Origin of the sequence: Catellatospora coxensis, assembly GCF_016862635.1 — a bacterium.
Classification (GTDB): Bacteria; Actinomycetota; Actinomycetes; order Mycobacteriales; family Micromonosporaceae; genus Catellatospora; species Catellatospora coxensis.
The window spans coordinates 1-55,922 of sequence record NZ_BONI01000029.1; the positions used below are offsets into that span (position 1 = coordinate 1).

At 72.2% G+C, this 55,922-nt stretch carries 54 protein-coding genes (1 of these 54 running past the window's edge); 32 read left to right on the plus strand and 22 right to left on the minus strand.

Annotation, left to right across the window (positions count from 1 at the left end; all coding sequences use genetic code 11):
- Positions 1-227 precede the first annotated feature (227 nt).
- Positions 228-947, plus strand: a complete 720-nt coding sequence (locus tag Cco03nite_RS18085) for a FadR/GntR family transcriptional regulator (protein WP_203693296.1) — start codon at positions 228-230, stop codon at positions 945-947.
- Complete coding sequence (locus tag Cco03nite_RS18090) at positions 944-1,666, plus strand: sterol desaturase family protein (protein WP_203693297.1); 723 nt, start codon at positions 944-946, stop codon at positions 1,664-1,666. Before Cco03nite_RS18085 ends, Cco03nite_RS18090 begins: the two co-directional genes overlap by 4 nt.
- A 63-nt stretch (positions 1,667-1,729) precedes the next feature.
- On the opposite strand, the gene Cco03nite_RS18095 is transcribed toward Cco03nite_RS18090, so the two are convergent.
- The 4 genes from Cco03nite_RS18095 to Cco03nite_RS18110 all read right to left on the minus strand — a co-directional run bounded on the left by Cco03nite_RS18095 (position 1,730) and on the right by Cco03nite_RS18110 (position 6,585).
- The gene (locus Cco03nite_RS18095) at positions 1,730-2,326 is read right to left on the minus strand and encodes a GNAT family N-acetyltransferase (RefSeq protein WP_203693298.1); all 597 of its coding nucleotides are present in this window, start codon (positions 2,324-2,326) and stop codon (positions 1,730-1,732) included.
- The gene (locus tag Cco03nite_RS18100) at positions 2,323-3,822 is read right to left on the minus strand and encodes an APC family permease (protein WP_203693299.1); all 1,500 of its coding nucleotides are present in this window, start codon (positions 3,820-3,822) and stop codon (positions 2,323-2,325) included. Before Cco03nite_RS18100 ends, Cco03nite_RS18095 begins: the two co-directional genes overlap by 4 nt.
- Before the next feature lie 51 nt (positions 3,823-3,873).
- Complete coding sequence (locus Cco03nite_RS18105) at positions 3,874-4,491, minus strand: GOLPH3/VPS74 family protein (RefSeq protein WP_275412050.1); 618 nt, start codon at positions 4,489-4,491, stop codon at positions 3,874-3,876.
- A gap of 249 nt (positions 4,492-4,740) precedes the next feature.
- Positions 4,741-6,585: a M14 family metallopeptidase gene (locus Cco03nite_RS18110; protein WP_203693301.1), complete on the minus strand. Its 1,845-nt coding sequence runs from the start codon at positions 6,583-6,585 to the stop codon at positions 4,741-4,743.
- A 133-nt stretch (positions 6,586-6,718) separates the two neighbouring features.
- Here Cco03nite_RS18110 and Cco03nite_RS18115 point away from each other — a divergent pair, with 133 nt between their 5' ends.
- From Cco03nite_RS18115 to Cco03nite_RS18145, 7 genes are all read left to right on the plus strand, one after another.
- Complete coding sequence (locus tag Cco03nite_RS18115; RefSeq protein ID WP_203693302.1) at positions 6,719-7,510, plus strand: inositol monophosphatase family protein; 792 nt, start codon at positions 6,719-6,721, stop codon at positions 7,508-7,510.
- A gap of 55 nt (positions 7,511-7,565) precedes the next feature.
- Positions 7,566-7,838, plus strand: a complete 273-nt coding sequence (locus tag Cco03nite_RS18120; RefSeq protein ID WP_203693303.1) for a Smr/MutS family protein — start codon at positions 7,566-7,568, stop codon at positions 7,836-7,838.
- Positions 7,839-7,970: 132 nt separating this feature from the next.
- The gene (locus Cco03nite_RS18125) at positions 7,971-9,881 is read left to right on the plus strand and encodes a tetratricopeptide repeat protein (protein ID WP_203693304.1); all 1,911 of its coding nucleotides are present in this window, start codon (positions 7,971-7,973) and stop codon (positions 9,879-9,881) included.
- Positions 9,882-10,085: 204 nt separating this feature from the next.
- Positions 10,086-12,605, plus strand: a complete 2,520-nt coding sequence (locus tag Cco03nite_RS18130) for a fibronectin type III domain-containing protein (RefSeq protein ID WP_239167477.1) — start codon at positions 10,086-10,088, stop codon at positions 12,603-12,605.
- A 93-nt stretch (positions 12,606-12,698) separates the two neighbouring features.
- On the plus strand, positions 12,699-13,727 hold the full coding sequence (locus tag Cco03nite_RS18135; RefSeq protein WP_203693306.1) for an AAA family ATPase: 1,029 nt from the start codon (positions 12,699-12,701) through the stop codon (positions 13,725-13,727).
- Complete coding sequence (locus tag Cco03nite_RS18140) at positions 13,724-14,905, plus strand: DUF58 domain-containing protein (RefSeq protein ID WP_203693307.1); 1,182 nt, start codon at positions 13,724-13,726, stop codon at positions 14,903-14,905. The genes Cco03nite_RS18135 and Cco03nite_RS18140 overlap by 4 nt, the downstream gene beginning before the upstream one ends.
- Positions 14,899-17,121: a transglutaminase TgpA family protein gene (locus tag Cco03nite_RS18145; protein WP_239167467.1), complete on the plus strand. Its 2,223-nt coding sequence runs from the start codon at positions 14,899-14,901 to the stop codon at positions 17,119-17,121. The genes Cco03nite_RS18140 and Cco03nite_RS18145 overlap by 7 nt, the downstream gene beginning before the upstream one ends.
- Positions 17,122-17,241: 120 nt before the next feature.
- On the opposite strand, the gene Cco03nite_RS18150 is transcribed toward Cco03nite_RS18145, so the two are convergent.
- Both Cco03nite_RS18150 and Cco03nite_RS18155 read right to left on the minus strand, forming a co-directional pair.
- A complete protein-coding gene (locus Cco03nite_RS18150; protein ID WP_203693309.1) occupies positions 17,242-17,520 on the minus strand; it encodes a hypothetical protein in 279 nt (92 codons plus the stop codon).
- Between the two features lie 134 nt (positions 17,521-17,654).
- A complete protein-coding gene (locus Cco03nite_RS18155; RefSeq protein ID WP_203693310.1) occupies positions 17,655-18,287 on the minus strand; it encodes an RAD23 family protein in 633 nt (210 codons plus the stop codon).
- A gap of 129 nt (positions 18,288-18,416) precedes the next feature.
- Between Cco03nite_RS18155 and Cco03nite_RS18160 the strand changes: the two genes are divergently transcribed.
- Positions 18,417-19,112, plus strand: a complete 696-nt coding sequence (locus Cco03nite_RS18160; protein WP_203693311.1) for a Clp protease N-terminal domain-containing protein — start codon at positions 18,417-18,419, stop codon at positions 19,110-19,112.
- Between the two features lie 55 nt (positions 19,113-19,167).
- Here the strand turns inward: Cco03nite_RS18160 and Cco03nite_RS18165 are convergent, their stop codons facing one another.
- The 5 genes from Cco03nite_RS18165 to Cco03nite_RS18185 form a co-directional block, all read right to left on the minus strand.
- Entirely contained in the window at positions 19,168-19,902 is a 735-nt protein-coding gene (locus tag Cco03nite_RS18165; RefSeq protein ID WP_203693312.1) for a hypothetical protein, read from the minus strand.
- A gap of 97 nt (positions 19,903-19,999) precedes the next feature.
- A complete protein-coding gene (locus Cco03nite_RS18170; RefSeq protein ID WP_239167478.1) occupies positions 20,000-23,227 on the minus strand; it encodes a lamin tail domain-containing protein in 3,228 nt (1,075 codons plus the stop codon).
- 134 nt (positions 23,228-23,361) lie between these two features.
- Entirely contained in the window at positions 23,362-23,958 is a 597-nt protein-coding gene (locus Cco03nite_RS18175; RefSeq protein ID WP_203693314.1) for a hypothetical protein, read from the minus strand.
- A 133-nt stretch (positions 23,959-24,091) separates the two neighbouring features.
- The gene (locus Cco03nite_RS18180) at positions 24,092-24,529 is read right to left on the minus strand and encodes a hypothetical protein (protein WP_203693315.1); all 438 of its coding nucleotides are present in this window, start codon (positions 24,527-24,529) and stop codon (positions 24,092-24,094) included.
- A 56-nt stretch (positions 24,530-24,585) separates the two neighbouring features.
- On the minus strand, positions 24,586-26,082 hold the full coding sequence (locus tag Cco03nite_RS18185) for a hypothetical protein (protein WP_203693316.1): 1,497 nt from the start codon (positions 26,080-26,082) through the stop codon (positions 24,586-24,588).
- 176 nt (positions 26,083-26,258) lie between these two features.
- Here Cco03nite_RS18185 and Cco03nite_RS18190 point away from each other — a divergent pair, with 176 nt between their 5' ends.
- Entirely contained in the window at positions 26,259-27,284 is a 1,026-nt protein-coding gene (locus Cco03nite_RS18190; protein WP_203693317.1) for an LPXTG cell wall anchor domain-containing protein, read from the plus strand.
- A gap of 127 nt (positions 27,285-27,411) precedes the next feature.
- The gene (locus Cco03nite_RS18195; protein ID WP_203693318.1) at positions 27,412-28,002 is read left to right on the plus strand and encodes a hypothetical protein; all 591 of its coding nucleotides are present in this window, start codon (positions 27,412-27,414) and stop codon (positions 28,000-28,002) included.
- Positions 28,003-28,014: 12 nt separating this feature from the next.
- Here the strand turns inward: Cco03nite_RS18195 and Cco03nite_RS18200 are convergent, their stop codons facing one another.
- Complete coding sequence (locus tag Cco03nite_RS18200; RefSeq protein WP_203693319.1) at positions 28,015-28,854, minus strand: alpha/beta fold hydrolase; 840 nt, start codon at positions 28,852-28,854, stop codon at positions 28,015-28,017.
- Between the two features lie 67 nt (positions 28,855-28,921).
- On the opposite strand from Cco03nite_RS18200, the gene Cco03nite_RS18205 reads away from it, so the two are divergent.
- Entirely contained in the window at positions 28,922-29,716 is a 795-nt protein-coding gene (locus Cco03nite_RS18205) for a TetR/AcrR family transcriptional regulator (RefSeq protein WP_203693320.1), read from the plus strand.
- A gap of 51 nt (positions 29,717-29,767) precedes the next feature.
- Here the strand turns inward: Cco03nite_RS18205 and Cco03nite_RS18210 are convergent, their stop codons facing one another.
- Positions 29,768-30,376, minus strand: a complete 609-nt coding sequence (locus tag Cco03nite_RS18210) for a TetR/AcrR family transcriptional regulator C-terminal domain-containing protein (protein WP_203693321.1) — start codon at positions 30,374-30,376, stop codon at positions 29,768-29,770.
- A 70-nt stretch (positions 30,377-30,446) separates the two neighbouring features.
- Here Cco03nite_RS18210 and Cco03nite_RS18215 point away from each other — a divergent pair, with 70 nt between their 5' ends.
- The 12 genes from Cco03nite_RS18215 to Cco03nite_RS18265 all read left to right on the plus strand — a co-directional run bounded on the left by Cco03nite_RS18215 (position 30,447) and on the right by Cco03nite_RS18265 (position 40,811).
- Positions 30,447-31,025 (plus strand): peroxiredoxin-like family protein, encoded by a 579-nt coding sequence (locus Cco03nite_RS18215; RefSeq protein ID WP_203693322.1) that lies wholly within the window; start codon positions 30,447-30,449, stop codon positions 31,023-31,025.
- 55 nt (positions 31,026-31,080) lie between these two features.
- A complete protein-coding gene (locus Cco03nite_RS18220; RefSeq protein WP_203693323.1) occupies positions 31,081-31,800 on the plus strand; it encodes a hypothetical protein in 720 nt (239 codons plus the stop codon).
- A 76-nt stretch (positions 31,801-31,876) separates the two neighbouring features.
- Positions 31,877-32,332, plus strand: coding sequence for a hypothetical protein (locus tag Cco03nite_RS18225; RefSeq protein WP_203693324.1), 456 nt, complete (start codon positions 31,877-31,879; stop codon positions 32,330-32,332).
- A 103-nt stretch (positions 32,333-32,435) separates the two neighbouring features.
- Positions 32,436-32,513, plus strand: a complete 78-nt coding sequence (locus Cco03nite_RS43180) for a putative leader peptide (RefSeq protein ID WP_360525240.1) — start codon at positions 32,436-32,438, stop codon at positions 32,511-32,513.
- A 143-nt stretch (positions 32,514-32,656) separates the two neighbouring features.
- Complete coding sequence (locus Cco03nite_RS18230; protein WP_203693325.1) at positions 32,657-34,072, plus strand: sulfatase family protein; 1,416 nt, start codon at positions 32,657-32,659, stop codon at positions 34,070-34,072.
- Between the two features lie 62 nt (positions 34,073-34,134).
- Positions 34,135-35,163, plus strand: coding sequence for a formylglycine-generating enzyme family protein (locus Cco03nite_RS18235; protein WP_203693326.1), 1,029 nt, complete (start codon positions 34,135-34,137; stop codon positions 35,161-35,163).
- Positions 35,164-35,299: 136 nt separating this feature from the next.
- On the plus strand, positions 35,300-35,803 hold the full coding sequence (locus tag Cco03nite_RS18240; RefSeq protein ID WP_203693327.1) for a potassium channel family protein: 504 nt from the start codon (positions 35,300-35,302) through the stop codon (positions 35,801-35,803).
- Between the two features lie 317 nt (positions 35,804-36,120).
- The gene (locus tag Cco03nite_RS18245) at positions 36,121-36,681 is read left to right on the plus strand and encodes a septal ring lytic transglycosylase RlpA family protein (RefSeq protein ID WP_239167468.1); all 561 of its coding nucleotides are present in this window, start codon (positions 36,121-36,123) and stop codon (positions 36,679-36,681) included.
- Between the two features lie 26 nt (positions 36,682-36,707).
- Entirely contained in the window at positions 36,708-37,334 is a 627-nt protein-coding gene (locus tag Cco03nite_RS18250) for a hypothetical protein (protein WP_203693329.1), read from the plus strand.
- Between the two features lie 96 nt (positions 37,335-37,430).
- Complete coding sequence (locus Cco03nite_RS18255; protein ID WP_203693330.1) at positions 37,431-39,131, plus strand: proline--tRNA ligase; 1,701 nt, start codon at positions 37,431-37,433, stop codon at positions 39,129-39,131.
- Positions 39,132-39,203: 72 nt separating this feature from the next.
- Positions 39,204-39,842, plus strand: coding sequence for a GNAT family N-acetyltransferase (locus tag Cco03nite_RS18260; RefSeq protein WP_203693331.1), 639 nt, complete (start codon positions 39,204-39,206; stop codon positions 39,840-39,842).
- 54 nt (positions 39,843-39,896) lie between these two features.
- Positions 39,897-40,811, plus strand: coding sequence for an SDR family oxidoreductase (locus tag Cco03nite_RS18265; RefSeq protein ID WP_203693332.1), 915 nt, complete (start codon positions 39,897-39,899; stop codon positions 40,809-40,811).
- On the opposite strand, the gene Cco03nite_RS18270 is transcribed toward Cco03nite_RS18265, so the two are convergent.
- On the minus strand, positions 40,808-41,971 hold the full coding sequence (locus tag Cco03nite_RS18270) for an LCP family protein (protein ID WP_203693333.1): 1,164 nt from the start codon (positions 41,969-41,971) through the stop codon (positions 40,808-40,810). The genes Cco03nite_RS18265 and Cco03nite_RS18270 overlap by 4 nt on opposite strands.
- A 187-nt stretch (positions 41,972-42,158) precedes the next feature.
- On the opposite strand from Cco03nite_RS18270, the gene Cco03nite_RS18275 reads away from it, so the two are divergent.
- Positions 42,159-43,130, plus strand: coding sequence for a GNAT family N-acetyltransferase (locus Cco03nite_RS18275; protein ID WP_203693334.1), 972 nt, complete (start codon positions 42,159-42,161; stop codon positions 43,128-43,130).
- A gap of 28 nt (positions 43,131-43,158) precedes the next feature.
- Here the strand turns inward: Cco03nite_RS18275 and Cco03nite_RS18280 are convergent, their stop codons facing one another.
- Positions 43,159-43,437: a hypothetical protein gene (locus tag Cco03nite_RS18280; RefSeq protein ID WP_203693335.1), complete on the minus strand. Its 279-nt coding sequence runs from the start codon at positions 43,435-43,437 to the stop codon at positions 43,159-43,161.
- Positions 43,438-43,484: 47 nt separating this feature from the next.
- Complete coding sequence (locus Cco03nite_RS18285) at positions 43,485-44,033, minus strand: TetR/AcrR family transcriptional regulator (protein ID WP_203693336.1); 549 nt, start codon at positions 44,031-44,033, stop codon at positions 43,485-43,487.
- Between the two features lie 101 nt (positions 44,034-44,134).
- Between Cco03nite_RS18285 and Cco03nite_RS18290 the strand changes: the two genes are divergently transcribed.
- Entirely contained in the window at positions 44,135-45,283 is a 1,149-nt protein-coding gene (locus Cco03nite_RS18290) for an FAD-dependent oxidoreductase (RefSeq protein ID WP_203693337.1), read from the plus strand.
- 111 nt (positions 45,284-45,394) lie between these two features.
- On the opposite strand, the gene Cco03nite_RS18295 is transcribed toward Cco03nite_RS18290, so the two are convergent.
- Positions 45,395-46,096: an MBL fold metallo-hydrolase gene (locus tag Cco03nite_RS18295; protein ID WP_203693338.1), complete on the minus strand. Its 702-nt coding sequence runs from the start codon at positions 46,094-46,096 to the stop codon at positions 45,395-45,397.
- Between the two features lie 134 nt (positions 46,097-46,230).
- Here Cco03nite_RS18295 and Cco03nite_RS18300 point away from each other — a divergent pair, with 134 nt between their 5' ends.
- Complete coding sequence (locus Cco03nite_RS18300; RefSeq protein WP_203693339.1) at positions 46,231-46,545, plus strand: hypothetical protein; 315 nt, start codon at positions 46,231-46,233, stop codon at positions 46,543-46,545.
- Positions 46,546-46,548: 3 nt separating this feature from the next.
- Here Cco03nite_RS18300 and Cco03nite_RS18305 read toward each other — a convergent pair whose 3' ends face one another.
- Positions 46,549-47,187 (minus strand): DUF47 domain-containing protein, encoded by a 639-nt coding sequence (locus tag Cco03nite_RS18305; protein WP_203693340.1) that lies wholly within the window; start codon positions 47,185-47,187, stop codon positions 46,549-46,551.
- Positions 47,184-48,152, minus strand: a complete 969-nt coding sequence (locus Cco03nite_RS18310; protein WP_203693341.1) for an inorganic phosphate transporter — start codon at positions 48,150-48,152, stop codon at positions 47,184-47,186. Before Cco03nite_RS18310 ends, Cco03nite_RS18305 begins: the two co-directional genes overlap by 4 nt.
- Before the next feature lie 123 nt (positions 48,153-48,275).
- On the opposite strand from Cco03nite_RS18310, the gene Cco03nite_RS18315 reads away from it, so the two are divergent.
- Positions 48,276-49,007 carry a DUF7873 family protein gene (locus Cco03nite_RS18315; protein ID WP_203693342.1) on the plus strand — a complete coding sequence of 244 codons (732 nt, stop codon included), beginning with the start codon at positions 48,276-48,278 and terminating at the stop codon, positions 49,005-49,007.
- Positions 49,008-49,385: 378 nt separating this feature from the next.
- Here the strand turns inward: Cco03nite_RS18315 and Cco03nite_RS18320 are convergent, their stop codons facing one another.
- The 3 genes from Cco03nite_RS18320 to Cco03nite_RS18330 all read right to left on the minus strand — a co-directional run bounded on the left by Cco03nite_RS18320 (position 49,386) and on the right by Cco03nite_RS18330 (position 53,781).
- Positions 49,386-50,441: a right-handed parallel beta-helix repeat-containing protein gene (locus tag Cco03nite_RS18320; RefSeq protein WP_239167469.1), complete on the minus strand. Its 1,056-nt coding sequence runs from the start codon at positions 50,439-50,441 to the stop codon at positions 49,386-49,388.
- A gap of 131 nt (positions 50,442-50,572) precedes the next feature.
- Positions 50,573-52,489 (minus strand): right-handed parallel beta-helix repeat-containing protein, encoded by a 1,917-nt coding sequence (locus tag Cco03nite_RS18325; protein ID WP_203693344.1) that lies wholly within the window; start codon positions 52,487-52,489, stop codon positions 50,573-50,575.
- Positions 52,486-53,781, minus strand: coding sequence for a glycosyltransferase (locus Cco03nite_RS18330; protein WP_203693345.1), 1,296 nt, complete (start codon positions 53,779-53,781; stop codon positions 52,486-52,488). The genes Cco03nite_RS18325 and Cco03nite_RS18330 overlap by 4 nt, the downstream gene beginning before the upstream one ends.
- Before the next feature lie 154 nt (positions 53,782-53,935).
- Here Cco03nite_RS18330 and Cco03nite_RS18335 point away from each other — a divergent pair, with 154 nt between their 5' ends.
- The 3 genes from Cco03nite_RS18335 to Cco03nite_RS18345 all read left to right on the plus strand — a co-directional run.
- On the plus strand, positions 53,936-54,667 hold the full coding sequence (locus tag Cco03nite_RS18335) for a hypothetical protein (protein ID WP_203693346.1): 732 nt from the start codon (positions 53,936-53,938) through the stop codon (positions 54,665-54,667).
- 32 nt (positions 54,668-54,699) lie between these two features.
- Entirely contained in the window at positions 54,700-55,110 is a 411-nt protein-coding gene (locus Cco03nite_RS18340; protein WP_203693347.1) for an RDD family protein, read from the plus strand.
- A 214-nt stretch (positions 55,111-55,324) separates the two neighbouring features.
- Positions 55,325-55,922 carry the 5' portion of a M23 family metallopeptidase gene (locus tag Cco03nite_RS18345; protein ID WP_203693348.1) on the plus strand. Its footprint extends 95 nt past the window's final position, so the window shows 598 of its 693 coding nt (coding positions 1-598); it begins with the start codon at positions 55,325-55,327; its stop codon lies beyond the right edge, outside the window.

The window sequence follows — 55,922 nt, forward strand, 5'->3', positions numbered from 1 at the left end:
CCCTGGCCACGACACGAATCCTAACAGGACGGTTGTGCGTTTTCGTACTGGCGTACGGGTGGACGCCGGTCCGCCTCGGCGGCGGATCGGCTTCGCCTGCCCTGCTGCGCAGGAGTCACGTTTCCTCCCCGACCTGAAGGCCGGAGTATCCACGAGAGAAATCTGATGACCGAACACAACTGGTCATACCACTTGACCACCTGACCGAACTGCTCGATGGTGGACCCATGACATTCGCGAAGATCGAACGACGGTCCCTGCCGGACGAGGTCTACGACCGCGTACTCGGCCAGATCGTCTCCGGCTCGCTCACCCGCGGCCAGGCCCTGCCCAGCGAACGCGCGCTGGCCGAAGCACTCGGCGTCAGCCGCCCCGCCGTACGCGAAGCACTCCAGCGGCTGACCCACGCCGGCCTGGTCACGGTCCGCCAGGGCGGCGCGACCACCGTCAGCGACATCCGCCGCACCGGCGGCCTCGACGTCCTGCCCCACCTGCTGCTGCCCGGCGGCGACCTCGACCTCGCCGTCGCCCGCAGCATCCTCGAAGCCCGCCTGGCCATCGGCCCCGTCGTCGCCGGGCTCGCCGCCGAACGCCACGGCCGCGCCGCCGCCCTGCTCGACGCCGTCACCGCCATCGAGACCGACACCGACCCCGTCGGCCGCCAGCGCAAGGCCCTGGCCTTCTGGGAACTGGTCGTCGACGCCGCCGACTCCGTCGCGTTCCGCCTGATGTTCAACGGCCTGCGCGCCGCTTACGAACCCGCCCTGCGCGCCCTGTCGACCGTCATGGCCGGCGAGGTCGACCGCGTCGAGCACTACCGGGCCCTGGCCGAAGCGATCACCACAGGCGACGCCGACACCGCCCGCCGGCTGGCCCACGACCTGCTCAGCCACGCCACCCGGGCCCTGCTGCACGCCCTCGACCTGCTGGAAGGAGCCCGACGATGACCCCCGCCGACAAGTCCGCCGCCGCGCGCGCCGCCCGCGACCGGCTCGCCGCCGACGAGGCCGCGGCCACCGGCCCCGCCCGCACCGCCGTGACCCTGGGCCAGATCTTCCGCCGGTTCTGGCACCACCCCAGCCCCTGGATGATCCTCACCGTGCTGGCCGCCGCCCTGGCCTGGCGTGTCGCCGAAGGCGGCTGGACCCTGGCCGACCTGCGCGCACCGGCCCTGCTCGTGGCGGCGTTCCCCGCCCTGGAATGGGTCGTGCACGTGTTCGTCCTGCACTGGCGGCCCCGCAGGTTCGCCGGGCTGACCGTCGACACCGAACTCGCCCGCGACCACCGCCGCCACCACGCCAACCCGCGGGACGTCCCGCTGGTGTTCATTCCGTGGCGATCGCTCGCCGCCGTCATCTGCGTCTACAGCACCGTCGCGCTGCTGGCGTTCCCGCGGCTCGGCGAGGCCCTCACCTTCATCCTGAGCGTCGCCGCCGTCGGGCTGCTCTACGAGTGGACCCACTACGCCATCCACAGCGACTACCGGCCACGCAGCAGGCTTTACCGGGCCGTGTGGCGCAACCACCGGCTGCACCACTACAAGAACGAGCACTACTGGTTCACCGTCACCACCGCCGGCACCGCCGACCGGCTGCTGGGCACCTACCCCGACCCGGCGACCACGGCGACCTCCGCCACCGCCCGCAACCTGCACGCGCCCGCCTGAACCCGCACACACGAAGCGGGGGCGGCGACCGTGTGGTCACCGCCCCCGCCGTCGATCCCGTGCTCAGCCCTGCGGCTCACGCCACATCGGGTACAGCGCCGGGCCGCCGCCGGGCAGGTGGTAGGCCTCGCCCAGCAACGCGAACCCGTGCCGCAGGTACAGATCCCGCGAACCCGTGCTCGACGCCTCCAGGTAGGCCGGCACACCCTCGGCGTCCAGCTGCGCCAGCCGCCGCCCGAGCAGCTCGCTGCCCAGCCCGGTGCCGCGCAGCCCCGGGCGCACGGCCAGCAGCGCCAGGTGCCAGTGCGGACGGCCGTGCGGGTGGTGCTCGGCGAACACCTCGTCCAGCAGCGCGAACCGGGCCGCGTGCGGCCCCGCCAGCTCGACCAGCCGCTCGTCGTACCCGTCGATCCACGGCGCGTCCACGGTGTTGTCGAACCACACCGCAACCGCGTCGTCGCCGGCCACGTCCACGGCCCCGTACGCCAGGGCGTGCTCGGCGAACCAGCCGAACTGCCCGGCCATGATGCGCTCGCGCTCGACCGGATCGTCGAGCAGCCAGTGCGCCACGGCCAGCTCCTGGAACGACGCCGAGATCAGCCTTCCCGCGGCCGCGGTGTCCACGGCCGGAGCCGTCGACACCGCGTCCGAGCCGGTCATACGCCGACCTTAGGGGCCTCCGCCGACGAGACCTCGGTCTTGCCGCCCTCGACGCCCTTGCCGATCGCCTCGTACAGCGCCGGCTTGGTGGCGCGCAGCACCAGCGCCCAGATCACGCCGACGACCGCGACCAGCAGGTACAGCCCTGGCAGGATCCAGCGGGCCGCGTGCTCGTCACCGGTGCCGAGCATGGTGCCGTAGTCACGGACGGTCTGCTGCACCGCCCAGATCAGGAACAGCGCCGACAGCACCGGCGCGATGACCCGGGTCCACAGGCTCTCGCCGCGCTTGTCCTTGGCGAAGTACAGCACCACGGCGACGCTGGTGCCCGCGAGCAGCAGCAGCACGCCGAAGCCGCCGGTCATGCCCAGCCAGAAGAACAGGTGGGTGAACGGGTCCAGCTGCGCGATCGCGTACACCAGGATGACGGCCAGGCCGATGACGCTCTGCAGGACCGAGGCGCCGACCGGGGCGCCCGAACGCGCGCCGGTGCGGGCCAGCGAACGCGGCAGCACGCCCTCGCGGGCCAGCGAGAACGTGTAGCGGGCCACGGTGTTGTGGTAGGACAGCATCGCCGCGAAGGCGCTGGTCACCAGCAGCACGTTGCCGGCGTCGGCGAAGAACGCGCCCAGGTGCTCGCCGGCCAGCACGAACATGAGGTCGGCCTGGGCGGCGTGCTCCTGGCTCTGGACGACGATGTTGTCCGGGCCGGTGGCCACGGTCAGCGCCCACGCGGTCAGCGCGTACACGAACACCATGACGCCCAGGCCGCCGAACGAGGCCAGGGCGATCGTCTTGCGGGAGTCGCGCGACTCCTCGGCGAACACCGGCGGGGCCTCGAACCCGACGAACGCGGTCACGGTCACGGTGAGCACCGCGCCGAGCGCGCCGCCGATGAACAGGTTGTCCGGCGAGAACGCGGCGAAGCTGACGCCGTCGGCCGGGTTGGCGATGAACACGATGTCGTACAGCAGCACGATGGCGAGCTCGGCGACGAGCACGACCAGCAGCAGCTTGCTGTTGATCTCGACGCGGGACAGGCCGAGCACCGTGACGAACAGCCACGCGACCAGGGCCAGCACCCACCACTGCACGTTGATGTCGAACATCGCGCCGAGCAGGCCGGAGCCGGCCGCGCCGAAGATGCCGTACAGGCCGACCTGCAGCAGGTTGTAGCCGAGCACCGCCGACAGCGCGGCGGCGACGCCGGCGGGGCGGCCCAGGCCCTGGGAGATGTAGGAGTAGAACGCGCCGGCGTTGCGGATGTGGCGCGACATGGCGACGTAGCCGAACGTGAACAGCGCCAGCGCGGCGCCGATCAGCAGGATGCCCAGCGGGAAGCCGATGACCTGGACGTTGGCCCAGCCGGCGACGATGACGCCGCCGATGACCATGAGCGGCGCCGCGGCGGTCAGCGCGAACGACGCCACGGACGCCGAGCCGAGCCGGTCGGCGGCCAGGGCCGACGACAGCGCGGAGCTAGGGGGTGCGGACACGGTGTTGCTCCTTGAGGGGGGTGGGGGTGAAAGGGGGGTGGGGGGTGTGGTTCAGGTGAGCTTCGCCACGGCTTTGCTGACGGCCAGCTCCGTCTCGGCGATGAGCACGCGCAGGGGTTCGTCGAGCACGGCGATGAGCGAGGCCAGGCTGCGTCCGCGGACGTCGTCCCAGGCGAAGGTGGTGCTCAGGCCGGTCGCGAAGGCGAGCCCGGCGAGGACGCGGTCCTCGACGGACATCTCCTCCTGGCGGCGCAGCCGCCCGATGAGCCGGGCAGTGGGCCAGGCGGCGTCGTTCACGGACAGCGGCACGTATCGGCGCTGCACGCCCAAGAGTCGGCGCGTCTCGACCAGTTGGAGCGCCCCCGCGGCGGTCATCCTGACGGCGATGTCGGATTCGGCGGTGCGCCCGAGGAAGGCGAGCCAGTCCCGCACCGGGTGCAGCTGCGGCTCTGCCAGCAGCTGCCCGTGTACGCGGGCGGCCAGCGCGTCCGGCGGCGGCGGGGCGTTGCGCACCGCCACCCCCTCGGCGGCGGGACGCACCAGGTCCAGCATGCACAACTCGGCCAGCAGCGCGGCTGCCAGCCCGAATCCGACGGCTTTGGCGTGCAGCCGGGAGTCGCCGCTGACATCGTCATGCGTCATCAAGTAGAACTCGTCGGCTATCGGCACGAGAAGGCACCCTACAGAATGGATCTACCCGCTGTCACCGCCGAGCACGCACTGTTTACCAAGACAACAGCGCAGGTAGCGTCCTATGTGGATGAGTGGGAGCGTTTGCACGCGCAATATTCCCAGCCAAACCCGCCACCGGACGTGACAGGGCGGCCCCGCCTGCGCACCGGCCGCCGAACCGGCACGGGCGACGGGACCGCCCTGCGTACGTGCGTGGTCCCCGGCCTCAGCGGGCCGGGGAACCCGTCACGACTGCGTCACCGTGATGTTGTCCAGGCCCGCCTCGACCAGGCTGGCCGTGCTCGCGTCCGCCGCCTCGACCAGGAAGCGCACGCTCTGGCCCGCGTACGCGGTCAGGTTCGCCGAACCGCTGCCCCAGGCGCCGTTGCGGTTGGTCGCCGCGCCGGCGATGGTGGCCAGCACCGTCGTGCCGCCGCTGTGCACGACCGAGATCCGCAGGTAGTCGGCGCTGGAGGAGTTCGAGCCGTGCGCCAGGTACCACTGCCAGCTCGCGTTCAGCGTGCCGGTGGCCGGCAGCGTGATCGCCGGCGACTGGATCGAGCTGGTGCCGCCGTCGAGGTCGAAGTCGCCCGCCGCGGTGCCCGCCGACAGGCCGGTGGCCAGGTCGTTGCTGCCCGCGAACGGGGTCAGCTGCTTGGCTCCGCTGGAGTTGGTCGCCTGCGCCGCGCCGCGCGCCCACTGGCCGGTGGTGGCCGTGTCGGTGCCGCCCGGGTTGACGGTCCAGCCGGTCGCGGTCTCGAACGTGTCGGACCAGACCGTGGTGCCGCCACCGCCGGTGCCGCAGTACGTGGCCTCCTTGCCGATCACCCGGTACGGGCAGTCGGCCTGCTGCAGCAGCATCAGCACCGCGGCCCGGTTACGAGTGGTCTGCGCGGTGATGACCTCGTCCGGCGGGTAGAAGCCGCCGCCGCTGCCGGAGCTGCCCGGGTACATCTCGAAGGTGTACGCCCAGATCCTGTGCGTGCCCCACATCCAGTCGATGGACGTGCCGTCGGCGACGTAGAGGTCGCTGGACTGCTCCGGGGTGTAGCTGTTGGTCGCGGCCATCTGCTGGCCCAGCGTGGCGAACGTGTTGTACTCGTCCGCGCTCATGCCCGACGGGTTGTTGGCCGTCGTGTAGCCGAACGGCCACAGGATGAGCTGCGAGTACGTGTGGAAGTCGATGTTGGCCTTGATCTGCTGGACGCCGCCGACGACCCGGCTGTTGACGAAGTTGCGCAGGTTCGTCGACTCCGGCGCGGAGAACGCCGACGGGCCGCGGTAGGTCTCACTGCTGGTCGTGCCGCTGGAACCGCCGCAGCAGCCCCACTGGTAGGACCAGTTGCGGTTGAGGTCGGTGCCGACGTTGCTCGAACCGCTGTTGGGCTGGCGGTTCTTGCGCCACGAGCGGTAGCTGCCGGTGGCGATGTCGTACTCGCCGCCGTCGGGGTTCATGTCCGGCACGATCCAGATCTCGCGGCTGTTCACGATGTTCGTGATCGCCGAGTCGGAGCCGTAGCCGCTGGTGAACAGGTTCATCAGGTAGATGGCCATCTCGACCGTGAGGTGCTCACGGGCGTGCTGGTGGTGGTTGAACAGGACCTCGACCTCGTTCTCGTCGGTGGCGACGTTGTCCGAGATCTTGATCAGGGGCATGTTGCGGCCCTCGTAGGAGTTGCCGATCGTCGTCACCCGGAAGATCGACGGGTACGACGAGGCCAGCGAGTTGATGACGGCCATCATCTCGCTGTAGTCGTGGTAGTTGGAGTCGGCCGGCGGGAACGCCAGCGGCTGCGCGTGGTCGTCCTGGGTCGGGGCGAGCACCCGGGTGACCGTGAAACCGAGAGCCTTGATCTTGGCAGCCTCACCCGGGGTGGCGGTGATGTCGAGGATGCCGTGGTCGAAGCCGTCGATGGCCGCGCCCGTGGCGGCGATCGCGTTGCGCTGGGCGAGGGTCTTGATGCCCTGGACGGTGTAGTGGCCCGAGGTGCTGACCTCGGGTCCGACCGGTGCGCCGTCGGCCGGTCCGGTCAGGACCATGGTGCCGGCCAGCGCCAAGGTGGATACGAAGACGGTTAACCGTCGCCGCATGACTGCCTCCAAGCGGGGGTAAAGGAGGCTCACAGCAGAACACCAGATTCAAGGTCATTGCAATATGTCAATCTGGCTATCACACGATGTTACGGCGCACGCCGCCACAGGATCCGCCCGCTAGCCTGAGCGCATGATCGACTCGTATCCGCCCGGCGACGACGCCGAGCTCGCCGCCACCGCGGCACAGGCCGGCGCGAACGTGGTCCGCGACCTGTACGGCCGACACCTGGCCCGCATCGACAAGGGCGGCGGGGACTTCGCCACCGCCGCCGACGTGGCCGCCGAGCAGGTGATCCTCGACATCCTCCGGAACGCCCGCCCCCACGACGCCGTACTCGGCGAGGAGAGCGGCCAGACCGGCGCCGCCGACCGGCAATGGCTGGTCGACCCCCTGTGCGGCACCCTCAACTACGCCGTCGGCACCATGCTCGTCGCCGTCAACGTGGCCCTGCGCGGCGGCCCCGCCGCCGTCGCCGACCCCTTCACCGGCGAACTCTTCATCACCGACGGCCACACCGCCCGGCTACGCCACCACGGCGCCGAAACCCCGCTGACCCCCACCTCGGCAGCCCGCCTGGTAGACGTCAACCTCGACCCGCCCTTCCCGAGCGCACCCGGCTTCCGCCCCGTCGACCTACTGGCCCACCCCGGCTTCGCAGAACACTTCCGCCCCCGCGTCGTGTCCACCACCCTCGCCCTGACCTGGGTCGCCACCGGCAAACGCGCCGCCTACCTCACCGACGGCGGCGACCTGTCCACCAACCTGCACTTCGCCGCAGGCATCGCCCTGTGCCAGACCGCCGGCTGCGTGGTCACCGGCATCGACGGCGCCCCCCTCGGCCCCACCACCCGCGGCCTGCTCGCCGCCGCCGACCCCGAAACCCACGCCCACCTGCTGGCCCTGATCCACGACCGCACCTGACCCCGCCCCGCCGAGCCACCCGAAGCCCACCCCGGATCGGGTAGGCTCGACCCCGATGAAGCTCGTACTGGACCTGCACGACATATACAACAAGGGCCGCGACATCGAGCGCGCCCTCAACGACATCATGGCCGAGGCGATCGCCAAGAAGGCCCCGATGATCGAGATCATCCCCGGCAAAGGCTCCGGCGCCCTCAAGAAGACCGTCCTACGCTTCCTCGAGCAAAAAGAGGTGAAAGCCCTCTACCACCGCGTAGAGAAGGACTCCAAAAACTTCGGCCGCCTCTTCGTGCACTTCAAACACACCACCCCCCGCGGCCGCCGCTGACGCGCGATCTTGCGCGGACTGTGGGGACGACACACTCGTTCCGGGCATACCGCCAAAAGTTTGCGCAAGATCGTCGCGATCTTCGCCGGTGCGGGTGGCGAGAGGTCGGGGGGTGTGGGCAGGATGTGAGCCGTGCCGTCACCGACCTCGCTTAGCGACATCCGGACCGAGGCCCTCGGGCGCCGTGACCGGGGAGACCTGAACAGCGCCCGGACGCTGCTGGAGCAGTCCCTCGAAGCGGCGATCATGGCCGCGGGCGAGGACCACCCCGAGGTGCTGACCACCGGGCACCTGCTGGCCACCATGCACCGGCAGGCCGGCGACCTCGGCGCGGCCCGGCGGGTGCTGGAGAACGCGCTGTACAACGGCGGGTACCGCTTCGACGAGGAGCACCCGCTGCTGCTGTCGATGTCGTTCGACCTCGCACAGATCGCCGACGAGCTGGGCAACCGGCACGAGGCGCGCCGCCAGTACACCAAGGTCGCCACGCACGGCCCGCTCACGCCCGGCTTCGACCAGCAGGTCCAGGTCGCCCGCGCCTGGCTCGGCCCGGACGCCCCCGCTCCGGTCGCCCCCGCGCCCGTGACCCCGCCGCCGCCCGCACCGCAGCCGCCCGAGGACAGCACCGCGCTGCTCCCGCCGCCGTCACGGCCGACCACCTACGTGTCGCAGTCCGCGCCCGCGACGCCACCGGCCCCGGCACCGCAGGCCGCGCCCGTGGACCAGTCGGCGCAGAGCGGGCCCCCGGCCTGGCCGCTGCCCGCCTCGACGCCACAGACGACATCGACGCCCACGCCCGACGACCGCACCGCGGTGGTCATGCCGCCGCGCGCCCCGAGCACGGAGCAGGCCGATCCGGCCCCGGCGGTCACGCCGCCGAACCCCGTCGCGCCGAACCCGGCCGACGACCGGACCTCGCTGCTCACGCCGCCTGCGCCACCACGGACCCCGGACACCGCGAGCCCCGCCGACGACCGCACGTCGCTGCTCAGCCCGCCGTCACGGCCGACCAGTCCGGTGGCGCCGCAGACCGCGGACCGGGTCCCGCCCGCGCGGCCCGTCACCCGCGCCGCGGACCCCGGGCCGGCGTCCGAGGACGACCGGACCGCGCCCTATGGGCTGACCATGCCGCCGCGCCGCGACCAGTCCGCGACCCGCGCGATGCCCATCGTGCCGACTCCGCCGAGCGTCCCGCTGCCGCCCGACCGCAGCCGTCCCGCGCAGCCCGAGGCGCTGCCGCCGATGCCGCCGCACCGTGAACCGCCCCGGCACGACACGGCGCAGCCGCAACAGCCACAGCACGTGCCGCCCCGGCAGGACACCGCGCACCCGCAGCAGCAGCCGTGGCAGGACAACGCGCACCCGCAGCAGTTGCACCAGCGGCTGCCGCACCAGGGGCAGCAGCCGCACGCCGCGCCGCCGCACCAGGACCAGCCGCGCCGCGACCTGCCGCCGGAGCAGCCCCGCGCCGCCGACGGCCGTACCCCCGCGATCCCGGTCGCCCCGCCGCCGCAGACACCGCCACGCCACCTGCCGCAGCAGCCGCAGCACGTGCCGACGCCGACCGTGTTCGGGCCGCCCGCACCGGCACCGGCGGCACCGCAGCGCCGCAGCCGCGGACCGGTCATCGCCGCGATCGCCGCCGCCATCGTCGCCGTGCTCGCGGCCGTGGCCACACTGCTGCTGGTGGTGCTGCCGAAGAAGGACGAGCCGCAGCAGCCCGGCCCGATCGTCGAACCCCGGGCCGCCAGCGACGTCTTCGTCACCCGCGCCGCCAACGGCGACATCACCATCACCTGGTTCGACCCGTCCGACGGCTACGCCGCGCAGGTGCTGCTCGGCGCCCCCGAAGACGAGGAAGTGGCGACCATGGGCAAGCCCGCCAACGGCGAGACGCGATACACCGTCACGGGCCTGAACCCGAACTGGGACTACTGCTTCGTCATCATGAGCATCTACAGCCAGGTTGACCTGCTGCGATCCAAGCCCGCCTGCACCGGCACGGCGGGATCGACGGAGCCGTCGCCCAGCCTGACACCATGAGCGTCCTCACTCGACTTTCACGGTTGACCTGCAACGCCTAGGATGACGTCGGCTTCTGGGGAGAACGCGAATCGGCGAGCGGGGTGGGCTCGACACACCCCGCGTCATGGGGAGGGGCGATCCGTGGCGGATCTGTCACCGGGCGCGATCACACGAAAAGCACGGACCAGAGGTGGCGTCGTCACCATCGTCACGGTGCTGGCGATGCTCGCGGCCATGGGCCTGACCTGGTTCGGGCTCAGCGCCAACGACCAGGTGTCGGCCGGTTTCGACAGCAGCTCGTGGCTGTGGAGCCTCACCCGCGGCGAGATCGCCCGGGTCAACGGCCTGACCGGCAAGGTGGACACCCGCTCGCAGGCGCTGGTCGCCTCGCAGGGCCACTACGTGCAGGTCAGCCAGTCCGACCGGTTCCTGATCGTGCGCGACCAGCACACCGGGCGCATCAGCGCCCTCGACCCGGCGACGCTGCAGATCACCGCGTCGCAGGAGTCGCAGGCGGGCCTGGGCGTCTCGGTGGCGCTGCACAACAACGCGGCGTTCGTCATCGACCCGGTGCAGGGCGTGGTGCGCCAGCTGGACCCGGCGACGCTGCAGCCGATCGGTGAGCCGCTGCGCTACCCGCCGGGCATCACCGGCGGCCACTTCGACGGCACCGGCCGGCTGTGGCTGGCCGTGCCCAGCCAGGGCACCGTCTCGGCGATCACGCCCGCGCCGCTGACGCCGCCGTCGGGCGGCACGGGCGGCAGCGGGCCGTCGCTGGTGCGCACCGAGCCGGTCGCCGAGGCGTTCCACGACCTGGCGCTGTCGGCGCTGGACGACGGTGTCGCGGTGCTGGACCAGACCAACGGCTCGCTGACGCTGCTGCGCGGCGACAACCTGAAGAAGGTCGAGATCGCCGGCGCCGCGGGCGGCGAGCTGCCGGAGCGTTCCACCGGCAAGGACATCGCGGTGACGGTCGTCGACGGCCGCAAGGTGTATGTCATCTCCGGTGACCAGGTGAACGAGTTCACGGTGCCGGGCGCGGGCGGGGCCGTGCGGCCCGCGGTGGCGTGGTCGGGCCTGTTCTACGTGGCCGACGACGCGGCGGGCAAGGTGTACGCGATCGACAGCGCGGGCAAGCTGGTCAACACGATCGAGGCGGGCAAGCCCGGCTTCCGGCTGGAGCTGGAGGTGCGGGAGAACCAGCTGTTCATCAACGCGCCCGACTCCTCGACGGCGCGCGTCGTCAACGACAAGCACCAGGTCAGGGTGGTCGACAAGTTCAACGACGAGGTCGTGGGCGGCACCCCGCCGCCGGTGACGCCGCCGCCCCCGCCGAAGCCGCAGATCGGCAAGCCGGGTGCGCCGCGCAACGTCACCGCCGCGTCGGGCGACTCGCAGGTGCGGCTGAGCTGGGGCAAGGCCGCCGAGAACGGCTCGAAGATCACCAAGTACGTGGTGGAGGGCGACGGGCGGACCTGGACGGTCGGGGCGCGCAACCGCTCGCTGGTCGTCGACAAGCTGACCAACGGCAAGACGTACACGTTCACCGTGCACGCGGTCAACGGCAAGGGCGCCGGCCCGACCCGCAAGAGCAACCCGGTGATGCCGACCGGTGACGTGCCCGATGCCCCGACCGGCGTGAAGGCGGTCGAGAAGCCCGACGGCACCGTCGAGGTGACCTGGACCGCCGCCAACGGCCAGGGCCGCAAGATCACGCGGTACGAGGTCACGGCGATCAACGCGGGCAGCGGCGCCCTGATCGGCACCACGCCCGGCGCGACGAAGCTGGTCGTCAAGGACGGCGAGCTGGAGTACGGCACGCAGTACGCGTTCACCGTCGTGGCGGTCAACGACAAGGGCGCGGGTTCGGAAGTGTCGCAGCCGTCGGGTTCGGTGGTGCCGTTCAACAAGCCCGCGCAGGTGCGCAACCTGTCCGCGGCAACGGTCGGCACCGCCAAGGGCACCATCCGCGTGACGTGGGCCGTCCCGGCCGACAACGGCCGCCCGATCACCGGTTACAAGGTGACGGCGGGCGGCAGGACGCAGACGGTCAACGGCACCAACGCGACCCTGGACGGGTTCGGCGACGGCGAGATCGTGTCGGTCGACGTGGCGGCGGTCAACGAGGCCGGCACCGGCGCGAAGGACACCACCAGCGCGAAGACCATCACCGACGCGAAGGTGTCGAACGTGTCGGCCGGCGGCGCGACGTACAAGGGCTTCACGGTGAACTTCGCCTACGACGACGGCGGCGGCACCGCGACGTGCACGGTGACCATCAACGGCGCGGCCCGGGCGGTCGGCTGCAACACCGGCGCCAGCGGGTACGCGGTCAACGAGGTGGCGACCGACAGCGCGTTCACCATCACGGTGTCGGTGAAGAACGCGACCGGCGCGACCGCGACGTCGAACCCGGTGACGGTGCGCACCAAGCGCCTCAACGGCACGATCCGGTGTGTGGGCTGCTCCAACGGCATCGGCATCTACAGCAACTCCCGCCAGCAGTCCAACGAGGCCGTCGGCGACGCCCAGCACGGCGACACGTTCAAGGCGTTCTGCTGGAAGCAGGGCACGGCGGGCAACCAGAGCGGCGACGCCGAGCTGTTCGCGGCCGGGGAGAACAGCAACAAGCGCAGCGACAAGTGGATCCAGATCACCTACCGCGGCAACCAGCGCTACGTCCCGTTCATCTGGCTCAACCTCGACGACGGCGACGACTACAACGACGTGCCGCAATGCTGATCCGCTGAGCTTCCCCGGCACGAGCCGTCACGGCCCGTGCCGGGGATTCTCCGTCTCCGCCCCTCTTTCGAGCACAAAGGACATACCCTCGCCATGAACCAGCCCCTTCCACCGCTGTCCGCCGCCCAGGTCCGCGCGTTCGCCGACCTGACCGGGAAGCTGGCCGGCGCGATCTCGACCGTGGTGCTCGGCAAGCCGGAGGTGGTCCGGCTCGGGCTGGTCGCCATGTTCGCCCAGGGCCACGTGCTGCTGGAGGACGTGCCCGGCACCGGTAAGACGACCCTGGCGCGGGCCATCGCGGCGTCGGTGCAGGGCGCGTGGCGGCGCATCCAGTTCACGCCGGACCTGCTGCCTTCCGACGTCAGCGGCGTGACCATCTTCAACCAGGCCAGCCGCGGCTTCGAGTTCCACCCGGGGCCGATCTTCGCGAACATCGTCATCGCCGACGAGATCAACCGGGCCTCGCCCAAGACGCAGTCGGCGCTGCTGGAGGTCATGGAGGAGCGCTACGTCACCGTCGACGGCGTACGCCACGCGGTGCCGCGCCCGTTCATGGTCGTCGCCACGCAGAACCCGGTCGAGATGGACGGCACGTACCGGCTGCCGGAGGCGCAGCTGGACCGGTTCCTGATGAAGCTGTCGGTCGGCTACCCCGACGAGGCCGTCGAGATCGAGGTGCTGCGCGGGGCCACGCTGCGCTCCCCCGACGCGATCACCCCGGTCACCGACACCAAGACGATCGGCGAGGCCGTCGCGCTGGCGCACCGGGTGCACATCGCCGACCCGCTGTACGCGTACGCGGTGCGGCTGGCCGCGGCGACCCGCGAGCACAAGCACGTGCGCGTCGGCGTCAGCCCCCGCGGCGTGATCGCGCTGACCCGCGCCGCCAGCGCGTACGCGCTGACCGAGGGCCGCGGCTACGTGCTGCCCGAGGACCTGAAGGTGCTGATCGAGCCGGTGTTCGCGCACCGGGTGCTGCTGACCCCCGACGCGCAGCTGCGTGGGGTCACCGCGACCGAGGTGCTGCGCGACGCGGTCGAGGCGGTCCCGGTGCCGCTGCCCGGCCAGGAGTCCCCGGCCGGCGAGCCGGGTCCCGGTCCCGCGGCACGGCACGCCGGATGATCGTCACGCTGCGGGGGGCGGGCCTGACCGTCGGCGGCGTCGCGCTGCTGGCCACCGGTTTCACCTACGGCTACCCGGAACTGGCGGTGCTCGGCGCGACCGCCGTCATCGCGCAACTGCACGCGTTCGCGCACGCGGCGCTACGGCCGCGGCTGTCGGTGACCCGGTCCGTCGACCCCGACCGGGTCGCGCGCGGCGAGGGCAGCACCGTGACGCTGACCGTACGCAACACCGGCCGCTTCGGCGCGGCCACGCTCGTCGCCCACGACAGGTGTGGCCGCCCCGGGCAGCACGGCGCGACGGTGCCGGTGCCGCTGCTGCGGCTGCGCCCGGGCCACGACACCGACGTGTCCTACCCGGTGCCCACCGACCGCCGCGGCGTCGTCGACGTCGGCCCGCTGCAGGTGACCCGCCGCGACCCGCTCGGCCTGGTGTCGGTGTCCCGCAGCCACGGCGACACCGCCCGGATCTGGGTGTACCCGAAGAGCCACCTGATCCAGGCCGTGCCCGCGGGCATCTCCCGCAGCCTCGACGGCCGCCTCGACCGGGTCCCGCACGGCGCGATCACCTTCGACACCCTGCGCGAGTACGTCATCGGCGACGAACTGCGCCACGTGCACTGGCGCACCAGTGCCAAGGTCGGCGAGCTGATGGTCCGCGAGCACCTGGACACCAGCCTGCCGCAGCTGGTCGTGTTGCTCGACGACCGGGCCGGATCCTGGGCCGACCTGGACGCCGCCGGGTCGACGTCGTTCGAGAGCGCCTGCGAGGCCGCCGCGTCGATCGTGTCCGCCGCGACCCGCGAAGACCTGCCGGTGACTCTGCACCTGGTCAGCGGCCCCGCCGCGGGCGGCGGCCGGATCCGCGGCGCGGCCCGGGGACTGCTGGACCTGCTCGCCGAGGCCGAACCGGCGACCGGCGACGAAGAACTGCTGGTCACCGCGACCAGCCGGCTGCGCCAGCACCGCCCCGGCGACACCCTGATCTACCTCACCGGCACCGCCGGGCTGGCCGACCTCGCCCTGGTGTCGGGCCTGCGGGGCCCGTTCCCGTCGGTCGCCGTCGGCGTGCTCGGGCCCCGGCTCGCCGAGGAGCCGCAGCCGGCCGGGGTGCTGCTGCTGCGCGCCGAGGACGGCGAGGACTTCGCCGCGGTATGGGACGGAGTCACCCGATGGTAGCCCGCGGCCTGCGCATCCTCCTGCCACCCGCGCTGATCACGGCGATGCTGGCACTGTCCGGTCTGGTCGCCGACCGCATCTACAACGGCACCCTGTTCACCGTGCTCGTCGCGGGCGCGGCCGCCGGGTCGGTGGCGATCAGCCTGGCCCTGACCCGGCTGCGCGCCTGGTCGGTCGCCCCGCTGTCGATGCTGGGCCTGGCCGGCTACCTGGCGTTCGCGCTGAACCTGTCGGCGCAGCGCGCCGGCATCAGCGGGGACCTGGCGACGATCGCCACCGAGGCGCTGCGCGACGGCATCCCCCGGCTGCTGGCCGTGCTGGTGCCGGTCGAGCCGCAGCCCGACACCGTCGCGGTGCCGATCGTGGCGACGTGGCTGGCCGGGCTCATGGCGATGGAACTGACCGCCCGCGCCCGGCGCACCCTGGTCGGGCTGACCCCGCCGGTGCTGCTGTTCGCCGGCGCGCTGTGGCTGGTCGGGCCGGCCGCGCCGCGTACCCCCTGGTCGGCTCTGGCTTTCGCGGCCCTGGCGATCGCGGCGCTGGCGTTCACCGGCCGGGTCCGCACCCCCGACACCGGCCTCGACCCCGCCACCCGCAGGGCGCTGCGGCTGCGGGCCGCGCTCGCCGGCGGCACCGGGTTCGCGCTGATCCTGGCCCTGGTCGCGGGCGCGGCGCCGCCGGTGGCGTCGCAGGTCACCGCAGCCCCGTTCGACCCGCGCAGCCTCATCGACCCGCCGGACCTCGACGCCCTCGACGAGAACCCGCTGATCAGGCTGTCCGGCTGGGCGCTGCAGCCGCAGGAGAAGCTGCTCGACGCCGACGTCGCCGCCGACACCCGGATCCGGCTGGCGGTGCTGTCCGACTACGACGGCGTCACGTGGCGGGTCGGGGCGACCTACCGCCCGGCCGGACGCAGCCTGCCCCGGCCACCCGGCGAGGTCGCCGGCAAGCCCGTCGAGCAGCGCATCACCATCGCCGGGCTTACCGGCAAGCTGCTGCCCGCCGCCGCCACCCCCAGCCACGTCGACGGCGTACGCATGGCCTACGACCAGTCCACCGGCACCATGCTGCGCCCGGAAGGGCTCAGCGCGGGCATGACGTACACCGTCACGTCGCTGCACAGCGAACCCGACGTCAACCTGCTGCCCGTCGCCGACGTGCCCGCGGGCATGACCCGCTACATCACACTCGGCCCGAACGTCCCGGACAACATCAGCCGGCTCGCGCAGCAGCTCGGCGCGGACAACGGCGCCCCGTACCAGCGGGCGCTGGCGATCGAGCAGTTCCTGTCCGAGCACTACAAGCTCGACCCGCAGGCGCCCAGCGGGCACGCGTACCCGAACCTGAACTTCTTCCTGTTCGGACCGCCCGGCACCGGCGCCGGCAAGGGCACCTCGGAGCAGTTCGCGGCGTCGTTCGCGGTGCTGGCCCGGCTGCTGAACCTGCCCAGCCGCGTCGTCGTCGGCTTCACCGCCCGTGCCGGCAACCACCCGGTCACTGCGGGCGACGCCATGGCCTGGCCGGAGATCTACTTCACCGACCTGGGCTGGGTGCCGTTCCACCCGCTGCCCGAGCCGAACGCCGAGACCAAACCCCTCGAAGACGAGTTCAAGCCGCAGCCGGAGACCTCGCAGCCGCCGCCGTCCGACGAGCCCATCCCGACGCTGGAACCGACCGCCGACGCGCCCAGCACCGCCCCCTCGGCGAGCGGCCCGGCCGCGGGCGGCGTGAACGTGGCCCTGGTCGCCGGGGCGGGCGGCGGCGGGTTCCTGGTGCTGCTGCTGGCCGGGTTCGTGGTGTTCGTGCTCGCCGCCCGGGGTGCGCTGCGGCGGCGCAGGCTCGACGAGGGCAGCCCCGACTCCCGCATCGAGGGCGCGTGGCTGGAGGTCGGCGACGCGCTGCGGCTGGCCGGGCGGCGCGCCCCGGAGCACCTGAGCGCCGCCGAGGTCGCCGCGCACGCGGCCGAGGCCGCCGCGCCGGTACGCGGCAAGCACGAGGTGCGGCTGGCCGCCCCGACGCTGGACGAGCTGGCAGAGGCGGTCAACCAGACGGTGTTCGGGCCGGGCACGGCCGGTGACGTCGAGGCCGAGGCGGCGCGCAGCCGCGCGGTGGCGTACATCGACGAGCTGAAGGCACGCCGCTCCTGGTGGCGGCGGCTGCTCTGGACGCTGCACCCGGGCCCGCTGCGCTGGCGGCGGACCGACCGCAGAGGATAGTCCCTGGTCTCGGGCCGGCACCGCGGCGCTGCCGCCTGCCGGCCCGGGACCTGGTCCTCGGCCGTGGCGTGCTGCGACCGTCGGTGCCCCGCCCGAACACGTCCGTCGAGCGCGGTGGTCTCAGACGAAGCGCTCCCCGCGCATCACGGCCCGTGCCACCTCGCGCAGTTTCGCCTCGTCGGGCTGGAAGCCTTCGGCGATGTCGGGGTGCAGGCCCCCGCGGGTCTCGCGGAGGATCCAGTCCGTGACCTCGTCCTCGCCCTGGCCGTCGTACTGGTCGGCGACGCGGTTGGCGGCCTGTTCCAGCGCGGAGGTCAGCTGCGCCTCCAGGGGCACCTGGAGCTTGCGCTCCACCGCGTTGAGGTCGTCGCTGTCGAGCGACACGCGCATCTCTGGCATCGCACCCATCCTTCGGTCGTCGGCCCTGCCCTACCCGGGACGAGGCAACGCCAAGCATCGCGCACACCGGCCACCGGATGCCCGAGTTGAAGGGCGTGTCCGCTCCCGGTCGGGTCAGCGGCCGACGGGGCCGGTCACGGGCAGAATTGCACCTCGGTGTGGTGGAAGTCGCCATACGGCGGGACCTGGACGCTGGCGCTGATGCCCCGGCCGAGCGGGGTGTCCGGGTGCGCGCAGACCGTCGTGAGGGCGACGCTGGTCGAGGCGGTCTTCACGGACGTGCCACCGGTGCCGTTGACGGTGAGGTAGCGGACGATCTCGCCAGAGGCGACACCGCCCTTCGGGTAGACGAAGGTGACCATGATGCGGACCGGCCCCGTGCCGGTGACGGTCGCGGTGATCGTGGCGGTGAATTTCGAGCCGCTGATGTCGGCCTGCAGCGAGAGGGCTTTCACCTTCGCGGTGGGCTTGGGGCTGGTCTTGGTGCTCGGCTTGGCTGCGGGCGTCTTGGTCGGACTCGGTGAGGGCTCGGCGGTCGGGCTCGGCGTGACGCTCGGGGTCGGGCTGGGCGAGAGGCCTCCGGTCGGGCTCGGCGACGCGTCAGCCGCGGCGACGGCCGCCGCGGCCGGGGCGGGGCTCCCGGCTTTGGTCACGGCCCACACGACGTATCCGCCGGCCGCGCCCGTGAGCACCACCAGCAGCGCCGCGACGCCGATGAGCGTGTAGAGCAGGGCAGGAGCCATCGGCCGGCGGGCGGGGACGGTCATCGAATCTCCCAATCGGGCGGCGCGGATGTCAAACCGTATGACGGTCGTCCACCCACCACAAGATCAGCCGAACGGCTTACGTCAACCCAAGGTTGACGATCCGGCCAACGTCAACCTAAGGTTGACGGCATGGCTGAGACACCTCGACTCGACGACCTCATCGACGTCATCAAGAAGCGCCACCCCGACGGCGACACGCTGCAGCAGCTCAGCGACGCCGTCGTGCTGGGCCAGCACCTCGGCGAACTCGCCGACCACCTCATCGGCCACTTCGTCGACCGCGCCCGGCACTCCGGCGCGTCCTGGACCGACATCGGCCAGAGCATGGGTGTCACCAAGCAGGCCGCCCAGAAACGCTTCGTGCCGAAGGAGTCCGAAGCCTCGGAATCGGATCTGAAGACCTTCGCCCGCTACGACGACGCCGCCCGCCAGACCCTGGTGCTCGCCCAGCAGGCGGCCATCGCCGCCGGCCACGACCACATCGGGCCGCAGCACCTGCTGTCGGCCATGCTCGGCAACCCCGACAGCCCCGGCACCCGCGCCGTCGAAGCCACCGGCACCGTCGCGGCGGTCAGCGCCGCGCTGGCCGAGCGCTTCCCCGCCACCGGCACGCCCGGCACCGGGCCCGTGCCGTTCGCGCCCCAGGGCAAGAAGGCCCTCGAACTGACCCACCGCGAGGCCCTGCGCCTCGGCGACGAGCACATCGGCACCGAGCACCTGCTGCTCGGCATCCTCGACCTGGCCGAGGGCGACACCGTCGACCTGCTGCACAGCTGCGGCGTGACCCGGGAGAACGCGGAGGCCGCGCTCGCCGGACTCCGCTGACGGATGCGCCGACGCCCGGCTCCGGATCGCGGCCGGGCCCGGGCGTCGCCCGTCGTCAGCAGGCGGGCAGCCGGCTCGGCTTGTGCCAGCCGTCGAAGAAGTACAGGTCGGCGGCGTACTGCCGGAGCGAGGCGCAGGCCTCGGTCCGCACCGCCGGGTCGTCGCTGTCCAGGTAGACGCGGAAGGAGCCGTGCGAGTGGTCCGCCGCGACCAGGTGCGGCGCCCAGCCGCTGGATCCGAAGCGCGCCCGCAGGTCTTCATGAACCGCGCGCTGGTCGAACACGTGCGGGAACACCACCCAGGACGCGAGCAGGGCCGCGCCGAACACGTACGAACCGACCGTCCACCACCGCGACGCCACCGCGGACTCGGCCGGCCTCGCATCGGCAGGCATCCGGTCGCGGCGCAGCAGGCCGTACCCCAGCATCGCCGCGCCTGCGCTGATCCACAGTCCGTTGCCGGCGAACGAACGCTGGAAATCCCCCTCGTCCATCACTCCCGTGCTCGACACGAAGAAGTTCACCAGCGCCCCGACCAGCAGCAGGGCTCCGGCGACCTTGACCGCCGGGGGCAGCACCCGCAGCAGCGGCCAGACCTTGGCCATCGGGAGCCGGCCGAAGTAGCTGCCGGTCAACTCGTTCATCACCCCGAGAAAGCACACGAATACCAAGGCGAACGGCAGGATCACCAGGCCCGTGGGGATGTGCGGCCCGCCCGGCAGCAGCGTGTCGACCACCACGAGCAGGAAAAGTCCGGAGCCGGCCAGCGAACCCGCGATCAGCTTGCGCATGGGCGCGATCGTAGGGCGTGCGACCGGTTCTGTCCGACCCGCGGATACGACGTGGGGCCGGGGCGCTCGCGCGCACCCGGCCCCACGTGCCCCACCGCTAGCCTGTGATCGTGCCCTGGCCGGTGATGTCGGCCAGATCGACGACCCGCGGATCGGCCACGACGCCCAGCCACAGCCGCTCGGCCGGCTCGGACTTGTTGTCCGTCCTGGTCTCGACCGGGAACACGACCGACACCTGACCAGCCGGGATGGTCCGGCAACCCAGGTAGGCCGTGAAGTCCTGCGGAATTCTGGCAGTGTCGGGCACCGTCGCGGCACACACGCTCAGATCCTGGGACAGCGGCCGCGACAGCGTCACCGTGAACGCCAGCGGCTGTCCCTCGACCGCGGTCGCGTCCGAGACCCGCAGCGACGCGCGGGTGCGGAACACGGCCACCTGCGGGTCGTGGTCGCTGGCCCCGCGAGCGCCGTCGCCGTCGTGGTCGGCGGCCCAGTCGGCGTTGATGTGCGCCGCCCGGATCTTGACCAGGTCACCGTAGAGCTCGTCGTTGACGAACAGGTGGTCCAGCGTCTGCGCCTGGCCCTGGAACACGTACGAGTAGGCGCTGCCGGGGACCTGCGCGGCCAGGTCGGCCCACAGGTTGTGCAGACCCAGGTCGTACAGCGGCTTGAGCTGGTCGGACGGGGTGTCGCTGTCGGACATGGCGATCGGGTCGTCCGGACGCGGGAACACGTTCAGGTCGCCGCCGTACACCACCCGGGCGTGCGGGGACGCCGCCTCGATCGCGGCGACGATCGCCGCGCCGTAACGGGCCTGCTCGGTACGCTGCCCGACCCGCGCCTGCGGGGTCGACGAGTAGTGGTTCGACACCGCCCACAGCTCGTACGTGTCCGCGCTGCCCGGCTGCGCCGCGACGGTGAACCGGGCCACCTGCGGGGCGCGGGTGAACACGTTCGACCCGTCCACGCCGGTGGACCGGTCGACATCGTCCGGCAGCACCGCGTTGAGCGACTTCGGGTTCTGCACGTCGGCGTTGTAACCCAGCGCCGCCGACCGGAACTCCACGCCCGGCGTAGCCGTCAGCACCGCCGACGGAGCTGCCAGGGTGAGCCGGTCCGTGCGGTACAGGAACCCGGCGACGATGCCGCGGGCGTCCGCGCCGTCACGGTCGTACGCCGCGTCGTAGGCCGGGCCGCCCGCCGCCGCGACGGCGAGAGCCAGTTCCTGCAGCGTGTCCGGCTTGCCGTCGGCGTTGTTCACGTCGCCGCAGACCAGCGCGCCGCCGGTGACGGTGCAGATGTCCTGGTCCTCGGCCTCCTGCACGAGCAGCAGGTCGGGGCCGTGCAGGTCGGTCGCGATCTGCGACGCCAGCGCGCCCAGGTGCGCCTGGTAGTCGGCCTCGTTGAGCGGCACGTAGTCGAACGGCGGCGAGACCCCCGGGCAGCCGGTGTTGCCCAGGTAGTCGCAGCCGTCGAACGGGTCGTCGCGGAAGTCGTACAGGTTCTCCACGTTGTACGTCGCCACGGCCAGCTCACGGTCGCGGTTGATCGGCTGCGGCGCGTTGTTGGCCGACGGGTCCGCGCCCGCGCCGAAGTCGGCGGAGGCAACCTGGATGCCGTACTTGTCGAAGGAGAAGTTCAGACCGCCGACCGCGTCCGCGGCCAGCACGTCGAACGTGTGCGCCGGGGGCAGCAGCGCCGCCATGTCCTGTGCGGTCCACTTCACACCGGTGGTGCCCAGCATGATCCGGGTGCCGTTGCCGTCGTCGAAGACGTGCGTCGTGTCGTTGTCCATCGGGTGCGCGTCGCGGTACACCCGCCGGGTCAGCGGGTCGGTGCGGTCCAGCAGCGGGTCGTCGACGTCGAGGACGTACACCTCGGAGTCGGCGGTCGAGGCGAACACGTCCCGGCCGCTGGCCGCGACACTGCCCGCGCGCACGCGCAGCTGCTCGCCCTCGTGGCGCTCCCAGAACCGGTTCGCCGCGGCGAGGTCCTGCGGGGGCGTGGCGTCGGTGACGGCGGTGTCGGTGACCCCGGACTCGATCACGCGGACCAGCGACGCCGAGGACAGCTGGGTCATGAAGAAGTACTCCGACACCCGCGCCCGCAGCACGACCTCGTCGCCGACGGTCGGCGTGTAGCCGCCGATCAGCGACGTGAACCCGCCCATGAACACGAAGACGCCGTCGGAGCTGGCCGGGTCGCCGTCGGTGGCGCCGGTGCGCGACTGCAGGTAGAAGCCGTACTGCGCGGCGCCGGCCGAGGTGCGGGCCAGGGTGCGCTGGGTGATCACGCCGCGCACGTCGTACAGCGCGCTGCTGGTGCCCGTGCCGGTGGCCGGGGCCAGCGGCGAGCGGTCCTGCACGCCGTTCTCGGCGTCGGTCGTCGGGCCCTGCACCTCGCCGACGGTCAGCACCCGGTTGACGGTGACGTTGAACCCGCACGTCGAGGTGGTGCCGTCGGTGTCGGTCGCGGTCATCGTCACGGCGTACGACCCGTAGGGCAGCTCCGCGTCGGCGGTGACCGTCGCGGTCGCGGTGCCGCCGGCGGCGTCGGCCGGGGTGAACGCGGTGCGGGTGATGGTGCCCGCGGCCGGGGCCGGGACGATGCTCGTGACGGCGAGGTCGACGATCGTGTCGTCGGCGTCGGTCGCGGTGACCGCGCGGGTGCCCGCCTGCCCCTGGGACACGGTGAGCGCGCCGCCGCAGGTCAGGGTTGCGGGGGCGTCGACGGGGCCGCCGCCGGTGCTGTGCGCGCCGAGACCGTCGACGGTGTCGGTCGCGTAGCCGACCCAGCCGGTCGCCGGATCGAACGCGTCGCCGGGCTCGGTGTCGCCGAGCGACACGGCCGCGTCGCGGCGGATCGTGTTGTCGGCGGTGCTGTTCAGGCCGGTGCCCCACTCGGTGCCGGGATCGGTGCCGAGCTGGCCGAGCGAGTCCACGATCGTCCCGCCCGCGCCGCCCTTGCGCAGCACGATCGCGTCGTCGCCGTTGTAGAAGCTGGCGGAGCTGGTCTGGTCGGCCTGCGCCAGGATCGCGGCGTTGGCGCTGGCGTGGGCCAGCACGAACACATCACCGTCGGCGACCGTTCCGGTCAGCGCGATGGTGCCGCCGGCGGTGGTGGCGCCGTTGAAATAGAACTGCACGACGTACTGCCCGGCGGCCAGGTCCACGGCCGAGCCGGTGCCGTTGTAGAACTCCAATGCCTTGTTGTTGGAGCTGCCCTCGACGTACTCGGAGATGAGCAGGTCACTCGGCGCGGCCAGGGCGGCGGGTGACGCCGCGGTGAATCCGGCCAGCACGGCAAGCACAACAGCGGCGCGCATAGTGCGACGCATCGATATCCTCCCGGGGTTAGGAGGATGACCCTACTGGCCGGTCACGAAGAGGTAAACCCGCCTCGATGACCCTCCGGTGAACAGTGTGGACGCACCGTGGGCCGCCGCAGGTCACGGCGTCCTCACCGCCCGGGCGTCGGCCCTGGGCCCGCACAGCCGCCCTGCCGTCCGGTGACGATGAGTGTCGGGCCGTCGAATTCGACGGAACCGGTCTGCTTGTCCCCCAACCAGAACGTCACCTGGCCGGGCCCGGTGAATTCGACCCGTTCCGCCGGCTCGTAGTAACTGTCGCCGTCGTACTCGGCAGAGCAGTCGAGGTCCTCCTTCGCCTCCCGGCTGAACAGACCCGCTCGCGACCGCAGCCACAGGTAGGGACGGCCGGAGAAGATGTTTCGGCTGACCACCTCGAACCTGCCGTCGGCGGAGACCGCGACGGTCTGGGCCCGCTCACCGCGCATGCTCACCGTGTCGAGCTCCCCGCCGATGTACCAGGTGCCGGTGGCGCACAGCGTGACGACGGCGGCCGCCGCGTAGCCGAACCCCCGCGCGCGGACCGAGCGGACCCCGAACACCGGCCCGGCTGCCGCCAGCAGCACGCCCGACAGGCAGATCAGCACGAAGGCGATCGTGCTGCCGTGATCGAGCAGGACGACCCACAGCCCTGGATCACGGACGATCGCCAGTGCCGTGCCCACCGAGAGCACGGCGAGAAACCACATCACACCACCTGCCGCGGCCCGCATTCCGCTGCGGCGCGGTGTCACCCCGTCCGGCGTCATCGCGCCAGGCTGCCACGCAGCGGGCCGTCGCGCTGCCCCCGAGCCGCACGACGTATGACGGCGGCGGGGCGTCTCAGGCGGCCTTCTCCCGGGCCAGAGCTCGATAGGTCAGCACCGCGGTGACGGCGAAGTACAGGGCGAACATGCTGCACGCGCGGGCCGGGCCGGGCGGATCATGGCTGATGGCGCGCGCCCCCAGCGGCAGGGTGAGGATCGCACCGGCCAGCGTCAGAATCCACAGTGCCGTGGCCCAGCGCGGCGCCCCGGCGAGCATCCAGTGGATGTGGTGCCACGTCTCCACCAGGTTGCCCATGCGGGACCGGGGGTTCACCCGACGCAACGACACCATCATCCCCGGCAGCATGACCGGCACGACGAGCCACATCGGCAGGAAGTCCATCATCGTGCCGCCCCCGCGCCCGGGCAGCCAGCTCCAGACCGCCAGGGCGGCGCACACGGCGGCCACCACCACCGAGGCACGGTGCAGCCAGGTGATGTTTGTCGAGGTCACGGGCATGATCGTACGAGCGGTGTCAACTCATGCACGCCACTGACCTGCGGTTTCGTTCAGTCGTGGGCGATCCGGTGGCGGCGCGGCGGGACCCGGGTGACCAGCTTGTCGACGCCGGTGAAGCCGCTGACGTCGACCAGGCAGCCGTGCCGGATGTTGCCGAGCAGCGTCTCGCCGCGCCGCTGCACCAGCATGATGTCGCCCATCGGGAAGCTGTGCACCGTGCCGTCGGCGGCGACGAGGTGGCAGGCGTCGTCGCCCAGCACGAGCCCGTCCTTGGCCCCGCGCAGCCGCCGTGCCAGCGACGGCCGCAGCAGCTCGCCCTGCGGCGTGAACGAACCGACCGGGCAGCCGGCCCGGGTCATCCCGTCGAGCGCGACGCCCACCCCGACGGGGACCACCAGCAGCGCCGACGGCAGCCACGACGCCGCGGCCGCGCGCACGTCTGCTGGACCGAGCCGGGACGCGGCGCTCGCCTGGGCGTCGCCGAACTCGTCGTAGACGTCGAACAGCTCTTGGTGCCCGGCCTCTGCCAGCGGCGCCTGAGCGTGGGCGTGCTCTGCGGCGGCGAGCACGCCCAGGCGCTCCAGCCCGTCGCGCAGCTGCGGGTCCTCGGCCGGGGGTCGGGTGAAGCGGGTGACGACGGTGGCCAGCTCGGTGGGCGTGGGCTCCTCGGCGGCCAGCCGCAGCAGCTCCTGCCACAGGATCCGGGCGGCAACGGCGCTGTCGCGGTGCCGGTTCCGGCCGCGCAGGTGCAGGCTCAGGCCCAGTTCGAGCCGGTCGCCGCCGACCGGGGTCGACCACTCGGTGGACCATGCCTTCACGCCGGCCCGCTCCAGCAGCGCGTCGACCCGGGTGCCGAACACCCGCAGCAGCAGAAACGCCTGCGGGCCTGCGGTGGCGGTCACGGCTATGCCGGGTGCGACGACCTCGTCGGCGTACCAGGCCGGTCCGGCCGGACCGCCCGATGGTCCCGTCACGTGAGCGGCGCGGGGTCCGGCCGGCAGCGGCAGGCGCAGCCCGGCCGGAGGCGGGCCGGTGCAGGTGAGCACGGCGTTGCCCGCGGTGAACCAGCGGGCCAGGTGGGCGCGGGCCTCGTCGGCGGTGAGCCGGTGCGGATCGACGACGGGCCAGCGCAGCAGGCCGGGGCCGGTCGGGCCGAGCCGGCGCGCCAGCAGCGACGCCCACGGGTCGCGCACCGCGTCGTCGACGTCGAGGTCGAGGTCGGTCGCCCGGTCGGTGGCGTCGAGCTGCTGGGCGGTCAGCACGAGTCCGCTCAGGTCGGCTGCCGCGACCAGCGCGGCGAGTTCGCCGAGGTCCTCGCCGACCCGGGTCGGCTCACCGGACAGGGTGAACGACGTCTCCAGCAGTCCCGCCGTCGTATCGGGCTCCGCGAGCAGGCTCAACAGCAGGTGCCGGGTGACCAGATGGGTGATGCCCAGCTGGTCGACGTCTTCGTCGCGGGCGCCCACCCCGAACGCCAGGGTGGCCGTGAATTCGCCGGGCATTTCCTGCCAGAGCACCCGTACGGTGTCGATCTCCTCCCGCCGCATGCGCGGATAGTACGAGCCCGGGTCAACCACCGGTTGATCCGAATGTCACCTGAGCTGGCCGAACGGTCGGACATGGCGTCCTGACGGGCCGCCAGGACGGACCGCGCACGTGATCTACGGAACCCGCCCGCCGGGCAGGATCACCGTGCACACTGCTGACCAGAATCGGAGCAAGAATGAACAAGCGCGGGCGCATCGCGGTCATCGCGGGCGCGGTGCTCGCCACCGGCACCATCGGTTTCGCCGCCATCCCGGCGCTGGCCGACGACAAGCCAGACGCTCCGTACAACGTCGTGTTGCAGGAGTCCCACCAGGGCAGCGAGGCCGAGGACTTCACCCGGGACTGCACCGAGGTCGGCAACATCGGCGACAGCAAGGACGGCTGGGTCTTCAACTCGCCGTCGAACGAGTTCGACAAGGTCGTCGGCGTGAAGGCGACGTTCTACGACGGCGACGACGAGGTCGAGACCTTCATCCGCACCGGCGACGCCGACGCCTACCCGGACGGCTTCGCCAACGCCGCGAACCCGCACCTGGCGTGGGTCGTCGTGCCGCACGGCTGGGAGCTGGTCACCGCGCAGGCCAAGCTGGTCGTCAAGACGAACGGCAACGGCAACGGCAACGACAAGCTCAAGCTCGTGGTGACGCACACCTGCGCCGGCAAGGACACCCCGCCGCCCGCGCCGAGCCCGTCGGCCTCCCCCAGGCCCGAGCCGAGCGTCTTCCCCTCGCCGTCGCCGTCGCCGTCGGCGAGCCTGTCGCCGTCTCCCGAGGCGAGCATCTCTCCGTCGCCCGAGGTGACCGCCTCGGCGTCGCCGGAGGCCAGCCCGTCGGCCGGCGTCACGCCGCAGCCGGAGGAGTCGCCGGAGCCCGAGACCAGCCCGTCGCCGGAGGCGCCGGCCTCCCCGGAGACGAGCCCGGAGCCCGAGCAGTCCCCCGAGCCGAGCAACTCGCCGGAGCCGAGCACGTCGCCCTCGACCGAGGTCGGCACCTCGCCGTCGCCGCAGGTCAGCGAGTCCCCGCAGACCAGCCCGTCGCACAGTGACGTGCCTTCGGTCTCGGCGTCCCCGTCGGCGGAGACCGGCACCCTGCCGCGCACCGGCGCGCCGCTGGCCGGCATCGCGCTGGCCGGTGTCGCGCTGGTCGGCCTGGGCGCGGTCCTGCTGGTGACGGCACGCCGCCGCCGCGAGCGCATCGTCTGAGCCGGCACCACCGGCTGAAAGAGGGCTCCCCGTCCGCGGGGGGCCCTCTTCTTCGCGTACCGGCAGGTCGAAGACCGCACGTCCGGCCGGGACGGGGCCGGCCGCGGCGGGCCTTACTCTCTAGCCCATGCGAAACCCCTTCCGCGCGCTGCATCCCCGGCAGCTCCGCGGCCTGCGGCTGTTCCTGGTCATCACCGTGGCCGCGCTGGTGGCGGGGCTCGCGGGCACCGCGCTGCTGCCCGCCGAGCATCGCGGGCTGGCCGTCGGGCTGATCCTCGCCGCTGGCCTGGCCGCGGGCTGGTTCGCGGTGACCGGCTTCCGTCCGGCGTGGACGGCGGTGGCCGCGGTGATCGGCTTCCTGTTCGTCGTGATCATGTTGCGCGAGACCGGGCCGAGCCTGCTGCAGCTGCGCGGCGGCCTGGTGGAGGCGCAGGTCGTGTCACTGCGGGAGAGCGGTGGGCCGCCGGGCGGCTACCACTATGCGATGGCCGCCCACTCCGGTCGGGCGCTCGGCGGCGAGCTCACCGTCGACGAGCGGGCCTACCGCATCGGCGAGTCGGTGACCGTGGTCGAGGAGCCGGACGGGCTGGCGCATCCGATGCTGCCCAGCGAGCTGACCGAGCACCGGCAGAGCTGGCTCGCGGTCACCGTGCTGTATCTGGCGACCGCGGTGCTGTGCCTGCTGGCGGGGCGGCCGCGGCGGGCGAAGGCGAGCTGATCCGGGCACCGGTCACAGCCGTGACTCCAGCCAGGGGCGCAGCACCGGCAGCGCCGCCGCCGCCTGCATGGCCTGCATGTGGTCCAGCCCGTCGAGGACGGCGACGTCCCAGCCGAGCGCTTCGAGCGCGGCCCGCTCGCGTAGCACGGGTCCGGCGATGTCGACGGTGACGCCGCCCCACTGCTCGCCGTACTCGATGGTGTCGGCGGAGCCGACGACGCACAGCCGCGGGCAGGTCAGTGACGGCTGGGCGGCGCGGTCGTCGAAGTCGCGCAGCGACTCGTACAGCGTGACGAACTGGCGGGTCTGGTCGACGGTCGTGACGACCGAGACGGTCGACCAGTCGCCGGGCACGGTCTCGGTCGGCGCCGGCGGGTTCTGCACGGCCGCCAGCGACGCCGCGTGTGCGGCCTCGGTCACCGCGAGCATCGCCGCGTACGGGCCGCCGACCGGTGGGTAGCCGCCCATGACCAGGGCGGACAGCCGGCCGGTGTGCAGGGCGAGCTGCTGGCCGAGCAGCCCGAGCCAGGAGTAGCCGTAGTAGGCGAACCGGTCGGCGCCCGCCGCGTCGGCGACGGCCAGCAGGTCGCGGGCGGCGTTGGCGGGGGTGAGCGTCTCGGGTTTCGGGTGTGCCATGACGTGGCCCTCGTAGTCGAAGGCGACGACGCGGAAGCGGTCGCGCAGACCGTCGATCAGTGACCGCCCGAGCGCCGGGTCGGCGCCCCAGGCGCGCATGGCCTCGGCCTTCGGGCCCTCCAGCGGGGTCGGGTCCACCGGCAGCAGCAGGACGGGTCCGTCGCCGTGCGCCTCGAACTCGATCGTGCTGCCGTCGTGCAGTCGTACGCTCGCCATCACCATCTCCGTATGCCGTAAAGTGATCCCGGCGAAGACATTAGCTTACGATGTACGGAGTTGTCACATGACGTTGTACGGCGGCCAGGGCGACCCTGCGCGGACCATGGCGCTGCTGTGGCGGGCGCACTCCCCGGCCGGGCCGGACACAGCCCGCGGCCGCACCGCGCCCGGCCCGAAGCAGGGCCTCACCGTCGACGCGATCGTCGAGGCCGCCATCGCGATCGCCGACGCCGACGGCATGGAGCGGCTGTCCATGCGCGCCGTCGGCGAGCGGCTGGGCACCTCGGCGATGGCGCTGTACACCTACGTGCCCAGCAAGCGCGAACTCGTCGACCTGATGTACGACCACGCCCACGCGGGCCGGCCGCAGCGGTACCCGCTCGACGGCGGAGTGCGCAACGCGGTGCGGGGCTGGGCCGACGGCCTGTGGGACCGCTACCTGCGCCACCCGTGGCTGCTGCAGGTGTCCTACGCCCGGCCGGTGCTCGGCCCGCACGAGCAGGCGGTCCTCGAATCGCTGCTGGCCGTCCTGCAGGCCGCCGAGCTGCCGCCGGACCGGCTGCGGCCCGCCGTCAGCGCGCTGTTCCACCTCGTCCGGGGCGCCGCGCAGACCGCCGCCGAGGGCCGGGCGGCCGCGGCCGCGACCGGCACCTCCGACCAGCAGTGGTGGACCGAGCGCTCCGCTCAGCTCAGCCGGCTGGCACCCGACTTCGCGCAGCGCTTCCCGCACTCGACGGCACTGGCCGGGTCGTCGTCCACGACGGACTACGACCCGGTCCGCCAGGCCAAGGACGCCCTCGACGGCGGCCTCCGCCTGCTGCTGGACGGCCTGCTCACCGACAGCCGCGAAGCCGCCTGACGCCGCCCCGGCCGGTCGCCCGGCAGAGCGCGCGGCCGGGCGGTCGCGGCATCAGGCGGTGAGGCCGCGCAGCAGCAGGGCCAGTCCTTCGCCGAACTCGCGCTGCGGCGACACGTCGCGCGCCGACACGGCCGTCTCCGCCAGGTGCGGGTGCTGCTCGCCGAGTGTGGCCAGCACGTCGGTGCCGGCGCCGGACAGCGGCCCCAGCCCTTCGGCCTGCAGCGCGCCGATGAGGTAGCTCACCAGCGCGCGGAACGCGATGACGCGCCGCTCGCCGGAGAAGCCCGCCCCGGCCAGGACGCTGAGCATCGCCTCGCCGCTGCGGCGTACGCCCGGGGAGGCGTGCCGGTGCACCAGCAGCAGCGGGACCATGGCCGGGTGGGCGTGCACCGCCAGCCGGATGCGCTCGCACAGCGCGGCGATGCGCTCCTGCCAGGTCGGCAGGTCGGGCACGGTGAAGTCGACGCCGCCCAGCACCAGCTCCACGACCAGCCGTTCGAGCTGCTCCCGGTCGCTGACGTACCGGTAGAGCGACATCGTGCCCATGTTCAGTTCCTGCGCCACGGCGCGCATCGTCAGCATCGCGAGGCCGTCGCGGTCGACCACGGCCAGGGCGGCGGCGGCGAGCTGGTCGGTGGTCAGGGATCGCTTGCGGGGCACGGCTTGACAGCGTACAAGATACGCTTATAGCTTCGTAGGCGTACGTTGTACTCCTACGAAAGGTGTACTCATGGCCAAGCTCGTACCAGGCGACCGGGCGCCCTCCGCAGAACTCTTCGCCGTCACCGGCGAACCGGTGCGCTTCCCGCACCCCGGCCGCCTCGTCCACCTGCAGTTCCGGCGCTTCGCCGGCTGCCCGATCTGCCACCTGCACCTGCGCTCCTTCGTACGGGCCACGGACCGGCTCGCCGAGGCGGGCGTCCGCGAGATCGTGTTCTTCCACTCCGGAGCCGACGAACTGCTCGAGCACGTGACCGACCTGCCCTTCCCCTGCATCGCCGACGGCGACAAGCGGTGGTACCGGGCCTTCGGCGTCGAGGCCGGGGCACGGTCGCTGCTCGACCCGCGCGCCTGGCCCGGAATCGTGCGCGGCATCGCGGTCGCCCTCTGGCTCCTGCCGCAGCGCAAGGCCCACCTGCCCGCGACCAGCCCGGCCGGCGGCCGCCTCGGCCTGCCCGCGGACTTCCTCATCGGCCCCGACGGCACCGTGCTGGCCGCCAAGTACGGCGAGCACGCCGACGACCAGTGGAGCGTCGAGGAGGTGCTCACCCTGGCCCGCACGACCGGCCACGCGAACGCCCGGGCGTGAGCCCCGGACCACGCGGGCACCCGGGTGGTGCGACCAGCACGTACGATGCCGAGCCATGTTCGCCTCCCGGCTCGCCCGCACCCGTGGCCTGATCCTGCTGACCGTCGTGCTCACGGTCGGCTGGCAGGTGGTCGCCGGCAACGTCCCGGACCGGCCGGTGCCGATCGGGATCCTGATGGAGCTCACCGTGTTCGGAGCGGCGATGGCATTGCTGCTGCTCCTGGTGCTGCGTCCGAGCGGGGAGCGGACCACGTTCGAGGTCCGGACCGGCGCGTTCACCACGTCGTCGCGGCAGTGGCTCGGCCTCCACCTCTTCTGGATCATGATCGCCGGGGTCCTGGTCGGGCCGGGCCCCGGCGAGACCTGGGCCGAGCTGAGCCTGTTCAGCATCGGCGTCGACATCCTGATCGCGCTGGTCGCGGCCGGGGGCGCGCTGCTGTCCTGGTGCGACCTGCCCCGCTTGGAACTGCGGCCCGACGGTGTACGCGTACGCAACCTGCGCTCGGTGACCATTCCCTGGGCGGCGCTGCGGCGCGGAACCCCGCTGCGGCCCCGCCGCAACGAGCAGAACCTCGGCCTGCCCCTGGACCAGCCCGACCTCGTGTCACCGGTGTTCGTCAAGAACCCGCTGATCCCGCTCGGCTGGGACGCCGACCCGTGGTTCGTCGCCGACACCATCCGCTGGTATGTCGACCACCCGCAGGACCGCCCCGCCATCGGCACCGAGGCCGAACTCGTATTCCTCCGGGCCCGGCTGGCAGCCCAGTCCGAGTGAGCCGTGCCCCTTGCCGAACCGGGCGGCCGGGCGGATGATGACGCCCGTCGTTGATCACTGGGAAGGTGCGTACGCCATGCTTCGGGTCCTTGGCCGCGGTGCGCTCGTCGGTCTCGCCGCGTTCCTGGCCGCCGGCCTGGTGGGCATCCTGCTCGGCGACGACGTGGCCGGCTTCGACGCCGCGCACGACCTGGCGGTGCCCCTCGTCGCGCTGGTCGCGGCGGGAGTCGCGGCCTGGCTGCTGAAACTGCGGCAGCCGGTGCTCGTCCCGGTGCTCGGTCTCGTCGTCAACGTCGCCGCGAACCTGGCCCAGAGCTGGATCCTGACCAGCGCGATGACCGACGACGAGGGCGTGCTCCACCTCGACCGGCAGCCGTTCGAGCCCGGCGGGAGCGTGCTGTCGGCGCTGTCCCTGCCCAGCCCGCTGCTCCACGCCCTCTACCTCGTCGTGCTCGGCATGATCGGCGCGGTGATCGCGGACAAGGTCGCGCAGGCCAACGCCGAAATCGACGCCTCCGCCCGCCGGCGCTGACCGCGAGCCGCCGCCCAGCGCGAGCCGGGCCGTTCACAAGTTCCACAATCACGAAATATTGAGTTTCTTGAGATCCTCGGCGGCGCTTCCTAGGCTCGAACGCATGGAGCGCAGGCCTTTGTTGACGGCCCGCCGGCACGTCGATCTGCGACGGCAGGCGAGTTCCCTCTGTCTGCGCTGACCTGCGCACCCGGCCTGCCCCACGGCGGCTGACCGCGGCCGCGTGGCACCGCCACCGCCGCCCGCTCCCCCTTCACCCGGCCGTACGCCGGGCACCTCCTGCTGCGCGGCGTCGCTCCGCCGTGCGCGTACGAAAGGAAGCCCATGTCCGAGAGCACCCCCTCACTGAAGCGGCGCACCCTGCTCGCGGCCACCGCCGCGGCCGGCGCGTCCGCGGCCGCCGGCTGGCCCACGGCCGCCGCGCAGGCCGCCGACACCAGGCCGAACGTCCTCGTGATCGTCACCGACGACCACCCGAAGCAGACGGCCTGGGCGCTGCCGAAGACCCGGGCCTGGCTGACCGGCGGCGGCGTCGAGTTCACCCGCGGGCACGCGACCACGCCGCTGTGCGCGCCGGGCCGCTCCTCGATCTTCACCGGCCAGTACGCGCACAACCACGGCGTACGCGGCAACCAGCACGCCGCGAACCTCAACCACCACTCCACCGTGCAGCGCTACCTGCAGCAGGCCGGCTACCGCACCGGCCTGTACGGCAAGTACCTCAACGGCTGGGACGTCGACGACAACCCGCCCCACTTCGACGAGTTCGCGGTGCTCGCCCCGCCGACGTTCAACAACGGCACCTGGAACGTCGACGGCACCGTGCAGACGATCAACAACTACACCACCACCGTGGTGAAGAACCGGGCGCTGAGCTTCCTCGACCGCAGCGTCGCCGACACCCGCCCCTGGTTCCTCTACCTCGCCCCGTACGCCTCCCACGGCCCGAACACCCCCGAGGGCAAGTACGCCGACACGGCCGTGCCCGCCTGGGACGGCCGGCCGTCGGTGCCCGAGGCCGACCGCAGCGACAAGCCCGGCTTCATCCAGGACGCCACCGGCACGCTCGCCGACGGCCGCAACATCCGTACCAACCAGCTGCGCACCCTGCTGTCGGTCGACGACGCCGTGCAGGCCGTGCACGACAAGCTCGAAGCCCTCGGCCAGCTGGACAACACACTGGTCTTCTTCATCGCCGACAACGGCTTCGCCTGGGGCGACCACGGCTGGACCAAGAAGTCGGTGCCCTACACTCCTGTCGTCGAGGTGCCGTTCTTCGTGTCCTGGCCGGCCGGCGGCCTGGACACCGGCACCAACGACAACCGGCTCGCGGCCAACATCGACATCGCGCCGACCATCCTCGACGCGGCCGGGATCACCCCCGACACGCAGTATCCGCAGGACGGGCACTCCCTGCTCGGCTCCCACCGGCGGACCCGCGTGCTGACCGAGTTCTTCAAGCACGGCACCGGCACCGGCGGCCCGCTCACCTGGGCGTCGTACATCGGCGCGAACAAGCAGTACACCGAGTACTACCAGCTACACACCGACAACAACGGCCTGCCGACCGGCTCCGGCGCGGTCCTGTTCCGCGAGTACTACGACCTGGTCAACGACCCGCATCAGCTGGTGAACAAGCTCCACAACGCCACTCCCGCCCAGGAACAGGCACTGGGCATTCCCGCCCTGGCGGCGCAACTGGCCGCCGACCGCGTCAGCTCCGGCAGCACCGCACCCTGACATCACCGGCACCATCCCGGCGGTGGGTCCGACCCCGCCGCCGGGTTCCAGGAAGGAGCACCATGGCCGCCCATCCTCCCGCCTGCTGCGCACCCTCGGCGGACGTCGGCGGACCTGCCCTGCTCACGCTCACGGCGAGCCCCGCGAACAGCGTCGGCGCGGCAGCAGCCCACACGGCGACGCCCGCCCGGACCCATGCTCACGCGACGGCCGCCCCGCACACTGGCACGCCGACCCGGGCCGCCGGGCGCACCGTGGCCATACCCGGTGGCAGGTTTCTGATGGGCACCGACGACGCCGAGGGCTTCCCCGCCGACGGCGAGGGACCGGTCCGCGAGATCGAGCTGCGCCCGTTCCGCATCGACCCGACGACGGTCACCAACGCCCGGTTCGCCACGTTCGTGAAGGCCACCGGGCACGTCACCGACGCCGAGCGGTTCGGGTTCTCGTTCGTCTTCGAGGGGTTCCTGCCACCGCAGTCCGCCCGGCAGGCGCAGCGGGTGCAGGCCGCGCCGTGGTGGGCGGTGGTGCCCGGAGCCGACTGGCGGCGGCCGTACGGGCCCGGCTCCGACGTCGGCGCGCTGCAGAACCATCCCGTGGTGCACGTGTCCTGGCACGACGCCCAGTCCTACTGCGACTGGTCGGGGACCCGGCTGCCGACCGAGGCCGAATGGGAGTACGCCGCCCGGGGCGGCCTGGAGCAGGCCCGCTACCCGTGGGGCGACGAGCTGACCCCGGGTGGGCGGCACCTGTGCAACATCTGGCAGGGCGAGTTCCCGACCCGCAACACCGCCGCCGACGGGCACCTGGGCACCGCACCGGTGAAGTCTTATCGGCCCAACGGGTACGGCCTGTACAACGTCGCGGGCAACGTGTGGGAGTGGTGCGCGGACTGGTTCAGCGTCGACTTCCACGCCACCGGCCCACGGGTCGATCCGACCGGGCCGGCCGAGGGCACGGCGAGGGTGATGCGCGGCGGCTCGCACATGTGCCACGAGTCGTACTGCAACCGCTACCGCATCGCGGCCCGCTCCGCCAACACACCCGACAGCTCGGCGGGCAACATCGGCTTCCGGGTGGCCGCCGGCTGACGCGCGGAAGCCGAAGGCCATCTCAACATCCCTGACCGTGCGTTTCCGCTAGCACCGCGGCGAGCCGGCTGCCCTGGCCGGAACGCTCGTCGCGGCGCGTTGCAGGGATCGACTCGATGTCGGCGACAATACCGACATGTCGGTCACATCTCGGCGCCCGATCATCCAGTCGCTGATCAACAGCCTGCTGCTACTGGCCCTGTACTTCGTCGTCCCCACCGACACCAGCGACAGCCTGTGGAAACTCGTCCTGCGGGTCCTGCTCACGCTGATCGGCCTGGTACTCGCCGTGGTGCTGATCCTGCGCCAGGTCAGCCGCCAGCTCGATCAGACCGAGGTCCCGCTGACCGGCCTGCTCACCGCCCTGGTCGCGGGCGTGCTGTTCTTCGCGATGGCCGACTACCTCCTCGCTTTCCACGCCCCAGGGGAGTTCGTCGACCTGAACACCCGTGTGGACGCGCTGTACTTCGCGCTGTCCACGCTGGCCACGGTCGGGTTCGGCGACGTACACGCGCAAGGCCAGATCGCCCGCGGCCTGGTGATCGTGCAGATGCTGTTCAACACGGTGATCATCGCGACGGGGCTGTCCGTCCTGTCCAAGCAGGTCGCCGCCCGCGCCCGCGAACGCCGCGGCGGCTGACCGCTATTGAGCGGCGCACATCGTGGCTCCACCGCCGGTTGGCCTAGGCCATCGCTGTCGCGGCTGGGCTTGATCCGTTTTTGTGGACGATGGACGTCGCTATAGCAGCGGCAGGCGTCCACAAAAACGGATCATCGGCGGGTGGCGGGCCGCGGGGGCGTGTCGTTCGATCGGGCGAACCTTGTGGGGCAAAAGCACCCAATATGCTCGATCCTTTTGACATGCCATGCGTACGCCTCGATACGGTCGGCTTCGGCCCCGGTTCGCGTGAACGTGGCGACCGGCGCCCGTCCTGTTGCCTACGGAAGGTCAGCACCTTGCCCGGCCGACATTCACTGCCCCGTAAGCCCCGTCGCAGGCTCGCCCCGTTCGCCACCGCCACCGTCGCCACGGCCGTCCTGGTCGGAGGCGGTCTGATCGCCGCCGAAGTGGCCGCCGAACCCCAGCAGAACGATCCCACCGCCGCCGCCGGAGAGACCGCCGCGACCCCGTCGCCGTCACCGAAGGTCACCGACGCCCGCCGCGAAGCCCCGCAGCGCCCGTCCCGCGGCAACCGCAACGCCCCCGCCTCGCCGACCGAGACCGCCACGGTGCTCGACTCCGGCACCTGCAAGGCGTCCTACTACGACGAACCGCAGGGCACCGCCAACGGCGAGACCTTCGACCCGGACGCGCTGACCGCGGCGCACAAGTCGCTGAAGTTCAACACCCGGGTCCGGGTCACCAACACCGCCAACGGCAAGTCCGTCGTGGTACGCATCAACGACCGCGGCCCCTACATCACCGGCCGCTGCCTGGACCTGTCCCGGGCCGCCTTCGCCGAGATCGCGAATCTGAGCAGCGGAGTGACGACCGTACGGTACGACATCCTGGCCTAGCCGTTCAGGCATGTCAGTATGTCCATGTGGCTGCCATATACCTGGAACTCGGCTCAAAACGGATCTTCGCGTGCGCCCTGGAGTGGCCCGGCTGGTGCCGCTCCGGGCGTGACGCGCAGCACGCCCTCGCGGCGCTGACCTCCTACGCCGAGCGCTACGCGGTCGTCGCCGAGCGGGCGAAGATCCCGTTCGAGCCCGGTGACGTACGCGTGGTGGAGCGCGTGCGCGGCGGCTCGACCACCGACTTCGGCGCGCCGGAGCAGCCCGCGTCCGCCGACTTCGCCCCACGCGACCACGACACCGCGCAGCGGCAGGCCGCGCTCGTGCGGGCCGCCTGGGACGTCTTCGCCGACGTCGTCGCGGTCACCCCTGCCGAGCTGCGCAAAGGTCCGCGCGGCGGAGGGCGGGACCGGGACCGGATGGTCGAGCACGTGATCGCCGCGGAGGTGTCGTACGCCCGCCGGATCGGGGTCCGGCACCTCGCGCCCGGCGACACCGCGGCGCTGCGCGCCGAGGTCCTGGAGGTGCTGGGCAGCCCGACGGACGGCGCCCCGCCGCCGCGCGGCGGCTGGCCGCACTCCTACGCGGCCCGCCGGATCGCCTGGCACGTGCTCGACCACGCCTGGGAGATGCAGGACCGCGCCACGCCGTAAACGGCTCGTACCGCGTACGCCCTGCTCATAGGATCGGCGGATCGCCCGGCGGGCACGCCGCCGGTCCGACAGGCAGAGAGTGCAGGTGTACGTGTAATGCGCTGGTCAGAGCTCTACGTCCCGACCCTCCGCCAGGACCCGGCGGGGGCGGACGCCGTCAGCCACCGGCTGCTCCTGCGCGCGGGCTACATCCGGCAGCTGATGGCGGGCCACTACTCGCTGCTGCCGCTGGCCGTACGGGTCCGCGCGAAGATCATCGAGGTGATCCGCGAGGAGATGTCGCGCATCGGCGCGCAGGAGTTCCTGCTGCCCACCATGCAGCCGGCCGAGGTCTGGCAGAAGAGCGGCCGCTGGGACAAGATCGGCGCGGAGATGTTCCGGCTGACCGACCGCAAGGGCGTCGACGTCGCGATGGGCATGACCCACGAGGAGATCTTCACGACCATCGCCCAGGAGCTGCGCTCCTACCGCGACCTGCCCCAGCGCTGGTACCAGTTCCAGACGAAGTTCCGCGACGAGCCCCGCCCCAAGAGCGGCCTGATCCGGGTCCGCGAGTTCACCATGAAGGACTCCTACAGCTTCGACGTCGACGGCACCGGGCTCGACCGGTCCTTCGACCTGCACCACGAGGCGTACACGCGGATCTTCGCCCGGCTCGGCATCCCCGCCATCCCGGTCGAGGCCTCCAGCGGCATCATGGGCGGCAGCGACTCGATCGAGTTCATGTGCCCGACCGCCGCCGGCGAGGACATCGTCGTGCACTGCGCCTGCGGGTACGCCGCGAACGTGGAGAAGGCCACCTCGCACCTGCCCCAGGTCGCCGACGGCGACGGCCTGAGCGCGCCCGAGGCGTTCGACACCCCGGCCGTGCGCACCATCGAGGACCTGGTCACCGGCTTCGGCGTCACCGCCGACCGCCAGGTCAAGACCCTGGTGTACGTCGTCGACGACCAGCTCACCCTCGTGCTCATGCGCGGCGACCACGCCCTGGTCGAGCAGAAGCTCATCGACACCCTGGCCGCGGTGAACGTGCGCCCCGCCCACCCCGAGGAGATCCGCGAGGCCCTCGGCGCGCTGCCGGGCAGCCTCGGCGGCGTCGGCGTCACCGGCCTGCCGATCCTCGCCGACCTCGCCCTGCGCGGCCGCCGCGACATGACCACGGGCGCCAACCGCGACGGCGTACACCTGCGCGGCGTCGACGTCGACCGCGACATCGCCGTCAGCCGCTGGGCGGACCTGCGCGAAGTCGTCGCCGGCGAACCCTGCGCCCGCTGCGAGCAGCCCCTGGACGTGCTGCGCACCGTCGAGATCGGGCACATCTTCAAGCTCGGCGGCCGCTACACCGAGACCCTGGGCGTCACCGTGCTCGGGGCCGACGGCGAGCGGGTCAACCCGGTCATGGGCTGCTACGGCATCGGCGTCGAACGCGCGCTGGCGGCGATCGTCGAGACGCACCACGACGACAAGGGCATCGTGTGGCCGGTGACGGTCGCGCCGTTCGACGTCGCGATCGCGGTGCTCGGCAACGCCGACGACGTCGTCTCGGCCGCCGAGTCGCTGTACGCCGGGCTGCGCGGGCAGCGCATGGACGTGCTGCTCGACGACCGGGCCGAACGCCCCGGGGTGAAGTTCAGCGACATCGAGCTGATCGGTGTGCCGTACCGCATCACGGTCGCCGCCCGCGGGCTGGCCGAGGGCACCGTCGAGTTCACCGACCGGGCCACCGGCCACACCGAGCGCATCCCGCTGTCCGGCGCGGTCGCCCATGTCACCGCCGCGGTGCGCGCCACCGAGTGACCACGAGCCGGTGCGCGCCGTACCGTTCACGCAACGGTGCGGCGCGCACTCCGGCCGGACGAGGAGGACGCCATGTGGGCCAGGATCCGGATCGAGCGGTGCCATACCGGCACCATCGACTCCCGTGACCTGCGACGGGAGTTCGTCGCCGAACTGGCCCGCCGCTACCCCGAGCAGGACTTCAGCGCCGACGCGGAGACCAGCGAACTGCCGGTGCTCGACGCGCCCGGCGCGGCCTGGGTCGTGGTGTACGACGGCGGCCAGCCGATCGGCTGCGGTGGCCTGCGCGGGCTCGACGAGCACACCGGCGAGATCAAATGGGTGTACGTACGAGAGGCGGCCCGGGGGCGGCAGGCCGGCCGCTTGCTGCTGGCCAAGCTGGAGGACACCGCGCGCGAGCTCGGTTACACCCGGATACGTCTGAGCACCGGCGACCGCCAGCCGGAAGCGCTGGGCCTGTACCACTCGACGGGTTACCGGCCCGTCGACGCCAGCGCGCCCACGCTGCACCGACTGGAGAAGGATCTGCGCCCCCTGCCCGACGACGCGCGAAACGAAGCCCAGGACCGGTGGAGCCGCCAGGAACGTCTCGCCGCGACCCGGCGATTGCTCGCCGACACAGGCCACGAGCTGACCGCCGACGGCATCGAGCGAATGCGAGCGCGCATCGCCGAGCACGAAGCACGCCGCGCCCGACCAGACCCGAACTGACATCGCCGGCCAAACATGACAGGAGCTGTCAGGGTTCGCTGACAGGATCGACTCATGGACGACACGTTGGCAGGCAGGATCGCACTGGTCGCGGGTGGTACGCGGGGTGCGGGGCGGCAGATCGCCGTGCAGTTGGGTGCGCAGGGGGCCACGGTCTACCTGACCGGGCGCAGCACCGGCGCGCAGCGCTCGGAGATGGACCGCCCCGAGACGATCGAGGAGACGGCTGAGCTGGTCCGCGCCGCCGGCGGGACCGCGATCCCGGTGCAGGTCGACCACCTGGTCCCGGAGCAGGTCGAGCGGCTGATCCGGCGGATCGACGACGAGCAGGGCCGTCTCGACGTCCTGGTCAACGCCATCTGGGGCGCCGAGAACCTGTTCAGCTGGGACAAGAAGCTGTGGGAGGACGACCTGGAGACGGGCCGGCGCATCCTGCGGCTGGCCGTCGACACCCACATCATCACCAGCCACTACGCGCTGCCGCTGCTGATCAAACAGCCCGGCGGCCTGGTGGTGGGGATGACCGACGGCACCGAGGAGTACAACCGCGCCAACTACCGGGTCGGCTTCTTCTACGACCTGGCCAAGACGTCCGTGCTGCGGATGGCGTTCGCCCAGGGCAAGGAACTCGCGCCGTACGGAGCCACCGCCGTCGCGCTGACCCCCGGCTGGATGCGCTCGGAGATCATGCTGGAGCACTACGGCGTGACCGAGGCCAACTGGCGCGACGCCGTCGCCGCGCAACCCCACTTCGCGATCTCCGAGTCCCCGGCGTACACCGGCCGCGCCGTCGCGGCGCTCGCCGCCGACCCGCAGGTCGCCCGGTGGAACGGCCAGTCGGTCTCCAGCGGGCAGCTCGCGCGGGAGTACGGGTTCACCGACCTCGACGGCAGCCGGCCGGACTGCTGGCGCTACCTGGTCGAGGTCCAGGACCCGGGCAAGCCGGCCGACGTCACCGGCTACCGCTAGACCTTCTTGTTGACGACGATCGGGTTGAGCATGACGAACTCGCCCAGCTTGTCGAGCGAGGCGGCCTTGAACATCAGCTTGGACAGGTCGTTGAGGTCCTCGAACGACTCGCCGTTGATCTCGTAGCCGTTGTACCAGCCGCCGTTGGTCTTCAGCGACAGCAGGTCGGCGGCGGCGATGTCCTGCATGGCGAAGAAGAAGTCGATGATGTCCATGCCCCGGGGCAGGCTCATCAGCATCGACTCGCCGGCCGCCCGGATCAGATTGTTGACCTTGCCGATGTCGGTGAGCACCCCTGCCGAGGTCGCCTTCGCCATCATCGCCTGCATGAGCTGCTGCTGGTGGCGCTGGCGGCCGTAGTCGAGCGAGTTGTCCGGCAGGTAGCGCTGCCGGGCGAAGTCCAGCGCCTCCCAGTCCTGCATGTCCCGGCAGCCCTTCCGGTGCACGTACCGCTCGTTGCCGGTGTTGCGCGAATAGGCGTTGGCCTCCTTGTCGTCCTGCATACCGCCGACGTACTTCGGCTTGCCCTTGACCATGAAGTGGTGGATCGACCTGGTGTCGGCCTCCACGCACATGCGCACACTGCCCAGCGCCTTGATGACCTTGTTGAAGCCGCTGAAGTCCACGACCACCGCCGCCTCGAACGTGATCCCGGTCAGCTTGCCGATCACCTGCGCGGCGAGCTTCATCCCGCCCGCCCAGTCGCCCTTGGGCCCCAACCCGGCCTGGAACGCGCCGTTTACCTTGCGATAGCCGTGGCCCGGCACGTTGACCCGCACGTCGCGCGGCACCGACAGCAGGTACGCCTCCCGGTGCGAGGCCGACACGTGCACGATCATGATGGTGTCCGACCGCGCGTTGTCGGCCTTCTGCCCCGACCGGGTGTCGATGCCCAGCAGCAGGATGTCGAACGCGCCCTTGAGCGCCTTCGCGTCGGGCGCGGCCGACCCCGACGGCCCCGCGAGCACCTCCGGCGCGGCGACCTCGACGCTGTCGCGCAGCGTGTCGGCGAAGGACTTGACCACGATCAGGCTCCCCCCGGAGATCATCATCAGCAGCGCCCCGAACGTCACGGCGAGCATGCTCCACAGCGGCGCGCGGCGGCGGCGAGCGGACGGCGGGGCGGCTTTGGCGGATGCACGGCGGCGGCGCTGGGACACAGGGCGCTCCTCTCGACGGGCGACGCGCCGCGCCGCCCACTCCCCCTGAGGACGGGTCCACCACCGCCGGATGTTGCCCCGATCCGGGGACCAATCCGTGCCGTCCACACCGGATGATCGGGGTGGCGTGGGCTGACCGGCGTCGATACGGCATTCTCGACCTGGAGCCGGACGAGGGAGGATCTACGTGCCACAGGTGCGCATCACGGTGCAGGACCCCGACGACGACGTGTCGCGGGAGCTGACCGCCGAGTTCCTCGCCGACATCGGCGCCCGCTACGAGCGGTCCGGCACGGCCGCGGCCCCGGCCCTGGACCTCGCGGAGCTGCGCGCGCCGGACGGCACCTGGCTGGTGATGTACGACGGGGACGAACCGATCGGCTGCGGCGGCCTGCGCCGGTGCGACGACCACAGCGCCGAGGTCCGGCGGGTGTTCCTGCGCCCCGCCGCGCGCGGACGCAACCTGGCCCGCACGATGATGGTCGAGCTGGAGGACGTCGCCCGGCGGCGCGGCTACCGGCGCATCCGGCTCGACACCGGCGACCGCCAGCCCGAAGCCCTCCAGCTGTACCGGACCGGCGGCTACCACGAGATCGGCGACTACAACGGCAACCCGTACGCCCGGCACTGGCTGGAGAAGGACCTCGCGCCGCGGCCCGGCGACGTGCGCGTAGTCGCCCGCAAGTACGACGGCCGCCTGCACTGGCACGCCACCATGCCCCGGCTCGGCGAGGACGAGCACGGCGTCTGGCTGGGCGCGACGACGCACACGCCGTGGCGGCGCGGCGCGGAACCGGCCGTGTTCTTCCCGGTCGCGCACGTGGTGCTGATCCCGCACGAGGGCGACTGGGTGGCCGCGTTCAACGCCGCCCCGCACCGCACCGAGATCTACATCGACGTGTCCGACCGGCCCGTGTGGCACGGCCCGGACGAGGTCGTCTCCATCGACCTGGACCTCGACGTGGTCCGCCGCCGCGAGACCGGCGCGGTGGAACTGCTCGACGAGGACGAGTTCGACGAGCACCGGATCCTGTTCGGCTACCCCGACGACGTCGTCGCCGGAGCGCGGCGCAACGCCGAAGAGCTGCTGGCGGCGGTACGCGCGCACACCGAGCCCTTCGGCGAGGCAAGCCGACCGTGGCTGGAGCGGATGAGTTGATCCGGCCGCAGCCGGTGGGGCCTGGCGGTCACACGACGAATCCCCTGTCCTTGTACTCCCATATGGCTTCCCAGGACAGGAAGTCGCAGTCGCCGCTTCTCAGGTCGACGCAGATCGGCCCGTTGCCCCCCAGCTCGGCGTCCTCAATGCCGTGATCGATGAGATCGACGGTGTTGTACGGCACGATGAGCCGGTGGCCGTCGAGGAAGGCGCGCTCGGGCCAGACCCGGATCTCGCCGACGCCGCTCGGAATCTGCCGCGCAAGGTACCGGGCGGCCGCCGCGATCGCACTTTGTTCATCCAGCATCAGGTGATGTTCTCGCGATCGCGCCCGTGCCGACACGGCACGGTCGGTCAATCGGCGGTGAGGTAGCGCTGGATCGTCGGGCCGAGCCAGGTGACCAGGTCGTCCTCGGACATGGCCACGACCGGCGGGAACTCCAGGATGTAGCGGGCCAGGCCGATGCCGAGCATCTGCGCGCTGACCATCGCGGCGCGCACCGGCGCGCTCGCCGGGTCACCGGTGAGCTGGGCGATCTTCGGGGCGAGCTGCCCGGCGAAGATCTCGCGCATGCGCTCGGCCGCGCCGTCGTTGGTGATGCCGGTGCGCAGCAGCACCTGCAGTGACTCGCCGGCCTCCCACTGGCGCAGGAAGTGCCGGACGAACTCCGCCCCGAGCCGCTCGCGCGGCACCTCGGCCAGGGCGTCGAACCGCAGGTCGAACTCGGCGGCCGCGGCGAACAGCTTCTCCTTGCTGCCGAAGTAGCGCATCACCATCGCCGGGTCGATCTTCGCGTCGGCGGCGATGGACCGGATGGTGGCGCGTTCGTAGCCGTCTGCGGCGAAGCGCTCGCGCGCCGCCGCCAGGATGATCGACTTCGTTTCCTCCGAGGTACGCCGCATGTCAACAACTGTAGGCCAACACTTGTTGACAATCAACCCGGCCCGGGTCTACCGTCGAAGTCAACAAGCGTTGGCCAACGATCGTTGACCTGGAGGAAACCATGTCCACCCCGACCGTCGACATCCTGATCGTCGGAGCCGGCCCCGCCGGACTCACCGCCGCCGTCGCGCTGACCCAGCGCGGACACACCGTCACCGTCGTCGACACGCAGGCCGAGGGCGCCAACACGTCCCGCGCCGCGGTGGTGCACGCCCGCACCCTGGAGGTGCTGGAGCCCTACGGCGTCACCGAGGAGCTGACGGCCCGCGGCATCCACGCGGCGCGGTTCACCATCCGCGACCGCGACCGGCTGCTCGTGCCGGTGCCGTTCGGCGGGCTGCCGACGCCGTTCCCGTACACGCTGATGATCTCCCAGGCGGAGACCGAGGCCGTGCTGCTGGCCCGGCTGAAGGAACTCGGCGGCACGGTGCTGCGCCCGGCCACGGTGACCGCCGTCCGGCAGGACGACACCGGCGTCACCGCCACCCTCGACGGCGGGCGGCAGATCCGCGCGGCCTACCTCATCGGGGCCGACGGCATGCACAGCACGGTCCGCCAGAACGCCGGGATCGGCTTCACCGGCAGCACGTACGCCGAGTCGTTCTCGCTCGCCGACGTCCGGCTCGACGGCGCGGTCTCCGACGCGGAGGTCGTGCTGTACTTCTCCCCCGCCGGGATGGTCGTCGTCGCGCCGCTGCCCGACGGGACGTTCCGCATCGTCGCGACCGTGGACAGTGCCCCAGAAGTGCCTGACGTCGCGTTCGTGCAGCAGCTGCTCGACACCCGCGGGCCGAAGGCCGCGCCGGTCGCCGTCCGCGAGGTGGTGTGGGGCTCGCGGTTCCGGGTGCACCACCGCGTCGCCGACACGTTCCGCCACGGCCGGGTGCTGCTGGCCGGCGACGCCGCCCACGTCCACTCCCCGGCCGGCGGGCAGGGCATGAACCTCGGCATCGACGACGCGGCCGCGCTCGGCGAGGCGCTGTCCCGCGTGCTCCAGGGGGCCTCACCCGAGATCCTCGACGGGTACGCCGCCGCGCACCAGGCGCACGCCCGCAAGGTCGTCACCTTCGCCGGGCGGCTCACCACGCTGGCGACCATGCCCGCGTACTGGCGACCGGCTCGCAACCTGGTGCTCGGGCTGCTCGGCCGCAGCGCCGCCTTCCGCCGCCGCCTGGCCTGGCAGCTCGCCGGCCTGGACCGCCGTCGGTGACCCGCACCGCCGCAACCCGCCTGCGGGCCACAAACCGCAGCTCCGCGACATCAGATGTTGGGAAGGGCACCTTCTACAACGCATGGCGTTGTGAAGGTGCCCTTCCTTTCTTCACAGCTGGAGGCGGAGGTTGGGGTGGGCGAGGATGACGGGGCAGCCTGCGTGCTGGGCGGCTTCGGCGAGGAGGCGGCCGTGGTCCAGCCAGGAGCGCAGGTGGGTCAGGATCAGTAGCTTGGCTCCGGCGCGGGCGGCGAGTCGACCGGCGTCGCCGGCGGTGAGGTGGCGCGGCACGCCGGTGTCGTCGAAGCCCGCGCCCTCGGCCAGCAGGACCTCGCAGCCCTGGGCCAGCTTGTCCAATGACTCGCAGGGGGCGGTGTCGCCGGTGTAGCAGAGGGTGTCGTCGACCCGGAAGGCGTACGACTCCATGCCGTGCTCGACCGCCGCGACCGTGACCCGCAGCGACCCGAGGCGCGGCGGCTCCGACGGCAGGTCGTGGAACGTGAACTGCGGCGCGGGGTGCCGCCAGTTCAGCTCGTCGCGCAGGTTCGCCGGGCCGTACACGTCCAGCGGCGCGGCCTTGACCCGGTCCCGCACGTACGCGATCGGGCTCAGGTCGGAGCAGTGGTCGGCGTGCGCGTGCGAGATCAGCACCGCGTCCAGGGCCGCCGGATCGCAGTGGCGCTGCAGCGGGCCGACCGCACCCGTGCCCACGTCGAGCAGCACCCGGTGCCCGTCCTGCTCGACCAGGTAGCAGGACCCGGCACTGTCGGGGCCGGGCACCGACCCGGCACACCCCACGACTGTCAGCCTCATCGTCGAACCTCCCCGTCGAAGTCCCCATGATGCCGCAAAGCCGCGCTGTCACGTGACCGTCGCCATGGTGACCGGGTGTGGACGATGTCCCACCAAGACCGCACAATGGACCACCCAGCGAAAGGACCTTGATCATGTCCCGGTTCCCTGAGGTCGTCGAGCGCATGGCGATCGATCCCGAGTTCGCCGCGCACGCCCGCACCAACCCCGACGAGGTCAGCGCCGAGTACGGCCTGAGCCCAGACGAGGCCGCCCAGATGCTGGCGTTGACCGACGCCGGTTCGGGTGGCCCGACCGAGCTCGACCAGCGCCTTTCCAAGAGCGGCATCGGCAGCGGCGGCCTGGCCGGCCTGCTGGCGGGACTCGACCGGTCCAAGAAGGACGACGACGAGAACAGCACCGACCGGCCGCTGGGCCGCTGGGTGGGACCCGGCGCGAACGACAAGTGAACGCTACAGGCTGCGTTTGAGCATCGCGTCGGCGAGCGCGTCGGCGCACTCGGCCAGGCGCAGCCCGACCACGTCGAGGCGGCGCAGCAGCTCGCGCTGCTTGAGCACGGGACCGGTGACCTCGCCGCTGAGCAGCTCGGCCAGACCCTGGGCGTATAGGTGGCGCACCCGGCCGGAGCGTTTGTGCGCGGCCAGCGCCGCCTCCGCCGCCTCGACCGGGCGGTCGACCAGCCGGTCCAGCGCCCGGCGCAGGTCGCGCAGGCCGATGGCGACCTGCTCCAGGATCGCCACCGCGTGGTGGTCCAGGCGTACGCCGTAGAGGTCCGTCTCGCGCACGTAGTCGCGCAGGTGGTCGAGCACGTCGTCGACGGAGCGGGACAGCCGGAACAGGTCCTCGCGGTCGATCGGGGTGGCCAGCGTCGCGGCCAGCTCGGCGACCAGCCGGCCGCGGTGGGCGTCGCCGTCGTGCTCGATCTCGGCGATGCGCAGCCGGGCCAGCGGCGGCTCGATCTCGCCGATGGTCACCATCACGGCCAGCGCCACCCCTTCCAGGGCGGCGTCGATCTGCGCGAGCACGATCGCCAGCACCCGTTTCGGGGCGCGCCCCGCGAGGTCGTCGAGCACCCGCCGCAGCCTGATCACAGCGTGCTCCGCAAAGCCAGGCCCGCGGCGTAGCCGAGGGTGAGGCTGGCGGGGACGGTGACCAGCCAGGCGGTCAGCACGGGGGTGGCGAACTGCCAGCGGATGCGGCGTACGCCGGTGCTGGCTCCCGCGCCGACCAGCCCCGCCGTGGCGGACTGGGTCATGCTGACGGGCACGCCCATGCCCGCGCTGCCGAACACCGCGGTGGCCGACGCGACCCCGGCCGTGACCAGGGTCCACGGGCGCTGCGGGGTGAGCCCGCCGGCCGCGCCCCGGGCCATGCGCCGCAGGCTCAGCACCGCCCCGGCCGCGAACACCAGCGCCGTCGCGCACAGCAGCAGCAGCGGCGGGGCCTGCATGCCGGGGGCCCGGTGGGCGACCCCGAGCGCGACGCCGACGACGGCGAACATCTTCTGCCCGTCGTTGGCGGCGTAGGCGAGGCTCTGCCCGGCGAACGCGGTGACGTGCGCGTACCGCATCGCGCGGGGCAGCCGGGACGTGGTGGGCAGGCGACGGGCGGCCAGGCCGAGCAGGTAGCCGAGGCCGCCGCCGAGCAGCGGGGCGAGCGCGGCGACCGCGAGCACGACGGCCAGGGTGGACCAGGCGGGCGGCACGCCCAGCCCGGCGCCGACCCCGGCCAGGCCGCCGAGCACGGCCAGGGTCACGCTGGTCGGCACCCCGCGCCAGGCCAGGGTCAGGACGAGGGCCAGCGCGACGCCGACCCCGGCGAGCACGACCAGGGGTCCCCGGACGCCGCCGGCGTCGACGAGGCGGTCGGTGAAGGTGTGCGCGACCGCGAGTCCGAACAGGGCCGGTCCGGCGATGATCGCGGCGAGCAGCACGGCGAGCACGCCGTAGAGGGGCAGTTCGCGCTGGCGCAGGGCGAGGGCGAGCAGGGCCGCGCCGTCGTTGGCGCCGCAGACGAAGACGAATCCGGTGGCCAGCATCGCAAAGCCGATCACCACGGCCGACCACCCCCGACTCCACCAGGAGTTCACCGTACTTGATCAACTGAGTTCGCACGGTCGGAATCCCGATTGCCGCCCGACCGGGTGATCGTCTAGCGTCACTCGCCGGGAGGAACACTGATGGCGAAGCTGAACCAGATCATCGCGGTCGAGAAGGGCATCAAGAGCCGCTCGTTCCAGGACCTGACCGAGGCCCACCACGCCGTGCAGAAGCCGGCGCTGCTGTCGGGCATCTCGAGGACATACCAGGCCAAGGACGAGGAGGGCGAGCAGCTGCCGCCGGAGTCCACGAAGGTGCAGACCCGCGCCGAGGACGTGCTGCGCCAGATCGGCGTCACCCTGTCGCGGCTGTTCGACGTGACCGCGACCAAGGACGCGACCAACTGCACGGCCCGCGCCGACGTGGTCGTCGACGACCGGGTGCTGCTGTCCGACGTGCCGGTGACGTACCTGCTGTTCCTGGAGAAGCAGCTCACCGACCTGCACACCTTCGTCAAGAAGCTGCCGGTGCTGGACGCCGCCGAGTCGTGGGTGTTCAGTGACTCCGCCGACTGCTGGTCCACCGAGCCGGTGCGCACCATCCGCACCAAGAAGGTGCCCCGCAACCACGTCAAGGCCGAGGCGACCGAGAAGCACCCGGCGCAGGTCGAGGTGTACTACGAGGACATCGCGGTGGGTTACTGGACCACGGTGAAGTTCTCCGGCGCGCTGCCGGCCAAGCGGGTGTCGACGCTGCTGGAGCGGGTGGAGAAGCTGCAGCAGGCGGTCAAGTTCGCCCGCGAGGAGGCCAACAACGCCGAGGCGGTCGACAAGCACGTCGGCGACCGCGTCTTCGGTTACCTGTTCGCCTGACGAGACTCCCCCGCCGGAGGGCGGGGGTGCGCGAGGAGCGCAAGCTGAAGCTGAAGCCGAAGCTGAACAACGCGGTGACAGTGTGGGTTCGAGTCCCACCCCCTGCACCACCTGCGGGGGTAGCCCAACTGGCAGAGGCAGCCGCGATCAAACTCAGATTCTCGCTCCAGACTCAGCATTCGCCGCCGAACACCAGGTCGACCGCGTACGGGCGAAATCCCCGGGGTGCCGGTTCGAGCCCGGCCCGCTCCTCTTCCTGGGGCGGTAGTCCAAACGGTAGAGACACGGGGTCTTGATACTGACCCGTTCGCTTAAACGTACTGGTGTGTGCAATTCGGTGGCACCCCGAGGCCCGGGAGAAGGACAGTCTCCCGGGCTTCACCATGTCCGGCGGCAGTCCGTGTCGGCAAAGCCCTTGGCGGCGCCGGAGACGGTGTTGTCGCAGGCGACGACGTTGCCGGCGACGGGCGTCAGGTGGAATCCCCAGCCCGGGCCGTCGACGGCGGCGGTGTTGGCGGTGAACACGTTGCGGTCGCCCCACCCGTCGGCGACACGGTGGGTCTGGAAGCCGTCGCCGCGCGAGTGCCGGCCCGTGTTGGCTTTGATCAGCCAGCCGTTGCCCTTCACGTCGACCCACGAGTCGGCGTACGAGCCGGTCATGGCCGCGCCGTCGAACGTGTTGGCCTCGATGGTCCCGCCGGTGGTGCCCTCCTTGACGTCGACGGGTTCGGCCGTGGTGGCGCTGATCCGGTTGCCGCGGATCACGTTGCGGTCGCTGCGGTCGGGCTCGCAGGCGGTGACGTCGCACCAGTTGCTCTGCGCGGTGCCGACGTACACGCCCTCGCCGAACTTCGCCCGGCGCAGGCCGGTGTCGCGTACGACGCTGTCGCGCACCAGGTTGTCGGAGCTGAAGGCGCGCAGGTGGACCGCCTCGTCGCCGACGTGCTCCACGGTCAGGCCGGTGAGCACGGCGTGGCTGGTGCGGTCGAGCATGACGCCCTTCTGCGCGTTGCGGACCGTGAACCCGGTCAGCCGCCAGTGGTCCGCGCCGTCGAGGTGCAGGGCGTACCCGTGGCCGGTGCCCCCGCCGTCGAGCACCGCGCCGCGTCCGCCGCACAGGTGCACGGGTTTTCCAGCGGTGCCGGCGACGGTGGCGGCGAAGCGGCCCGCGTACACCCCGTCCGCGAGCCTGATACTGTCCCCCGGCCGGGCCCGCGCCAGCGCGCCGGCCAGCGCCGACCCGTCTGCCACGGTCACCGTCGCGGGCGGGCAGGCCGCCGTGGCCCGGCTCGGCGTCGAGCCCGCGGCGGACCCGGCTCGGCCGGCGTCGGGTGCCGGGGTGGCTCCGGACGCCGCACCGGGATGCGGTCCCAGGCATCCGCCCAGCGCCATGAGCAGCAGCACGACCATCCCCGCCAGCAGGGACGTCGCCACGAACGGCAGCATTGGACCCCGGCCGCGCCGACGTGACCCGAGGCGGACTCCGTCGGCCGCCGCGACGCGCGCCGGCGAGGCCGGGCGGGGCGAGGCGTGCCGAGGGCTCGGCCGGCGCGGGGACGGTGCGGTCATTCGGCCATCACCACCCGGGCCCGGCCACGGGCCGTCTCGCGCGGGCTGGGCCGGCCGGGCTCGGACCGCCCCGGCGACGGCCCACCGGGGAACAGCGGTTTGGTCGCCGCGTACGGGTGGCCGTGGTCGTCGGGGCGGCGGCGGAACGCCAGCACGACGATGAGCAGCAGGATCGCGGTCCACAGCAGCGTCATCGGGCTGGCGTAGTGGCGCACCCGGGCCCACAGCGTGCTGGTGTCCAGCCACGCGTCGGTCTGGTTGTCGCGCACCGTGAGCCTGCCCTCGGCGCGGCCGGTGTCCACCGCGCTGGGGCCGATGCCGGTGATCGCGTTGCCGGCGGCGACCGAGCCGCCGACCGCGCCGACGAAGGTGACGCCGTGGCTGTTCGCGTCGTGGATGGTGTTGCCGCGCACCTCGGCGACGGAGTCGCGCACGTACACCCCGGTCCGGGTGCTCTCGATGAGGTTGCCGGTGATGCGGGCCCCGGCGACGCCGTCGCGGATCGCGATCGCCTGGCGGCGCTGGTCGGAGAGCCGGTTGGCGGTGAGGGTCAGGTCGCGCGTGCCGAGCCGGGCCACGATGCCCATGTCGCCGCCCTCGATCTGGTTCTCCTGGATGCTGACGTTCAGCCCGCCCAGGATCTCGAAGCCGTAGTGGCCGTTGCCGCGGGCGGTGCTGTGCGAGACCGTGTTCGCGCCGTAGCTGGCGGTGGACTGGCCGGACGCCGAGGGCCCGTCGGCCAGCGGCCGCCCGCTGAGGGTGAACCCGTTGCCGCCGTTGCGTTCGGCGGTCGTGTTGGTGATGCGGACCTGCTGGGTGGCCCGGGACAGCAGGAAGCCGTCGCCGCCGTTGTGCTGGGACACGGTGCGTTCGATGACCGCGTTGGTGGCGAAGCGGTGCAGCACCAGGCCGTGCTGCAGGCTGTCGCGCACCTTCGTGTCGGTGATCTTGATACCGTCGGCGCTGGACACGAACAGCCCGTACGCGTTGCCGACGAACTCGCTGTTGCCGATGGTCCCGGACACGTAGGACAGGCTCGGCACGGTGAACCGGCTGTCCGGGCTGGCCACCCGGCCCCCGGACGAGATGCGCACCTCGCCGGGCAGGATCCGGCCGGGCGTCGCGGCGCTCGGCCCCTCGACCGCGCCGGTGTCGGGCCGGTCGGTGCCGGTCAGGCTGACCCCGCCGGTGCGGCCACTCCAGAACCCGAGATGCGACGCGCGGGCATGGCTCATGGCGAAGTTGCCGCCGATCGCCCGCAGGTAGGCCCGTCCGTCACGGACGTCGGTGTCGGGTTTGCCGGTACGCGGATCCCAGCTGGTCACGCGCACCGGGGCCTGCTTGGTGCCCGCCAGGGTCAGGCCGCCGCCGAACGACACGATCGCCACGAAGCCGCTGCTGCGGCTGGCCAGGCGCAGTTCCAGGCCGCCGGGGTGGGCCAGCTTCAGCCGCGCCCCGGAGTTGAGGTAGATGTTCTCGGTCAGCAGGTACGCGCCCTGCTGCTGGCGGACGAACGTCTGCGGGGCGAGCCGCAGCAGGTCGTCGACCGTGTACGCGGCGGTGCGCGCGGTCAGCACCAGCGTGTAGCCGCCGGCGGTGTCGAGCCGGTAGGGCCGGTCCCACTTCTGCGTGGTGCTGCCCGGGGCCCGGCTGAGCAGATCACGCAGCGGGGCGACCGCGGTGACCGCCCTGACCTGGTTGAGCCACCGGTCCTCGGCCGCCACCAGCGCGGCCTGCCGCTCGGCATCGGCCGGCGCGGCTTCGGCGGCGGCGGCGCGATGGGCCGCGGGTCGGGCCGCGGACGAGGGCGCGGCGGATGCGCCGAACGCGGCGAGCAGCACGGCGGCCGTGGCGGCACCGGCGAGCGCGGACGCGACCCGCCGAAAGGGCGCGGCTGCCCGGGGCCGGTTCATGCGGCGTCCGACGAGACGGCCACGGCGCGGCGCCGGGCACGGGTGGGCGGGGACAGCGTGCTCGCGCCCTGGCCGTCGCCGCCGATCCGGTCCGCGCCGCGGGTCAGCCAGCCCTGCCGGTTCATGGTCGCGAACGCGTACAGCTTGATCGGTAGCGAGATTCCGATGACCACGGCCGCGACCAGCGGCAGCATCAGCAGTTCCCGCGGATGGCGGCGCAGATGCGACCAGCCGCGGATGCCGCGCCCGACCAGCAGCCAGAACAGCACCACGATCGCGCCGCGCGGGCTCAGCTCCAGCCGGGACAGCAGCAGGTAGCCCAGGGCCATGCCCATGGTGACCGGCGTGAGCAGGATCTGCAGCACGGTGATCTTCGTGATCAGCGGGGTACGCCACAGCCAGCCCTTCCACAGCGCGGTCAGGTAGCAGCGGTAGGAGTTGCGGCTCCAGCGCACCCGCTGCTTGACGAAGGCCCGCAGCGTCGACGGGAACATCGACATGGCCCGCGCCGAGGACTGGTGCACGGTGCGGTAGCCCGAGGCCAGCACCAGCCAGGTCAGCCTGCCGTCGTCCCCGGCCACGCAGCGCCGGCCGAGGAAGAACTCGTTCTCCAGGTGGTCGAGCACGGGCAGCACCACCGACCGCCGGTACGCCGCGGTGCGCCCGGACAGGCACGCCACGGCCCCGGCCCGGCCCATCGCCGGCACGTAGTCGTAGTAGCGCAGGTTGACCAGCCAGTCCGCGACCCGCCGCCAGACGCTGGTGGCGCGCTGGTGCACGTTCTGCTGGGTGCCGACGCCGCCGACGGTCGGGTCGGCGAACGGCATCTGCACCGCCGCCAGCAGCCCGCGCTGCCAGCGCGTGTCGGAGTCCACCAGCACGACGAGCTCGCCGCGGGCGGCGCGGATGCCGACACCCAGCGCCGAGCGCTTGCCCCGGTGCGTGAACGGCAGCACCCGCAGCCGCGGGTCCTCGACGTCGGCCAGCCGCCGCAGCACCTCGGTGTCGCCGACGTCGGGCACGAGCACGACCTCGTCGGGGTTCTGGGCGAGCCAGCTGCGCAGGCACTCCAGCAGGATGTCCGGATCCTCGCGGTAGGACGGCACCACCACCGACACCGACGTGCGGAAGTCGTTGAGGACCGGCCGGTCGAGCCGGGACAGCAGCACCCGGTAGAACCACAGCCCCCATACGAACGCGCCGGCCAGGCCCAGCGGCATCAGCTCGCGCCACGAGGTCTCGGCGGCCGCGGCGACCAGCCACGACCAGACGCCGTCGATGAACCGGGACAAGGGGCGCCTCCAGCGATCCGGCGGGCCGCCGCGGCCCGCTCCACCGCTGTAAACCGGCGTACGCCCGGAAACGGGCCGGGTGGCCCGGCGATTACCGGCCGGTATTAGCTCCGCATTAACCCCGCTATGGGGTGGTCTGGAGTAAATTCATGTTATGACCGAACCCGCGAGGGCGCGGCATGGCGTGCCGGGCCTCGCCCTCGGTGCCGCGATGCTCGTCGCCGAACGACTCCGCAGGCTGACCGGCCCGGTCGACCCGGCCGAACAGGCCCGCATCGAAGACATGCTCACCAGCGGCGTCGAGCCCTCGCCCGCCGACGCCCGCTCGCCGGTCGCCATCGCCGTCGGCCTCACCCAGCAGAGCTACGACCTCGCCAGACGCACCGGAGCCCAGCTCGGCGAAGCCACCCGCAACCAGGCCCGCAAGCTCGCCGGAGCCACCCGCGCCGCGCTGCCGGCGAACTCCCCGATCGACACCGCCCGCGACGTCGTCACCGCCGCCGGGCTGCGCGGGCGCGACACCCTGGTCTCCAGCCGCGCCGCCGCGGCCGTCGCGCTGCGCGACACCGTCGACGAGAGCCTGACCTGGGTCGAGAAGTCGATCGTGCCGCGCATGGTGGACAACCTGATGCCATACCTGATCAACAGCGTGGTGCCGCGGCTCGTCGAGGGCGCCATCCCCGAGATCAGGCGCAAAGTCATCCCCGTCGTCATCGACGACATGACCCGAGACCCCCGGCTCCAGGAGCTGATCACCGAGCAGAGCCGCGGCGTGCTCGCCAGCGCCACCGACGAGCTGCGCGAGACCTCCGCGACCGCCGACGACCGGATCGAGTCGTCGTTCCGGCGGGTCTTCCACCGCCACCACGCGAACGGTGAGCGGTGACCGCGGCTGGCCACCATCCACCGTACGCAGGCATGGTGTCCCGGGTCTCCGGGCTGGCCATCGACGCCGGGATGCTCGCGATCGCCTCGTCGCTGGCCGTGTCCGGCGTGCCCGCGGTCTGGTCCGCGCTGGCCGGCCAGGCCCCCGGCTGGCTCAAGGCGGCATCCGCGGTGGTCGCCGCGGTGCTGCCGGTCGTCTACTTCACCGCCTGCTGGTGGATGACCGGCCAGACCCTCGGCTCCCTGCTGTTCGGCACCGTCGTCCGCCGCACCGACGGCCGCCACGTAGGCCTCTGCCGCGCCTTCCTCCGCGCCGTCGTAGGCCTCGCCATCCCCGTCCTCTGGCTGATCGGCATGGTCGGCGTCCTGACGGACTCCAAACGCCGAGCCTGGCACGACCACCTCTTCGGCACCGTAGTCCTCTACATCGACCGCACGCCCTAAGGAAGGGCACCTTCTTATCGCTATTCGTAGAGGAAGGGCACCTTCTTAACGTCGCAGCGCCGTGACCTGCGGATTCGAGCGCCTGCCGGGCGGTGGCGTTCAGGCGGCCGGGGGCGGCGTGTTGGCCGAGGCCCAGACCGACCAGGCGGCGGACCACGCCCCGTCCGCGGACGCGCGGACAGTTGCGGGACACCCGCGGGAGTAGGGTCGGCGGGTGCGTTTCCCCCTCGTAGCCGCCGGCCTGGCGACCGCGCTCACCCTCGCCGCCTGTTCCGGGCCGACGGCCGGGCCCGCCTTCGTGCCGGCCGCCGCGCCGACGGCCGTCCCGTCCACGACACCGGCGGCCTCGCCGTCACCGTCGGCCGCCGCCTCGCCGTCGGCCGCCGCCACCCACCACGTGTTCCCCGTGCTCGGCAAGAGCTCCTACGGGCGTACCCACCACGACTACCAGGCCACGGACGTGATGGCGCCGTGCGGGGCGACCGTCGTCGCGGTCACCGACGGCGTGGTGCTGGAGATCTCGCCGGTCGACCTGTACGACCCGAAGACCGACGACGGCGCGCTGCGCGGCGGCAAGTCGGTGTCGCTGCTCGGCGACGACGGCGTGCGCTACTACGGCTCGCACTTCTCCGCGATCGACGGCAAGATCCGCGCGGGCGTACGCGTGAAGGCGGGCCAGCCGCTGGGCAAGGTGGGCCGTACCGGCCTGGCCAGCGCCTGCCATCTGCACTTCGGCATGTCCCCGGAGTGTGCGAGCACCGGGGACTGGTGGATCCGGCGCGGCGTGATCTGGCCGTGGCGCTACCTCGACG

Coding starts and splice junctions, on each gene's coding strand:
- Cco03nite_RS18240 (WP_203693327.1), top strand. CDS start 35,300: ATGTCGGTCACATCTCGGCGCCCGATCATCCAGTCGCTGATCAACAGC.
- Cco03nite_RS18095 (WP_203693298.1), bottom strand. CDS start 2,326: ATGACCGGCTCGGACGCGGTGTCGACGGCTCCGGCCGTGGACACCGCG.
- Cco03nite_RS18255 (WP_203693330.1), top strand. CDS start 37,431: ATGCGCTGGTCAGAGCTCTACGTCCCGACCCTCCGCCAGGACCCGGCG.
- Cco03nite_RS18145 (WP_239167467.1), top strand. CDS start 14,899: ATGGTAGCCCGCGGCCTGCGCATCCTCCTGCCACCCGCGCTGATCACG.
- Cco03nite_RS18300 (WP_203693339.1), top strand. CDS start 46,231: ATGTCCCGGTTCCCTGAGGTCGTCGAGCGCATGGCGATCGATCCCGAG.
- Cco03nite_RS18090 (WP_203693297.1), top strand. CDS start 944: ATGACCCCCGCCGACAAGTCCGCCGCCGCGCGCGCCGCCCGCGACCGG.
- Cco03nite_RS18175 (WP_203693314.1), bottom strand. CDS start 23,958: ATGTGGTTTCTCGCCGTGCTCTCGGTGGGCACGGCACTGGCGATCGTC.
- Cco03nite_RS18215 (WP_203693322.1), top strand. CDS start 30,447: ATGGCCAAGCTCGTACCAGGCGACCGGGCGCCCTCCGCAGAACTCTTC.
- Cco03nite_RS18185 (WP_203693316.1), bottom strand. CDS start 26,082: ATGCGGCGGGAGGAGATCGACACCGTACGGGTGCTCTGGCAGGAAATG.
- Cco03nite_RS18150 (WP_203693309.1), bottom strand. CDS start 17,520: ATGCCAGAGATGCGCGTGTCGCTCGACAGCGACGACCTCAACGCGGTG.
- Cco03nite_RS18140 (WP_203693307.1), top strand. CDS start 13,724: ATGATCGTCACGCTGCGGGGGGCGGGCCTGACCGTCGGCGGCGTCGCG.
- Cco03nite_RS18260 (WP_203693331.1), top strand. CDS start 39,204: ATGTGGGCCAGGATCCGGATCGAGCGGTGCCATACCGGCACCATCGAC.
- Cco03nite_RS18115 (WP_203693302.1), top strand. CDS start 6,719: ATGATCGACTCGTATCCGCCCGGCGACGACGCCGAGCTCGCCGCCACC.
- Cco03nite_RS18190 (WP_203693317.1), top strand. CDS start 26,259: ATGAACAAGCGCGGGCGCATCGCGGTCATCGCGGGCGCGGTGCTCGCC.
- Cco03nite_RS18225 (WP_203693324.1), top strand. CDS start 31,877: ATGCTTCGGGTCCTTGGCCGCGGTGCGCTCGTCGGTCTCGCCGCGTTC.
- Cco03nite_RS18110 (WP_203693301.1), bottom strand. CDS start 6,585: ATGCGGCGACGGTTAACCGTCTTCGTATCCACCTTGGCGCTGGCCGGC.
- Cco03nite_RS18220 (WP_203693323.1), top strand. CDS start 31,081: ATGTTCGCCTCCCGGCTCGCCCGCACCCGTGGCCTGATCCTGCTGACC.
- Cco03nite_RS18200 (WP_203693319.1), bottom strand. CDS start 28,854: ATGGCGAGCGTACGACTGCACGACGGCAGCACGATCGAGTTCGAGGCG.
- Cco03nite_RS18130 (WP_239167477.1), top strand. CDS start 10,086: ATGCTCGCGGCCATGGGCCTGACCTGGTTCGGGCTCAGCGCCAACGAC.
- Cco03nite_RS18120 (WP_203693303.1), top strand. CDS start 7,566: ATGAAGCTCGTACTGGACCTGCACGACATATACAACAAGGGCCGCGAC.
- Cco03nite_RS18195 (WP_203693318.1), top strand. CDS start 27,412: ATGCGAAACCCCTTCCGCGCGCTGCATCCCCGGCAGCTCCGCGGCCTG.
- Cco03nite_RS18155 (WP_203693310.1), bottom strand. CDS start 18,287: ATGACCGTCCCCGCCCGCCGGCCGATGGCTCCTGCCCTGCTCTACACG.
- Cco03nite_RS18340 (WP_203693347.1), top strand. CDS start 54,700: ATGGTGTCCCGGGTCTCCGGGCTGGCCATCGACGCCGGGATGCTCGCG.
- Cco03nite_RS18135 (WP_203693306.1), top strand. CDS start 12,699: ATGAACCAGCCCCTTCCACCGCTGTCCGCCGCCCAGGTCCGCGCGTTC.
- Cco03nite_RS18265 (WP_203693332.1), top strand. CDS start 39,897: ATGGACGACACGTTGGCAGGCAGGATCGCACTGGTCGCGGGTGGTACG.
- Cco03nite_RS18230 (WP_203693325.1), top strand. CDS start 32,657: ATGTCCGAGAGCACCCCCTCACTGAAGCGGCGCACCCTGCTCGCGGCC.
- Cco03nite_RS18295 (WP_203693338.1), bottom strand. CDS start 46,096: ATGAGGCTGACAGTCGTGGGGTGTGCCGGGTCGGTGCCCGGCCCCGAC.
- Cco03nite_RS18235 (WP_203693326.1), top strand. CDS start 34,135: ATGGCCGCCCATCCTCCCGCCTGCTGCGCACCCTCGGCGGACGTCGGC.
- Cco03nite_RS18335 (WP_203693346.1), top strand. CDS start 53,936: ATGACCGAACCCGCGAGGGCGCGGCATGGCGTGCCGGGCCTCGCCCTC.
- Cco03nite_RS18315 (WP_203693342.1), top strand. CDS start 48,276: ATGGCGAAGCTGAACCAGATCATCGCGGTCGAGAAGGGCATCAAGAGC.
- Cco03nite_RS18165 (WP_203693312.1), bottom strand. CDS start 19,902: ATGCGCAAGCTGATCGCGGGTTCGCTGGCCGGCTCCGGACTTTTCCTG.
- Cco03nite_RS18170 (WP_239167478.1), bottom strand. CDS start 23,227: ATGCGCGCCGCTGTTGTGCTTGCCGTGCTGGCCGGATTCACCGCGGCG.
- Cco03nite_RS18285 (WP_203693336.1), bottom strand. CDS start 44,033: ATGCGGCGTACCTCGGAGGAAACGAAGTCGATCATCCTGGCGGCGGCG.
- Cco03nite_RS18280 (WP_203693335.1), bottom strand. CDS start 43,437: ATGCTGGATGAACAAAGTGCGATCGCGGCGGCCGCCCGGTACCTTGCG.
- Cco03nite_RS43180 (WP_360525240.1), top strand. CDS start 32,436: ATGGAGCGCAGGCCTTTGTTGACGGCCCGCCGGCACGTCGATCTGCGA.
- Cco03nite_RS18290 (WP_203693337.1), top strand. CDS start 44,135: ATGTCCACCCCGACCGTCGACATCCTGATCGTCGGAGCCGGCCCCGCC.
- Cco03nite_RS18205 (WP_203693320.1), top strand. CDS start 28,922: ATGACGTTGTACGGCGGCCAGGGCGACCCTGCGCGGACCATGGCGCTG.
- Cco03nite_RS18160 (WP_203693311.1), top strand. CDS start 18,417: ATGGCTGAGACACCTCGACTCGACGACCTCATCGACGTCATCAAGAAG.
- Cco03nite_RS18325 (WP_203693344.1), bottom strand. CDS start 52,489: ATGAACCGGCCCCGGGCAGCCGCGCCCTTTCGGCGGGTCGCGTCCGCG.
- Cco03nite_RS18085 (WP_203693296.1), top strand. CDS start 228: ATGACATTCGCGAAGATCGAACGACGGTCCCTGCCGGACGAGGTCTAC.